Raw genomic sequence first — 55277 nt, 5'->3', positions numbered from 1 at the left:
TCGGCGGGTGCGGCCGGTGAGCGGGCAGGGCGGATGAGGGTACGAGGGCGGGCCCGGGGCGCCCCCGTCGGTGCGGCGGGGGCGTGCGGGTGGGTGCACGTCGTGGTGCGGCTCGTGCGTCGACCGGTGCGGGAGGTGCGGGTGGTGCGAGTGTGTGCTGCTCGTGGTGCCGGTGCTCGTGGTGGGGCGACGGTTGTGCCGTGCGGGTGGCGCCGGTGACGGCCGGGCCCCGGGGGTCGGAGGGACCGGTCGTGACGGACGGGAGTGCCGGTGGTGCCTGGCGTACGCGTGGTGCCTGGTCGTACGGGTGGTGCCGGTGGTGCCTGGTCGTGCGGACCGGTCCGGGGATCGGGCCGGTGGGATCAGGTGGATCAGGCGGGTGAGAACAGGTGGTCGCTGATGAGCCGGGCCGCGCCGATCACTCCCGCCGTCGGCCCCAACTCCCCGAGCACGATGGGCAGGTTGCCCGTGGCCAGCGGCAGCGACTGCCGGTAGACCTGGGTGCGCACACTGGCCAGCAGCGTGTGTCCGAGACCGGTCACCCCGCCTCCGATCACCACGAGGCCGGGGTTGAAGAAGCTGACCAGCCCGGCGATGACCTGGCCGACGCGGTTGCCTCCCTGACGGATCAGGTCGAGGGCCTTGGCGTCGCCGGCCGCCGCGGCGGCGGAGACGTCCGCGGCCGTCAGCTGCCCGGCCGCCTCCAGCCGGGCGGCGAGCTCGGGCGAGAGTCCGGCGCGCGCGGCGTCCTCGGCGTCGCGGGCGAGCGCGGCGCCGCTGAAGTGTGCTTCCAGGCAGCCCTTGTTGCCGCAGACGCACGCCCTGCCGTCCGGCTCGACCTGGATGTGTCCGATGTCCCCCGCGCTGCCGGTGGTACCGCGGTAGACCTCGCCGCCGACGACGATGCCGCAGCCGATGCCCGTGCCGATCTTGACGCAGAGGAAGTCGCCGACGGACCGGGCGACGCCCGCGTGCTGCTCCCCCATGGCCATCAGGTTCACGTCGTTGTCGACCATGACCGGGCAGCCGAGGTCCTGGCTGAGCGCCTCGCGGACCGGGAAGCCGTCCCAGCCCGGCATGATCGGCGGCGCGACGGGCACGCCCTCGGGGAAGCGGACCGGTCCGGGCACTCCGATGCCCGCTCCGTCGAAGCCCTCGGCGAGTCCTGAGGCCTTGAGCTTGTCCGCCATCGACAGAACCTGCTCGAAGACGGCGACGGGCCCTTCGCGTACGTCCATGGGGTGGTTGAGATGCCCCAGGACCTCCAGCTCCGCGTTGGTGACGGCGACGTCGATCGAGGTGGCGCCGATGTCGACGCCGAGGAAGCGCAGGGCGGGCGCGAGCCGGATGTTGTGGGAGCGGCGGCCGCCCCGGGAGGCGGCGAGTCCGTCCGCGACCACGAGCCCGGTCTCCAGCAGCCGGTCCACCTCGACGGCGAGCTTGGACCGGGACAGGTCCACCTGATCGCCCAGCTGAGCCCGGGAGTTGGGCCCGCCGTCACGCAGCAGCCGAAGCAGTCGCGCCTGGTGAGCGTTAGCGGGTCGAGCCGTCATGCGCCTCACGTACCCCTCCCCTCCCCTGGCCCTCGGCCTCAGCCCTTTCGGCGCGGGGAACCCTGGTCTTCCGTCTGCTTTCGAGGGGAACGTAGCAGCGCTTTGCCCGAGTGGGAAGAACTTGCGCACAGTTCCGGCGCAACTTTCTCCTCGCTCGGGACAAAGGTCGCTCAGTCGTTGTGCAACACCGCGGCGATCGTCAGCCGTGCCGCCGAGCGGGGACGAGTGCGCCGAGTACGGCGATGACGAGCGCCCGCCAGGGGGCGATGCCCGCCAACTGCAGTGCCTGCCGTACGTCTTTCATGGACTCGGGGACCACCATCGAGATCTGGTCCACGAGCAGCCGGTGCGCGGCGATCCCGAGGGGGATGCCCATCAGCCGGCCCACGTCCGGGGAACTGACGGTCAGCGAGGCGACGGTGAAGACCCAAGCGACCGGGATCTTCGCCGAGTTGAGCCTGCGCGACCGGACCCAGGCGGTCGTGCTCGCCTACGAGACGGGGGCTCGTCCCGCCCGGCGGAACGGACGCCTCCTAGGACTGTCCTCCGCCGCACGCCTCACCAGGGCCGCCGGCTCACAGGAATGGTTCGAGGCGGTCCAGGAAGACCCGCTGCGACGCGACCAGCTTCTCGCGTGCGGTCCCGACGCCGAACCACTCGGCCCGGTCGATCTCCGGGAACTCCTGCTGGACGCCCGACCCCCGCGGCCACTCCATGGTGAAGGTGCCCGGCACGACGAGGGACGTGTCGAGGTCGCCCTCCATCGCCCACACCGTGACGACCTTGCCGTTCGACTGCCGTGTCTCGCCGAGGGGAATCCAGTCGCCGACGGGCGGCTGGAGCCCCAGTTCCTCCTCGAACTCCCGCCGTGCGGCGGCCATCGGGTCCTCGTCCGGGGTGTACTCGCCCTTGGGGACCGACCAGGCCGCGTCGTCGCGGGACGCCCAGAACGGGCCGCCCATGTGCCCGAGCAGGACCTGGACCCGGGCGTCCCGCCGCCGGTAGAGCAGGAGTCCGGCACTTCGCTTCGTCGTCGCCATGCCGCCCAGTGTGACGGCGCGCGCTCAGGGGCAGCGGATGACCTGGCCCGCGTACGACAGGTTTCCGCCGAAACCGAAGAGGAGGACCGGGTCGCCGGAGGTGATCTCGCCGCGCTCGACGAGCTTGGACAGGGCCATCGGGATGGAGGCCGCGGAGGTGTTGCCCGACTCCACGACGTCGCGGGCGACGACCGCGTTGACCGCGCCGATCCGCTGGGCGACGGGCTCGATGATCCGCAGGTTGGCCTGGTGCAGGACGACGGCGGCGAGGTCCTCGGGCGCGACACCGGCCCGCTCGCAGACCTTGCGGGCGATGGGCGGGAGCTGCGTGGTGGCCCACCGGTAGACGGCCTGCCCCTCCTGCGCGAAGCGCGGCGGGGTGCCCTCGATGCGCACGGCATGCCCCATCTCGGGGACCGATCCCCACAGGACCGGGCCTATTCCGGCGTCCTGGCCGGGACGAACGGCTTCGACGACCGCGGCGCCGGCGCCGTCGCCGACGAGCACGCAGGTGGTGCGGTCGCTCCAGTCGGTGATGTCGGCCATCTTGTCGGCGCCGATGACCAGCGCCCGGGTGGCCGCTCCCGCGCGCACCGTGTGGTCCGCGGTGGCGAGCGCGTGGGTGAAGCCCGCGCAGACGACGTTGAGGTCCATCACCGCGGGCGAGCCCATGCCCAGCCGCGCCGCCACGCGCGCGGCCGTGTTGGGCGAGCGGTCGACGGCCGTGGAGGTGGCGACCAGCACGAGGTCGATGTCGGCCGGGGTGAGACCGGCCGAGGCCAGGGCCTTGGCGCCGGCGTGCGCGGCCAGCTCGTCGACGGGCTCGTCGGGGCCCGCGATGTGCCGGGTCTCGATGCCCACGCGGCTGCGGATCCACTCGTCGCTGGTGTCGACGAGGGCCGCCAGGTCGTCGTTGGTGAGCACCTTCGCGGGCTGGTAGTGCCCGACGGCGACGACGCGTGAGCCGGTCATGGATGGTTCCCCTCGGGACGATGCCAGGTGCCACCCCAGTCTTCGCGGCTACCCACCGGTACGACGGCAGGTGATCCGACAAGCTTCACCGGCCGGACTTTGGAGCTTCCCCCACGGAGCCCCGCGATTACCGGACACGAGTGGATCAAGGAGTACGAGGCGAAGCCGGACCGCTTCGGCCCGGACGCGGCCCGCGTCGACGAGGAGCCGAAGATCGACAACGACCTCTACGTGCGCGACTACGACCAGGGCATCCTGTGCTACAAGTGCGTCGACGCGTGCGGTGAGCAGTGGCAGAACACGTTCGTGATCGCCGTCGCGGGCCGCGGCTTCGACGCCCGGATCTCTTCATGGAGCACGACGCACCCCTCACTGACTCGGCGTGCGGGTACTGCGGCAACTGCATCGAGGTGCCCGACGGGGGCGCTGTCCTTCACGTCCGAGTTCGACATGCGGGCCGCCGGCACCTGGGACGAGTCGGCCCAGACGCGGACCACCACGGTGTGCGCGTACTGCGGCCTCGGCTGCAACCCGACGCTGCACGTGCAGGACAATGAGATCGTCGAGGTCACCTCGCCGCACGACAACCCGGTGACCCGCTGCAACCTCTGCATCAAGGGCCGTTTCGGCTGCCGACACGTACAGAATCGGGTCTGATCTCATGGGACGGGTCACCGAGCGCCGCCGCACCATCCGCATCCGGGACGGGGCGGTGTCCTCGCGCCCCGACACGCTGGTGGCGGAGGAGCCGCTGGAGATCCGGCTCAACGGCAGGCCCCTGGCGATCACCATGCGCACCCCGGGCGACGACTTCGCGCTGGCGGCCGGGTTCCTGGTCAGCGAGGGGGTGCTCGGGGCGGCCGAGGAGCTCCAGTCGATCGTGTACTGCGCGGGCGCGCAGGCCGACGGTTCGAACACCTACAACGTGGTGGACGTGAAACTCGCGCCCGGCGTCGCCGTTCCCGACATCACGCTGGAGCGCAACGTCTACACGACGTCGTCCTGCGGACTGTGCGGCAAGGCGAGCCTGGACGCCGTCCGGACGACCGCCCGGTTCCCGATCGCCGACACTCCCCCGGTCCGCGTCGAGCCCTCGCTGCTCGCCGGCCTCCCCGACCGGCTGCGCGCGGCGCAGCAGGTCTTCGACCGGACGGGGGGCCTGCACGCGGCGGCACTGTTCTCGCCCGACGGCGAACTGCTGGACATACGGGAGGACGTGGGCCGGCACAACGCCGTCGACAAGCTCGTCGGCCGCGCCCTCCAGGAGGACCGGCTGCCGCTGTCCCGGTCGATCCTCCTCGTGTCCGGGCGGGCGTCGTTCGAGCTGGCGCAGAAGGCGGTGATGGCGGGCATCCCGGTGCTCGCGGCCGTCTCCGCGCCGTCGTCGCTCGCGGTGGACCTGGCGGCCGAGACGGGCCTGACACTGGTCGGCTTCCTGCGCGGCGCCAACATGAACGTGTACGCGGGCGACGAGCGCATCGCCCTGGGCACCGGGGTCTGAGCGCCTCGCGGCACGGGACAGCGACCCGGCCGGCGGGGAGCGCCGCCTGCGCAGGCGGTTCCGTCCGCCGCCCACGAAGCGGTCGACGAGACGACCGACGAGACGACCGCGGCCGATCTGCGGGAATAGCGGTGGGTGACCGCTCCGGATGCGCAGGCCCGGGGGCGTTGCTTCGCTGAGGTGGTCCGCTCTTCCCCAGATCAAGGAGCGATCATGAGCGTTTCAGGTGACCCGGGCCGCCGTTCCGAGCAGATGCGCCAGAAGGTGCAGGACCTGCAGGAGGCCGCGGAGCGCGCGACCGACCCGGACGAGCGCCGCCGGCTGCAGGACCAGGCCCGCAGGCTCCGCGCGCAGAGCAAGCAGGCCAACCTCCGGGGCGACGAGAAAATCGACCCCATGTGACGACCCGAACCGGCGGCAGGTCCGGCATCCACGCGCACCTCTCGGGACCGCCGGTCGTCCGATCACGGTGCGGACCGCGCTCAGGCTGTACCCGTCCGCGACCGACCGTGGCAACGGCGGCCCTCCTCCCCGGCCGGGGAGGAGGGCCGCCTCGGCGTCCGACGTGCACATCGCGCGCCTCACGCCCTGGACGCGGGGCAGGTAATTTACATTCTTAGAGGTCAGTGTTAAATTTGTAGCCATGCCGAAGGTCCCTTCTTCCCAGGTCGTGCTCGACAGCGCCTACCGCTGCTTCTGCCGCAACGGGTTCCGCCGCACGACGATCTCCGACATCGTCGAAGAGGCGCGGATGTCGCGCCCGACCGTCTACAAGTACGCCGGCACCAAGGACGAGGCGTTCGCCAAGGTCGTCCGGGCGAGGCTGGAGCGCGCTTCGGCGGCGGCCGAGGAAGCGGCGGCCGCCGCGGCCACACCCGAGGAGAAGGTGCTCGGCGTGCTCACGGTGAAGCTGGAGGTCGCCGTCGAGATCTGGCGCGACAGCCCCACGCACGCCTACGAGCTGCTGTCCGCCGCCTCCGCCCACACCCCCGAGCTGGTCACCGCCTATACGGACTGCTTGACGGAGCTTGTGGCCTCGGCCCTGGCCGACGTCGTCCCCGAGAGCGCCCAGCAGGCGGCCGGCGTGCTGCTCACGTTCACCCGTGGCCTGGAGGACGACCTGCGCGACGTCGAAGCGGCCCGCCGGGACCTCCGGGTCGGCGTTCAGATGATCACGAGTGGGGCGCTGAGCCGCCCCGCGTCCCTCCCCGCCTGACCCACCAGCAGGCCGCAGCCGGAAGGCACTCACGATGCGCACGACCTCCGCCCCCGTCCACTACCGCGACCAGCAGGCATGGCGTGATCTGCAGCAGTTCCTGCCCGCCCGCCTCCGGCTGACCGACGACACCGCGCCCGAGGAAGAGTTCTGGGACTGGCACGGACACCGCGTCCACCTCGACCGCTACCCGAACCCCACGGCGAAGGCCAAGGTCGTCCTGCACCACGGCGTGGGCACCAACGGGCGCCAGATGTCCCTCATTCTGGGCGCCCCGCTGGCCCGGCGCGGCTTCGAGACCGTGGCCCTGGACAACCTCGGCTACGGCCTCACCCAGGTCAAACCGAGCACGACCCCCTCCTACGACGACTGGGTCGACCTGGTCGTCGACTTCCTGGCCCACGAGCAGTCCCGCGACGACCGCCCGATCGTGCTCTACGGGCTGAGCGCGGGCGGCATGCTCGCCTACCACGTGGCCGCCAAAGCGCCCCGCGGCTCCCTGGCCGGCATCGTCGGCATGACCTTCCTCGACCCGCGCCACCGACAGGTCCGCGACGAGACCGCCCACGACATCCTCACCGCACGCCTGGGCATCCCGCTCATGGGCCTGATGGCGAAGACCCCGGCCGCCTCGCTGAAGTACCCCATGAGCCTGGCCGGCAAGATGTCCGCCCTCGCCAACGACCCGGCCGCCATGAAGGTGTTCCTCAACGACCGCACCTCGTCCGCGAATTGGGTCAGCATCCGTTTCCTGGACCGCTATGCGCGCTACGTACCAGCGGTCGAGCCGGAGGACTTCGACGCCTGCCCGGTGCTGCTGACCCAGCCCGCCGAGGACCGCTGGAGCCCGCACCACCTGAGCCTGCCCGTGGTGTCCCGTATCACGAAGGTCCCCGTCGACACGGTCATGCTGGACAACGCCGGCCACTACCCCCTCGAAGAGCCCGGCCTGCAACAAATGCAGGACGCCATCGCGGACTTCGTCACCGAACACACCACCTGACCGAGCCGCCGCGGGGGTCGGCGGGTGCCGACCCTCTGGCACGCGAAGCCGTCCCGCTCCTCCAGCACACCCGATTCGCCTCCCGAAGGCGGCCGGCACGGCCGTGCGCGGGCCCGGCCCGGTCTGATGATCCCGGGCCGGGCCCCCTTCGTCCGCCGATCAGCCGAACGCGGCGGCGAACATGCCGGGCTCGTAGGAACCTCCCTGCTGGTGCATGATCACGGCGAGCCGGTTGGCCGCGTTGAATCAGAGCGACCAGGGAGACCAGCGCGGCGATCTGGTCGTCGTCGTAGTGCTTGCGTACCTGGGCCCAGGTCTCGTCGGACACGCCGGGGTGGGCGTCGGCGAGCCGGGTGCCCTCTTCTGCGAGCGCCAGCGCGGCCCGCTCGGCCTCGGTGAACACGGTGGATTCGCGCCAGGCGGCGGCCAGATGGAGCCGGACCGCGGTTTCACCGGCGGCTGTGGCGTCCTTGGTGTGCATGTCGATGCACCAACCGCAGCCGTTGATCTGGCTGGCCCGCAGTGACACCGGCTCCTGCGTGGACTTCGGCAGCGGCGACTGCTGAATCACCAGGCCGGCGCCTGCGAACCGAGGTGTTCGACCTCGGGTACGACGAGATCGCCGAAGCCGTCGACAAGAGCCCGGCCGCGGTCCGTCAGATCGCACACCGGGCACGGGGACACGTCGCGGCGGGCCGGCCGCGCGGGGGCGTTTCCCCGACCGAGACCCGAGACGCGCTCGACGCGTTCCAACGGGCGGCCGAGACGGGCGATCTGCAGGGCCTGCTCGACATCCTCGCGCCGGACGTCGTCTTCATGGGTGACGGTGGCGGAGTCAGGCAGGCCGGCCCGCGGCCCGTCGTGGGGGCCGACAAGGTGGCCCGCCTGCTGGCCGCCGGGCTGGGCAGGATCGCCGCCACAGGGGCACTGCGGCCGGCACAGGTCAATGGGTATCCGGCGCTGGTTCTCCGGCTCGACGGCGAGATCGACACCGTCGTGGCGGTGCGCATGGACGACGGCCTGATCACCGGGCTCCACGCCGTGCGCAATCCCGAGAAGCTGTCGCACATGCAGCGGGAGACCGCCCTGCGCCGCTGAGCCCGGGGCTCCTCGGAAACGGACACAACCCGAGTTCGACGGGCACGGGGTCGTGATGCTCCGCGAGCCGCAGTCCCTTGTTCCTCGAGCCTGCTCTAGCGGCCGACGCGGCGGCGGGCGTCCGAAGGCGGCGGGATCATCTGGAGCGTCAGGGTCGTCGGCGGCTCGGCCATGCCGGGGCCGCCGGCCTCGGCCCACGCGATCACGTCGTCGGTGGCGTCGTCGTCGAGTGCCCAGCCGATCCAGGCGGCACGGGCTCCGCGCCGGCGGCCTTCGGTGGAGGGCTGCACGACGATGACGTTCGCCTGGCCGCAGGGGCCGAGGCAGTCGCTGGTGCGTACGGCGAGACGCCCACCGGACGCGTCGGCCGCGTCGCGCAGCCGGGCGAGTTGGCCGGCGTGGTCGGTCCCGGGATTCTTGCGGGCGTCGCCGCAGCAGCACCCCCGGCAGACGACGAGGGTGCAGGGGCGGGCGCCGAAGGGTCGTATCGCGAACGTCGTCACCGGCTGATCTTCCCAGGCGCACGACAGTGTCGCGGCAAGAGGGGCCGGACTCGGCCATCAGGACGATCAGCCACCGGTTCGAGCGGCAAGAGGCGGCCAACGATCCATCGCCGGTCAGGATCCGCTCATCGGTTCTGCAGTGCGGTGGGCGCGGACGCACCAGGGCGCGGGGCGGAGGCGGCGGGGGCCGCATCGTGTGCGCGGCGCTTCGCGATCACCGCGCACACCATCAGCTGCAGCTGGTGGTGTGCGCGGCGCTTCGCGATCACCGCGCACACCATCAGCTGCAGCTGGTGGAAGAGCATCAGCGGCAGCACGGCCAGGCCCGCCTGCGCGCCGAACAGCACCGCCGCCATCGGCAGCCCCGCCGCCAGGCTCTTCTTCGAGCCCGCGAACTGGATCGCGATCCGGTCCGCCCGGCCGAAGCCGAGCCGCTTCGCGCCGAACCACGTCAGCGTCAGTATCAGTGCGAGCAGCAGCGCCTCGATCGCGAGGAGGCCGCCGAGCCGGGCCGGGTTCACCTGGTGCCAGACCCCCGCGACCATGCCCTCGCTGAAGGCCGTGTAGACGACCACCAGGATCGAGCCGCGGTCGACGTATCCGAGCACCTGCCTGTGCCGGGCGAGGAAGCCTCCCACCCAGCGGCTGAGCACCTGGCCCGCCACGAACGGAACGAGCAGTTGCAGCACGATCCGCCGCAGCGAGTCCGCGGAGAAGCCGCCCGCGCCGCCGCCCAGCAGCAGGGCCGCCAGCAGCGGTGTGAGCACGATGCCGGCGAGGCTGGAGAACGAACCGGCGCAGATCGCCGCCGGCACGTTGCCGCGGGCCATCGACGTGAAGGCGATGGACGACTGGATCGTGGAGGGCACGAGGCACAGGAACAGCAGTCCGTTCGCCAGCTCGGGCGTCAGGACGAGCGGTTCGAGCCCGCGCGCGGCGAGACCCAGCAGCGGGAAGACCACGAACGTCGCGGCGAGCACGGTCACGTGCAGTCGCCAGTGCCGCAGCCCGTCGAGCGTCTCGCGGGTCGACAGCCGGGCGCCGTAGAGGAAGAAGAGCAGGGCCACCGCCCCGGTGGACGCGCCGCCCGCCACGTCGGCCGCGGTGCCCGAGGCGGGCAGCAGTGCGGCCAGCGCCACGGTCCCCAGCAGGGCGAGGATGTACGGGTCGATCGGCAGCCACGGCAGGCGCGGGGTACGGCGGCGGTTCATGAGCTCCACTTGCTCTCGGATCAGGACGTGCCCTCTCCATGGTCCTGTGGGGGGAGGCGATCGGGAATCCCGTACACCGCTCTGACTGCCATCGCGTTTCGTGATGAGCGACGCTACCGTGGGAGGCGTGTACGACCCGACGCAGCTGCGCACCTTCCTGGCCGTCGCGCAGACGCTGAACTTCACGCAGGCCGCCCGTCGCCTCGGGCTGCGGCAGTCGACGGTGAGCCAGCACGTGCGCCGGCTGGAGGACGCGACCGGCCGGCCGCTGTTCGCCCGGGACACGCACACCGTCGAGCTCACGGAGGACGGCGAGGCGATGCTCGGCTTCGCGCGGACGATCCTCCAGGCGCACGAGCGCGCCGCGGCGTACTTCACGGGCACCCGGCTGCGCGGCCGGCTGCGGTTCGGGGCCTCCGAGGATTTCGTGCTGACGCGGCTCCCGGAGATCCTGGAGTCGTTCCGCCGCGACCACCCCGAGGTCGACCTGGAGCTGACGGTGGAGCTGTCCGGGACGCTCCACAAACGCCTGGAGGCGGGCCGCCTGGACCTGGTGCTCGCCAAACGCGGGCCGGGCGCCTCGCACGGGGAGCTGGTCTGGCGCGACCGCATGGTCTGGATCGCGGCCAAGGGCGTACGCCCGGATCCCGAGCGGCCCCTGCCGCTGATCCTGTTTCCGCCGCCCGCGGTCACCCGGGCCCGCGCGCTCGACGTGCTGGAGCGGGAGGGCCGTCCCTGGCGGATCGCGTGCACGAGCGGCAGCCTCAGCGGCCTGGTGGCCGCCGCCCGCGCCGGGCTCGGCGTGATGGCGCACACGCGCGGGCTCATCCCGCCGGGTCTGGTCGCCGTCCCGGACCGGTCGGGGCTGCCCGATCTCGGCACGGTCGACTTCGTCCTGCTCCAGGGGCGGCGACGGCACGCGGCGCAGGAGGCGGCGTCGGCCCTCGCCGACGCGCTCCTGGCGGCGGGCGACCGGCTGCACGGCCCGGCACCGCGCTGAGGCGGCGGCACAGCCGCGGGCCTGCCGGGCGGAGCGTCCCCCACCAGGTGTGGACCCATGTCTGCGCCCGGTAGAGCGCCGGTGATCACCGCGTACAGATTCGGTGGAGATTCCGCCCCGCTGTACTTACTCTGAGGTCAGAATTGTCCTCGACCGACCGCCCCAGCCACCCGGCTGCGCCGCTGACCTGTGCCGATGACCTTCCTCTTCCCTCCACGCAGCCCCTCCCGCCCGGAGTAACGGTGGGGTACGGTCACGGCGCTGTGCGGAGCGCCACAAGGAGCAGGCCATTGCGCGAGTTCACTGTCCCACCCATGGCCGCGGCGCCTCAGGTCGGCGGACTGGCGGACGCGGTCTTCGACCATGCCGAGGACGATCCGGGCCGCGTGGCACTCGCCCGCAAGGACGGCCAGGGCCGGTGGCAGGACGTCACGTCGGCGCAGTTCCGCGACGAGGTGCTGGCGCTGGCCAGGGGACTGCTCGCGCACGGCGTCCGCTTCGGCGACCGGGTCGCCCTCATGTGCCGTACCCGCTACGAGTGGACCCTCTTCGACTTCGCGCTGTGGACGGTCGGCGCGCACTCCGTGCCCGTGTATCCCACGTCCTCCGCCGAGCAGGTCTACTGGATGCTGCACGACTCCGAGGTCTCGGCCTGCATGGTGGAGCACGAGGACCACGCGATGACCATCGGCTCGGTGATCGACCGCCTGCCGCAGCTGAAGCGGCTGTGGCAGCTCGACGCCGGAGCCGTGGCCGAGCTGTTCGAGGCCGGGGCGCACATCGACGACGACGTGGTGCACCGCCACCGGCGGGCCGTCACCCCGGACTCGATCGCAACGATCATCTACACCTCGGGCACGACGGGCCGCCCCAAGGGCTGTGTGATCACGCACTCCAACTTCATGTTCGAGTCCGACACCATGGTCGGCCGCTGGGAGCCGGTGTTCCACTCCCGGCCGGGGGACGAGGCCGCGACGCTGCTGTTCCTGCCCCTGTCCCACGTCTTCGGCCGCATGGTCGAGGTCGCCGCGATCCGGGGCCGCGTCAAGCTGGGCCACCAGCCGGTGCTGCAGGCGAGCGCGCTGCTGCCCGATCTGGCCTCGCTGCGCCCGACGTTCATCCTCGCCGTTCCCTACATCTTCGAGAAGGTCTTCAACGCGGCCCGCCGCAAGGCGGAGACCGAGGGCCGGGCGGGAGCGTTCGACAAGGCCGTCGAGGTGGCCGTGAAGTACGCGGAGGCACTGGAGCACCGGGCGTTCGGACTCGGTCCCGGTCCCTCGGCCGGCCTGCGCGTCCAGCACCAGCTGTTCGAGAAGCTCGTGTACGCGAAGGTGCGCGACGCGATGGGTGGCCGGTTGCGCCACGCGATGTCCGGCGGCTCGGGCATGGACCGCCGCCTCGGGCTCTTCTTCGCCGGTGCCGGCGTCACGATCTACGAGGGCTACGGGCTGACCGAGTCCACCGCGGCGGCCACCGCCAACCCGCCCGAGCGCACCCGCTACGGCACGGTCGGCCAGCCGATCCCGGGCACCACCGTGCACATCGCGGAGGACGGCGAGATCTGGCTGCACGGCGGCCACATCTTCTCCGGCTATCTGAACGACCCGAAGGCCACGGACGCCGTCCTGCACGACGAGTGGCTGGCCACGGGCGACCTCGGGGCACTCGACGAGGACGGCTATCTGACGATCACCGGCCGGAAGAAGGAGATCCTGGTGACGTCCGGCGGCAAGAGCGTCTCCCCCGCCGCCCTGGAGGAACGGGTGCGCGCCCATCCGCTGGTGGCCCAGTGCCTCGTCGTCGGCAACGACCGCCCGTACATCGCCGCCCTCGTCACCGTCGACCCGGAGGCCGTCGACCACTGGCTGACGATCCAGGGCAAGGCACCGCTGCCGCCGGCGGAACTGGTGCGCGACCCGGATCTGGAGATGGAGATCCGGCGCGCGGTGGTGGCCGCCAACACCCTCGTGTCCAAGTCCGAGTCGATCCGCACGTTCCGGATACTCGCCCACCCCTTCAGCGAGGAGCACGGTCTGCTGACACCTTCCCTCAAGCTGAAGCGGAAGGCGATCGAGACCGCGTACGCGGACGAGGTGGACGCCCTGTACCAGTGACGTCCGCCGCCGCTCAGGGGGGCGCGGGCACGGGTCCTGCCCCTGGGAATGCGTCCGCGGATGTGATCGTTGACCCTGAGAGTCACCGACCGACGACGTAAGGATCGACCGCTCGTGAGCAAGGTCCCCTCCCTCACCCTCAACAACGGTGTCGCCATGCCGCAGCTCGGCTTCGGTGTCTGGCAGGTGCCCGACGACGAGGCGGCGCAGGCCGTCACGACGGCTCTGGAGGCCGGCTACCGCAGCATCGACACCGCCGCCGTGTACAAGAACGAGGCGGGCACGGGCAAGGCCGTCGCCGAGTCCGGCATCGCCCGCGAGGAGCTCTTCGTCACCACCAAGCTGTGGAACAGCGAGCAGGGCTACGACGCGACGCTGCGCGCGTTCGACGCCTCCCTCGACAGGCTCGGCCTCGACTACGTCGACCTGTATCTCATCCACTGGCCGGTGCCCGCCAAGGACGCCTACGTGGACACCTACCGCGCCTTCGAGAAGATCCACGCTGAGGGGCGCGCCAAGGCAATCGGCGTCTCCAACTTCCTTCCGGAACACCTGGAGCGGCTGATCGGCGAGACCTCGGTCGTCCCGGCCGTCAACCAGATCGAACTGCACCCACAGCTTCAGCAGTCGGCGTCCCGCGAGGCGCACGCCCGCCACGGCATCGCGACCGAGGCGTGGTCCCCGCTCGGCCAGGGCAAGGGCCTGCTGGAGGTGCCCACGGTCGTCGCGGTCGCCCACAAGCACGGGCGCACCCCCGCCCAGGTGGTGCTGCGCTGGCACCTCCAGCTCGGCAACGTGGTCATCCCCAAGTCCGTCACGCCGTCCCGGATCCGGGAGAACATCGACGTGTTCGGCTTCGAGCTGGACGCGGACGACCTGGCCGCCTTCGCCGCGCTCGACGAGGGCAGGCGGCTCGGCCCGAACCCGGCGGAGTTCAACCTCGCCTGAGCCGCGCCCTGTTCGGCTCCGACGATCCGGCGCAGCCGCGGGCACGCGGCTGCGCCGTCGTCGTGTCCGGACGCTGTCTTGCCCGGTGCGAGGAAGGTGCCGATCGTCGGGGAGAGGCAGGGACAGTGAGCGGGCGAGGAGGCGTGGGCGTTCGCGGCCGGACACCCGGTCAGGGCGCGGCGTGGCGTGATGCCACGTCTCGGGCCGTCGCCGCGATGCGGCTGCGGAGCGATTGGGGCTCCAGGACCTCGGCCTCCGTGCCCAACGCGAGAAACTCGGCGAGCGCCCGGTCCTCCGACTCGATCGGCAGCACGGCCCGCCTCCAGCCGTCCTGTTCCCTCACGCCCGTCTCGGCCAGCGCCCGGGCCGCCGCGCCCGTCAGGCGGGCCGCGCCGGCGGGTGAGAGGCGGACCACGGCCTCTCCCCGGTGCAGGCGGGCGAGGAAGTCCGCCTGGTAGCGCTGCCAGTACGCGGCCAGGTCGAAGTCCGCAGGCGGCGTGAACTCCTCGTCTCGGGCCTCCAGTTCCAGGATCTGGTCCACGCGGTACGTCCGCGGCCCCGGTCCCGCCACCACGTACCAGCGGCCGGCCTTCAGCACCAGGCCGTACGGCTCCAGGCGCCGGTCCACGTCGGTCGGCTCCTTCCAGCGCCGGTAGCGCACGGCGAGCACCCGGCTGTGCCACACCGCGTCCGCGACGGCCGTCAGATGCGGGACCTCCTCGTCGGCGGCGTACCAGCCGGGCGCGTCCAGGTGGAAGCGGGCGCGCATCCGGTCCGCCTGGTCGCGCAGGGCCGCGGGCAGCGCGGCCCGCAGCTTGAGCTGGGCGGCCGCGAGCGCGGGGCCGAGGCCCAGTTCGGCGGCCGGCCCTGGGATGCCGGACAGGAACAGCGCCTCCGCCTCCCCCGCCGACAGGCCGGTGAGGCGCGTGCGGTAGCCCGCGAGCAGCTGGTAACCGCCGGCGTGGCCGGCGTCCCCGTACAGCGGCACACCCGCCGAGTGCAGCGCCTCGACGTCCCGGTAGACCGTGCGCACGGACACGTCGAGCTCCCGAGCGAGCTGCGCGGCGGTCATCCGCCCACGGGTCTGCAGGAGCAACAGGATCGAGACGAGTCGGCCGGCCTTCACTGACACAGGGTGTCAGCGAAGGACCTCTAGCGTCCACGTATGGCATTCGCAGAAAAATTCCTGTGGTCGCTGCCGCCCTTCGAGGCGGGCGGCCGCCACATCAAGCGCTACCACGTCACCGCGGATCCGGCCGGCATCGCGCCCGAGGTCGAGAAGGCGGCGTATGCGATCCTTCCCGAGCTGCTCCCCGAGCCGGACGGTACGCCCCCGGTCACGTTCGTCGTCCTCCACAGGGGAGGGGACGACGGCGCGTACCTCAACGCCTACAGCTGGGTCTGGGACAACGTGCTGCACTTCGCGGGCGCGGCCGCGGGCCAGCCGGTGCTCGGCTGCCCGGACCGGGATCCGGCCCACTTCGTACGGACGGACCGGGAGCGGTCGTGGATCGGCTGCGTGTGGGAGCTGCCGCCCATCCGGCACGAACGCGACGCGTGGGTGCGGCACATGCTCGCCCCCGGCCGTCCGGACCTGAACGCCTATCTGTCCGACTCGATGCCCGACGGCATGACGGGAGACCTCGCATGAGCACACCGCACGACTTCGACTTCTTCGTCGGCGAGTGGCGGGTGGCCAACCGCCGCCGCACGGACTTCCTGGACAAGGCGAGCGAATGGGAGGGGTTCGAGGCCGTCAGCCGGGCGTCGCGCCACTTCGACGGGCGCGCCAACTTCGACGAGATCGTCTTCCCCGCCTCGGGCGTCTCGGGGCTGACGCTGCGGCTGTACGACCAGGTGCGCGAGGAGTGGTCCCTCTACTGGTCGAGCAGCCGCACCGGCACCCTGTTCCCGCCCGTCACGGGCCGTTTCGGGGCGGACGGCCGGGGCGTGTTCCACGGTAAGGACACCCACGACGGCAAGGACGTCCTGGTCCGCTTCGTCTGGTCGGGCATCACCGCGTCGTCGGCCCGCTGGGAGCAGGCGTTCTCCGTCGACGACGGGCGGACATGGCTGACGAACTGGGTGATGGAGCTGTCGCGTCCCTAGACAGCGCGTCAGGTCTGCTCGGCCCCGAGCAGACCAGGGCGTCAGTTCGCGCCGTGCCCGGGGGCGATCTCCTCCACGCGCTCGGCGAGGGCGAAGTCCCGTTCGGTGAGGGCGTTCACGTCGTGGGAGTGCACGGTCAGGGCCAGGGTGTTGTAGCCGAGCGTGAGGTCGGAGTGGTGGTTCAGTTCCTCCTGGATCCGGGCGATGTGCACGACCATGGCGGTCGCGGCGAAGTGCGAGGAGAGACGGTACGAGCGGGCGATGCGGTCGCCTTCGAGCGACCAGCCGGGAAGTTCCCGCAGACGGTCCTCGATCTCCTTCTGCGACAGCGGCTCGGTGGGCATGACCGTGATCCTTCCGGAGGGGGCGACGGACGGGGACACCATAGATCCGATGCCCCGTAATTCGGATGCCTGCACCGGGACGCGCTGTGTACGTTCCACCGAGTGGAACCTTTGACCGACAAACAGATCCGGGCGTCCTTCGTCAACTGTACGAAGGGCGAGGCGTCGCGGATGCGCCTGCCCGCGGACTTCTCCGAACTGCCCTGGCACGACCTCGACTTTCTCGGCTGGGTGGACCCGGGAGCGCCGCTGAAGGCGCACATGGTGCTGCCGCGCGAGGACGGGCTGGTCGGCATCACCCTGCGCCTCCCGTCCACCGGCCGCACGAGCGCGGTGAAGTCGAGCATGTGCCATGCGTGTCACACCGGGCACGCGTCCTCGGGGGTGACGCTGTTCGCCGCTCCGCTGGCCGGTACGGCCGGACGCGAGGGCAACACCGTGGGTACGTACCTCTGCGCGGACCTGGCCTGTTCGCTGTACGTGCGGGGGAAGAAGCAGCCGAAGCTGCGGCACGGGCGGTACGAGGAGAGTCTGACGCTCGAGGAGCAGATCGCGCGCACGACGCAGAATCTGTCCGCGTTCGCGGACAAGGTGCTCGGCGTGCGCTGAGGGTCACCGCCCGGCGGCCGAGAGGACCTGTTCGATGGTGTCGGCCTCGTCCGCCCTCTTGTCGGGCCGGTGGCGCAGCACGCGGGCGAACCGCAGCGCGACACCGGCCGGGTAGCGGGGCGAGCGCTGCAATCCGTCGTAGGCGACCTCGACGACGAGCTCGGGGCGGACGCGGACGGTGAACCCGTCGTCCTCGACGGCGAGTTCCCGCAGTTTTCCGGTCTGCCAGCGCAGCATCTCGTCGGTGAGGCCCTTGAAGGTCTTGCCGAGCATGACGAGGCCGCTGTCCTCGGCGCGCGCGCCGAGGTGGAGGTTGGACAGGAAGCCCCTGCGCCGTCCGTGTCCCCATTCCGCGGCCAGGACGACGAGGTCGAGGGTGTGCACCGGCTTGACCTTCAGCCAGGCGCGGCCCCGGCGGCCGGCGACGTAGGCCGCGTCGAGGGCCTTGACGAGGACGCCCTCGTGGCCGAGGCGCAGGGTCTCGGCGAAGAACGCCTCCGCCGCGGCGACCTGCTCGTCCGAGGCGGGATCGGCGACCACGTGGCGGCGGACGCGCATCGGTTCGGGTACGAGCCGGGCGAGGTGCTCGTGCCGTTCGTGGCCGGGCAGGTCGAGGACTGGTTCGCCGTCGGCGGCGAGGACGTCGAAGTAGACGGGCGACAGCGGCAGTGCGGCGTGCGCGGCCTCCACGTCGATGCGTGAGCCGACGCGGGAGGCGATGTCCTGGAACGGGAGGGGGCGACCGTCCGGGCCGAGGGCGATGACCTCGCCGTCGAGGATGAACCGGTCCCCCGCCATCTCCCGTGCGCTGTGCACGACTTCGGGCAGGCGGGCCGTGATGTCGTCGAGGGACCGGGTGTAGACGCGGACGTCGTCCCCGGTGCGGTGCACCTGGACGCGGATGCCGTCGAGCTTCTCCTCGACCGCGCAGCCGGTGCCGAGCGCCGCGACGGCCTCGGTCACGGACTTCGCGGTGTGGGCGAGCATCGGCTGCACGGGGCTGCCCACGCGCAGCCGGAACCGGGAGAGGGCCTCGGGCCCGTCGGCGAGCAGGGCGCGGGCGACCCTCGGCAGCGATCCGTCGAGCATCACGGCGCGGCGTACGTCGGCGGCGGGTGCGCCGGCGGCCTTGGCGACCGCATCCAGCGCCACGGCGTCGAGGGCTCCCTGACGCACCTCGCCGGTGAGGAGGCGGATCAGGAAGTGCTGCTCCTCGGCGGTGGCGGCGGCCATGAGGGTGCGCACCCGGCTGCGGCGCTCGGCCTGTGCGCCGGGGCCCGCGACCTCGGCGAGCGCGGTGAGGGCGGCGTCCGTCTCGGTGACGGTGAGCCCGGGCTCGGCGGCGGGCGGCACAGGCTCCTTCAGTACGCTCCAGCCGATGCCGATGCGCCCCTGGGGGACGCGTCCGGCGAGGTACGAGATGACGAGGGCGACGTCCTCGGGGCGGGCCTCGGCGAACAGCTCCGCGAGCGCGGCGGTCTTCCGGGAGCGGGCGGACGTGGCGGCGACCTCTCGGGACACGTCGGCGAGTCGGGCGAGAAGCATGCGCCCATGGTGCCTCGCGCGCCCTGCCCTCGCACCCAGGGCTCCAGCCCGGCCCCCCGGCCCTTGCCCAGGCTCCCCACCCTTGGGCACCGCGCCCTCGTCGGGGGCTCCGCCCCGGACCCGCGCCTCGAACGCCGGCGGGGCCGAGTTCCCTGGGCGATGACCCCGAAGCCAATGGGCCGGGGGGAAGCCCCATGAGGCATGCCCCAGCCGGGGCCACGCAAAGGCCGGGTACTGTCTCCCCCGGCGTCACTCAACTGGCCTACCGTTCCGTCGACTTGACCACTCGACACAAGGACAGAGGCCCATGGGGAACCTCCTGCGCGCCGTCGTGACCGGCGCCGTCGCGGCCGGGCTGATCGCCGCCGCTCCCGCTCCCGCCGAGGCGGCCGCACCGGCCGTGGACCCGGGGCAGCTGCCCTACTCCGCCGCCACCTGGGTCGGTGTGCACAACGCCTACGAGCAGGCGAAGTACCCGTACTTCGCGGATGCCCTCGACTCCGGCGCCGGCATGCTGGAGATCGACGCCTGGACGAACGCCTTCGGCAGGTCGTGGCGCGTCTCGCACAGCAACCCGCTGGGGAACGACAACAACTGCGCGGCGGCCGCGCACGCCGGCGAGCTGCGCACGAAGCCCAGGAACCAGGACCTCGGCGGCTGCCTGGCCGACATGAGGGCCTGGCACGACGCGCACCCCGGGCACCGGCCCGTCCTCGTGAAGATCGAGCTCAAGGACGGCTTCCGGAACAACCTCGGCCGCGGCCCGGACGAACTGGACACGCTGCTGACCGCGAAACTCGGCGACGCGCTGTTCCGGCCGGCCGACCTGGCCGGCGGGCATCCGGATCTGGACACGGCCGTGCGGGCGAACGGCTGGCCGGCCCGCGCCGCGATGGCCGGCCGGTTCGTCGTCGAGCTCATCCCGGGCACGGTCGAGCAGGGGAATCCGGCCGACACGCTCTGGACCGACCGCGAGTACGCCGGGCATCTGCGTGACCTCAGGGCCGCGGGCCGCCTCCGCGAGGCGGGCGCCTTCCCGGCGGTGCTCAAGGCTGCCGCGGGCGACCCGCGCAGCCGGTACGCGGACGCGTCGCTCCGGCCCTGGTTCGTCGTGTTCGACGGTGACGCGAGCACGTACGCGGGCGGCTCGGTCGACACCGCCTGGTACGACCGCAACCACTACCTGGTCGTCATGACCGCCGCGCACCAGGTCGCGCCCGCGATCGACGGCACGCGGCCGACCGAGGCGCAGGCGCGGGACCGGGTCGCGCTGCTCGCGGGCCGGCACGCGAGTGTGGTGTCGGCCGACTGGTACCCGCTGCCCTCGGTACTGGCGACGGTGACGCCCCGGGGAGCCCGGTAGACGGCCGGAGCTTTACTCGGGGTAACGCACATCACACGAGGGCCTGGGGAACGACGGGAACGCCCGCCGGTGGTTTATCGTTCACCTATACGCGGGTGCGGCCAGGACGGCGCCCCAGGCCACCCGCCCTCTGACCGCCCCGGCCGGAAACCCCCGTCCGGCTGGGGCTCCTCTTTCCCTTCACGCCTCGCGTCGGCGGTTTCCGGCCACCGGCACACCGCCCGAAAAGCGGACGATCGGACCCGAAGCGCGGAATCGGCGGACCCTACCGGGCAGTCGTCCCTTTTACGGGGAAATGCGATAGCGCAAAGGTCTGGCCATTCGGCCTCCGGAGTTCGAAGGTGGGTGATGCAGGTCACACGCGCCACTGGTGTAGCTCGCGTACGGGTGAGCCCTGCCGTGACGTCGTCCCATGCAGAAGGAGCAGACCGCACAGCACCAAGAGGAGCGAGCGATGTCACCCTCCATCGAGCAATCCGTCGTGGCCCGTCTCATCAGCGACGCGCCCCACTCCCTGGCCGTGCCGGTGATTCTGCTTTACCGCGACACCGACCCGCTCGCCGTCCGCATGATCTTCCCGCCGGAGGCCTGCCTCAACGACACGGGTGTCACGTGGACCTTCGCCCGCAGCCTGCTCGACTCCGGACTGCGCGCCCCCTCCGGCGAGGGCGACGTCCACATCTGGCCCTGCGGACGCGTACAGACCATGGTCGAGCTGCGCTCGCCGGAGGGCGTCGCGCTGCTCCAGTTCGACACCGCGACCCTGCGCCGCTTCCTCGTCCACGCGTACGCGGCGGTGCCCGCCTCGGCCGAGAGCGCGGCCATGGACATCGAGCAGGCGCTCGCCGCGCTGCTCGGGGAGGCGAGGGGCTGACTGGCCGTGGGCAGCCCCGTAATACGGTCGGGGTATGACAACTGTCGTTTCCGGTACGGGTGTAGGGCCGCTGCTGCGGGGCTGGCGCGAGCGGCGTCGGATCAGCCAGCTGGAACTGGCGCTGCGCGCCGACTCCTCGGCGCGCCACATCAGCTTCGTCGAGACGGGCCGCTCACGGCCCAGCGAGGAGATGATCCTCAGGCTCGCCGAGCACCTCGACGTACCCGTACGGGAGCGCAACGCGCTGCTGCTCGCCGCCGGTTACGCCCCGCGGTACGCGGAGACGCCCGTCGACTCCCTGGGCGCCCTGCGCGAGGGCATCGAACGGCTGCTGCAGGGGTACGAGCCGTATCCGGCCGTCGTCGTCGACGGCTCGTACACCGTGGTGGCGGCGAACCGCGGCATCGCGATGCTGCTCGACGGCCTGCCCGAGCACCTGCTCACGCCTCCGCTGAACGGCATGCGGATCACACTGCACCCCGAAGGGCTCGCCCCGCGCATCCGCAACCTGCGCGAGTGGCGCGCTCATCTGCTGGCCCAGATGGAGCGGCAGATCGCGCTCGCCCGGTCGGCGACGCTGCGCAAGCTGTACGACGAGGTCGCCGCGTACCCCCTGCCGGAGGGCGGCGGCGTCCCGGACGACCGCGAGGACCCCACGCCCTACCCGTATTTCGCACTCCCGCTGCGGATCGAGCACGCGGGGCGGGTCCTGTCGTTCGTCTCGTCCATCTCGACGTTCAACACCCCGCTGGACGTGACCGTCGCCGAGTTGGCCATCGAGACGTTCCTCCCGGCCGACCCGGCGACGGTCGCGTACCTGCGGTCGCTCACGCCCTAGCCGCCGCCTTCAGCGCCGACCACTGCAGGGCCGCGAGTCCCGCCACGGTCACGGCCTGGAGGACGGTCCACACCGCGCCGGCCGGAGTCGGCTCCAGCCGGAGCGCGAGCGCGGCGAGGCTGAGCAGGAACCAGACGATGTTGGCGTCGATGACCGCCTTGACCAGCGGCACCGGTGGGTGGGGCCGGGCGGCGAGCAGACCGACAGCTGTGCCGAACACGGTGAGGAAGACCCCCACGCCGAGCAGGAACACGTCGTCGACCCCGAGGAAGCGGCCGATCGGCCCGGACGCGGCGGCGTACGCGAGCCCGTTGGCCCCGGTGACGGCGGCGTCCACGGCGAGGAAGCGGCGCAGCATCGTCCGGGGCTCGGTGGTGCGGGAGATGCCGGCGAGCAGGGCCTGGGACATGAGGGATCAGCCTCCATCGAGGTCGTACGGATGGGACCCGGAGTCCGGACGGAGTGCGCCGCCCGGGCCCCGGTGACCTCAGACTGCCGTCCGGCCGCGGGGCCGTCGATTACGCCGGAGGTCATGCGCCTCAGGGCGCGGCGTTCGGGGTGATCACCGTGACGCCCGTGGCGGGCGCGGTGTCCAGTGCCATCAGCGCGTCGGGCACGGCGTCGAGGGTGATCTCGGCCGTCACGAGCAGTTCGGGGCGCAGTGCGCCGGAGGCGACCATCGCCATCATGGCGGGGTAGTCGTGCGCGGCCATGCCGTGGCTGCCGAGGATCTCCAGTTCCAGGGCGACGACGCGGTCCATGGGGACGTGGGCTCCCGAGGGGAGCAGGCCGACTTGGACGTGGCGGCCCTGACTGCGCAGGCTGCGGATGGAGTTCTCGCAGGTCACGGCCGCGCCGAGGGCATCGAGCGAGAGGTGGGCGCCGCCGCCCGTGGCCTCGTGGACGGCCTCGGGGACGCCGCCCGGCAGCGCGGACGCGTCGAGGGCCACCTCGGCGCCGAAGGTACGCGCCAACTCCAGCGCTCCGGGCGACACGTCGACGGCGACGACGCGGGCCCCGGCCGCCGCGGCGATCATCACGGCGGACAGGCCGACTCCGCCGCAGCCGTGCACGGCCACCCACTCCCCCGGGCGTACGCGGCCCTGGCCGGCGACCGCCCGGAAGGCGGTCGCGAACCGGCAGCCGAGACTCGCGGCCGTGGCGTACGGCATGCCGTCGGGCAGGGCCACCAGGTTGGTGTCGGCGTGGTGGACAGGGACGTACTCGGCGAAGGAGCCCCAGTGGGTGAAGCCGGGCTGTTCCTGGCGTTCGCAGACCTGCTGGGCGCCGCGGGAGCAGGCCGCGCAGCGGCCGCAGGCGCAGATGAACGGGACGGTGACCCGGTCGCCGGCCGACCAGCCGGTCACACCGGCGCCCACGGCGGCGATCACGCCGGACAGTTCGTGCCCGGGGACGTGCGGCAGGGCGATCCCGCTGTCGTGGCCCATCCAGCCGTGCCAGTCGCTGCGGCACAGCCCGGTCGCCTCGACCTTGACCACGACGCCGTCGGGCGCGGGGACCGGGTCGGGCACCTCCCGTATCTCAGGCCGCTTGCCGAACTCCTGGAACACGACGGCTCGCATCCGCTTCCTCTCCTTGCTGCCGGGCGGCCTTGATCCTTCGGGCCGACATCCAGGCGTACACCAGCACACCGGCGAAGAGGAAGAGCACTCCCTGGTAGACGGCCGCGTACCCGGAGCCCGCGACCCCGAGCGCAACGTCGGCCGCGCCACGGTCCTCGGCACCGTGGCGGCCGCCGCCGTCCACCTTCCTGGGGCCGGGACATGGTCCGGTACGGGAGAGGCTGGACAAAATCACATCTTTTCGTCCGGCACGGAGCCCTCAGTAACCGGAATTTCTTCTTCCGGTTGGTGGTCCCACCGGGAAATGTCCGGCACGCCCGCCGACCGGGCGGCGCGCGTCCCGATCGGGACCTGCGGGCCCTCGCACTCCCGCAGCCAGCGTCTGAGCACCCGGTGCACCTGCTCCGCACCGACCAGTTCACGGCCGGGCGGGACCGGCGGCGACAGCTCCAGCGGGGACAGCAGGAACGCCTTCGACTGCTCCCCGCCGAGCCCTCCGTGCGAACCGATCTGCTCCTCGAACGCGTGCACCACGCCCGTCCTCGGGTCGTACATCGAGTTGACCATGATGTCCGCGACGTGCGGGAACCCGTCGGTGCGCCGCACGGCCTCCACCGCGCCCGGGCCGAACACGGCGAGCGGGCCCGCGCCGTCGCCCTCCTCGAGCGCGGCGAGCGGCACGGCCGCACCGCCCGCGGCGAGCACCACCGACCCGTGCCGCTCACTGCGCACGAGAAGGAACCCGATGCCCGGGTGGTCGGCGAGGGTCGGCAGCAGGGCCGGGTAGCGGCGCTGGATCTCCTCGCGGCTCACGCGGTGGGGCACGTCGGGGAACGAGATCAGCGCGAGATTGCCGGACGCGAGCACGATCGGGTCGGAGCCGGCCCCGGCCTGCTCCAGCTCGCCGTCCTCGTCCACGTCCCGGTGCAGGGCGGTGCGCAGCGCGTTCCGGGCGGCGTCGCGGGCCTCCGCCCCGCTCTTGGAACGCTCGGCGCGGCGCGGCACCGGCAGTCCGCAGCCCGCGCGCACCAGATCGCGCAGAGTCAGCCCGTACGCGTCCTCGAAGGTGCTCCCCGGGCTCTGGCCGTGGTCGGACAGCAGCACGATCCGGTAGGTGCGGGGCGCGTGCCCGGCGACCTCGGCGATCAGGGCGAGTGACCGGTCCAGCCGCTCCAGCACCGCCTGCGCGTCGCGGCTGTGAGGCCCGGAGTGGTGGGCCACCTCGTCGTAGCCGACCAGGTCGGCGTAGACGACGGTGCGTCCGGCGAGCATGTCGCCCATCACCGCGGCGACCACCACGTCGCGTTCGACGACGGTGGCGAACGCGCGGATGAACGGGTAGAGCCCGCCGCGGCCGACCCTCGGCTCGTCGCCGCGCAGCCGGGCGCGCGTCGACTCCCCGATCTCGCGGGCGACCTCGGCGACGAACGACACCGCGGTGCGGACGGCGTTCGCCGGATCGGAGAAGTACGCGAAGTAACCGGCGCGCGAGCGGTTGGCCCGGCCACGGCGTGCCGCGACGGACAGCACCAGGGCGAGTTGGTCCGCACCGCCGCCGAACAGGTTGCCGCGGCTCGCGCCGTCCACGGTCAGCAGCCCTCCGTCGGCGGTCCGCTCGACGGCGCGGCGCTGCAGCTCGGCCGCGCTCGCCGGGCGGTTGCTGACCACGATCCGGCGCCGGTCCTTCTCGTACCAGCGGAAGGCGGGCACGTCGTGGTTGGAGCCGTGCAGGATGCCGAGCTGGCTGGCACCGGTCTGGCTGGACCAGTCGGTCCGCCAGGGCGTGAGGCGGTGCGTATCGCCCAGCCAGCTCGCCACGGTGGGCATCACGCCGCTTTCGGCCGCACGCAGCAGCACGTCGTGGCCGACGCCGTCGAGCTGGACGAAGACCGTGCCGGGCGCACGCGATCGCCCGGGGCCGTCACCGCGTCGGCGGCCGCGGCGGTGGGCCAGGCGCGAGAGCCGGCGCCGGTAGGCGTCGTCGTCGCGGACGGCGAGCGCGGTCGAGGTCGCGGAGGCGACGGCGGACATGACGGCGGCCACGACGACGGCGGTCTGCGGGTCCGCTGCGCCGCGGCCGTCCGGGATCAGCCACAGGGCGATGAGCAGCAGCGAGCCGTTGAGGAAGAAGACGAGCAGGCCGAGCACGAGCGCGGGTACGAGCAGCAGGGCCCGGACGATCACCGGCCACACCAGGGCTCCGAGCAGACCGAAGGCGCCTGCGCCCCAGCCGGCGGTGACCGCCGTGCGCGTGATGCTGTCGCCGTCGGGGGACTGGAGACGGAAGTCGGGCAGCAGCCCGGCGAGCGCCAGCATGGTCGCGGTCGACACGCCCCACACCACCATGACCCGGAAGACGGCTCTTCCGGCAGTGAGCCACCGCCCTTCGACCACGTGTGCTCACCTCACCCCCTGGAGCAGGACTCCAGCGTGTCACAGCGCGGCCCCCGCAAGCGGCGGTCCGCCCGGGACCCGCGGACGGGCCCCTGGACAACTACGCTCGTACGGGGACGGGGAGCTGCTGCGAGGAGGCGTCGCGTGCCGGTGGAGATCACCTGGTGGGGTCATGCCACCTGCACGATCGAGGACTCGGGGGTCCGGGTGCTGACCGACCCGCTGCTCGTGCGGCGGCTGGCCCATCTGCGCAGGCGCCGCGGCGCCCTGCCGCCCGCCGAGGCCACCGTCGCCGAGGCCGTGCTCGTCTCGCACCTGCACTCCGACCACCTCCATCTGCCCTCCCTCGCGCGGCTCGCGCCGGGGACACGGCTGGTCGTGCCGCGCGAGGCGGCTCGCTCGGTGCCGGGGCTGCGGCGGGTCGCCGCGGCGGCCGGCCTGTGCGTGACCGAGGTCGGGCCCGGCGACGAGGTGCGGGTCGGCGAGCTGCGCATACGGGCCGTGCCCGCGCTGCACGACGGACGCAGGCTGCCGCTGGGGCCGCACCGCTGTCCCGCGCTCGGCTATGTGGTCAGCGGCGAGGCCGACACGTATTTCGCAGGCGACACCGGCCTGTTCGACTCCATGGCCGACGAGGTCGGCCCGGTCGACGTGGCGCTGCTTCCCGTCGGCGGCTGGGGTCCGTACCTGGGCCACGGCCACCTGGACGCGGGGCGCGCGGCGCAGGCGCTCGCCTCGCTCGCGCCCCGCGACGCCGTGCCCGTGCACTACGGCACGTACTGGCCGATCGGGATGGACGGCATCCGGCCGCACGAGTTCTACGCGCCGGGCGACGAGTTCGTCCGCAAGGCGGCCCGGCTGGCGCCGAGAGTGGCCGTGCACCGGCTCGCGCACGGCGAGCGCGTCAGGCCGGAGGCCGGGCGGTGATCCCCGGGATCCCGGCGGCGGCCCAGCTCGCGCTCCCGGCACCGCTGTTGCCGCCGGAGTCGACGCAGCAGGCCGTCGGCTATCCCTCGCTGTTCCTGCTGGTGGCGCTCGGAGCACTGGTGCCCGTGGTGCCGACCGGCGCGCTGGTCAGCTCCGCGGCGGTGGTGGCCGTCCATCAGACGGCTCCGTTCGCCCTGCTGTTCGTCTTCCTGGTCGCGTCGCTGGCCGCCTTCGTCGGGGACGTGACGCTGTACTGGCTCGGCCGGCGCGGTGCGCGTTCGAAGAACGGTTCGCGCCGGCTGTCCGCACTGCGCGGGCGCACGGCGCCCGACCGGCTGGAGCAGGCCCAGGAGAAGCTGGCCCGGCACGGGGTGGCGGTGCTGGTGCTGTCGCGTCTGGTGCCGGCCGGGCGGATTCCCGTCATGCTGGCCTGCCTGCTGGCGCGGATGGGACTGCGCAGCTTCATGCGCGGGGATGCTCCGGCGTGCCTGGCGTGGGCGGCGACGTACGCGCTGATCGGCATCCTGGGCGGGTCGCTGTTCGCCGAGCCGTGGCAGGGCGTCCTCGCGGCCGTGGCCCTGACCGTGCTGGTCAGCGGGGCGCCCGGGGTGTGGCGCAGGCTGCGCCGGATCGGCGCCCGCCGGGAGGCGTGAGCGCCGGCCCTGCGCGGCCCCGGGTCACGCGGCCAGCACCCGCGAGCCGCCCACCGGCAGGTCCCACAGCTCGTGGCGCGGCCGGCCCGTGCGGTGCCAGGCCGCCAGCAGCCGCTCCAGCGGCTCCCGCACGGGCTCCGCGGAGAGCACGAACGTCGCCCAGTGCATGGGCGCCATGTTCCGCGCACCGAGGTCCTCGAAGGCGCGCACGGCCTCCTCGGGGTCGGTGTGCACATCACTGAGCCACCAGCGCGGGGCGTACGCCCCGATGGGCAGCAGCGCCAGGTCGATGCCCGGATGGCGGCGGCCGATCTCCCGGAACCAGTGCCCGTACCCGGTGTCGCCCGCGAAGTACACCGAGCGGCCCGGGCCGTCGGTGAGCACCCAGCCACCCCACAGCGAGCGGCAGGTGTCGAGGAGGGTGCGCCTGGACCAGTGGTGGGCCGGTACGAAGTCGAAGCGCACGCCGTCCAGTTCGGCGCCCTCCCACCAGTCGAGTTCGGTGACCCGGGTGAAGCGGCGCCGCCGGAACCAGCGGCCGAGTCCCGCGGGCACGAACAGCGGGGTGCGGCGGGGCAGCCGCCGCAGGGTGGGCGCGTCGAGGTGGTCGAAGTGGTTGTGGCTGATGACGACCGCGTCCACGGGCGGCAGGTCCTCCCAGCGCACGCCCACCGGAGTGATGCGCGCCGGGGTGCCGAGGATGCGGCGGGACCAGACGGGGTCGGTGAGGACGGTGAGCCCGCCGATGCGCAGCACCCAGCTCGCGTGCCCGGCCCACGTGACGGCGACGGTGGTGACGTCCGCCTCGGGCAGCGTGCCGGGTTCGAAGGGCAGCAGCGGGATGTCCCGCAGGCCCGCGGGGCCGGGGCGTACCGCGCCCTCCCTGGCGAGCCTGGCGAGCGCCCGGACGCCCGGGAGGGGGGCGGTGAGCCGGTCGGCGAAGGATCTCGGCCAGATGCGGACCTCGCCGAGGAGGCGGGTCGTGCGGGGCGGGAGCGCCGTACGATCCGGTCGCGTGTCCGCCGGATGCTGTGCGGGTCCGGTCTGTTCTGCCTGCTCCGTCATCCTGGTCTCCCGTCAACGCGTCAGCGCAGCTCGTCGAAGGCCGATCCGAGGTTGTTCAATGCCCGCTCGACATGGGGCAGTTCCAGTGGGGTGGGTGAGTCGAGCGCGGCCAGCTGCTCGTCGGCGGTCGCGCCGAGCAGCGGCCCGGTGGACAGCCGCACCCGCAGCGCGCCGAGTTCGTCGCCGAAGCGGTGCCCGCCGGGGACGGACATGTGGAGCCGGTCGCCGAGGTACTCCTCCAGTTCCATGGAGTCCCCGACGCCGCGCTCGGCGAGCCGGTCGCGCAACGGGCCCAGGTCCGCGTAGAGATGGCGGCCCGCCTGCGGAGGGCGGGAGACGGCGCCGGCCACGAGCACGGCGCGGTGCACGGCCGCGGCGACCTGCGCGTGCAGGGCGGCGGCACGGACCGCGCGTTCGGCCGTCTCGGGCGGCTCGTCCAGCACGTGGGCCGCGGCGGCCGAGAGGGGCGCGGGGACGGCGGCGCCCAGTGCTGTGAGGAAGTCCAGGGTGCGGGCGCGCCGGGCGGCGCCCTCGTCGCCGGGCGGGAAGCGGGCGATCGCGACGGGCCAGGACTCGGGCGTGAGGGCACCCGCGAGATCGCTGATCACCGTGACGTCGCCGGGGTACATCTCCGCCGGGCTGACCAGGACGGTGTCCCGCGGCCTGTGGAGCGTGTCGCGCCACGTCTCGTCGCTGATGATGTGCAGCCCTTCGCCGACGGCGGCCTCGCATGCCTCGAGCACGGTCTCCGGCGGGGCGACGGTGGCGGTGGGGTCGTCGGGGACGCACAGCAGGAGCAGCCGTGGCCTGCCGCCCTCGCTGCGCACCCGCCGTACGGTCTCCAGCAGCGCGAACGGGTCCGGCACGCCGCCGCACTCGGCCGGGGTCGGCACGTGGTAGGCCGGGCGGCCCAGCAGCCGTGTCTGCGGCGTCCACCAAGCGGGGCAGGGGCGGGGCATGAGTACGTCGCCGTCGTACGCGCCCAGCAGGGCGAACAGCAGAGGCTGTGCGCCGGAGGCGGCGACGACCTCGGAGAGACCACTCGGCAGGCCGCGCCGCTCCCAGTACCCGCAGGCCGCCTCGCGCAGTGCCGGACCGCCGCCGGGCGGCTCGCTGCGCGCGACGCCCGCGGCTCCGGCCAGGACGGCGGCGGGGCCCTGCGGCACCGGCAGCCCGGTCTCGGGCGCGTGCGGCCCGTACCGGACGGGGCCACGTCCCTCGGACGCCGTGCCCTGCATCGCGCCACCTCCACCGCTCGCGCGCTCATCGGCGCCGGGCGGGTGCCCGGCCTCCGCTCTGCGGACGTCGGACGCCTGCCCGGTCTCCTAGCCCTTTATACGAAGGTTTGACCGATGCCGCCGCGCGGGCGGTGGCGGCGGGGCCGGCCGAGCCCGCGTCACGACCGCCTGCGCGGGGCCGGACGGGTCGGGCACGGCGTGGGGCGCGTGCCCCTGGGGTATCCGCGAGGCATGCCAGAAGTCGACGCACAGGAAATCACGCACCTCCGCGGGCGGATCGCGGCACTCCTCGGCACCTGGGACCGGCAGTTGCACCGTGCCGTCGCCGAGCGTGCCTGGCCGGGCGCGGAACCGGTCCTGCCGCGGCTCAGCAGGAGCGCCGACCACGGGCTGCTCTGGTTCGGGACGGCAGCCGGAATCGCCCTGGCCGGACGCGGGGCACGCTCACGGCGGGCGGCGGTGCGGGGCGTCGCGTCCCTCGCGGTGGCGTCGGCACTGATCAACACCGTCGGCAAGCGCTCCGTCCGCAGGAACCGGCCCCTGCTGGACGCCGTGCCGGCGATACGGCAGCTGAAACGGCATCCGTTCACCACGTCCTTCCCTTCCGGGCACGCCGCGTCGGCCGCGGCCTTCACCACCGGAGTCGCGCTGGAGTCCAGGGGCTGGGGCGCCGCCGTCGCGCCGGTCGCCGCGTCCGTCGCGTTCTCCCGCGTCTACACGGGCGTGCACTATCCGAGCGACGTGCTCGTGGGAGCCGCGCTCGGCGTGGGCGCCGCGTTCGCGGTGCGCGGCCTCGTGCCGACCCGGTCCCAGCTGCCCGCACCGGCCCGCCCCACGGCGCAGGCGCCCGCGCTGCGGGGCGGTGACGGCCTGGTGGTCGTCGTCAACCGCGAGTCCGGATCCGCGGACTGCGCCGTGGAGGTGCAGGGCGAACTGCCGCTCGCGGAGGTCGTGGAATGCGCCCCCGACGAACTGGCGGCCCAGCTCGCCAAGGCCACGGGCCGCGCCCGGGCCCTGGGAATCGTCGGCGGTGACGGCACGGTCAACCGGGCGGCCGCCGTGGCCGCCGAGAACGGTCTCCCGCTCGCGGTCTTCCCCGGCGGCACGCTCAACCACTTCGCCTACGACCTGGGGATAGAGTCCGTCCGCGACACCTGCCGGGCGGTGGAGGCCGGGGAGGCCGTCGGAGTGGACCTGGGGCGCTTCACTCCGGGGCCCGGCGGCAGCGCGGCCCCCGGCTACTTCCTCAACACGTTCAGCCTGGGCGTGTATCCCGAACTGGTGCGCGTCCGGGAGCGCTGGTCACCCCGGATCGGCGCCTGGCCGGCCGGTGTGCTGGCGGCGACCCGGGTGCTGCGGGGCGAGCATCCGCTGGAGGCCGAGGTGCAGGGGCGGCGCCGCCCGATGTGGCTGCTGTTCGCGGGCAACGGGGTGTACCGGGGCGTCGGCCCCACCCCCGGTCACCGCGCCGATCTGGCGGACGGTCTGCTCGACGTCCGCGTGGTGCACGGCGGGCGCGCTCCGGGCTGGCGGCTGCTGGGCGCCGCGCTCGCGGGCAGGCTGAAGCAGTCGCCGGTGCACGCGGCCCGGCAGCTGCACCACGTGCGCATCGGGGGTCTCGCACCGGGCACACCGCTGGCGTACGACGGCGAAGTGGCGCCATCGCCATCCGAGTTGACGGTGGACAAGCTGGTGGGCGCGCTGACGGTCTACCGGCCGCAGGAGTTGCTCTGACGACCGGCCGCAAGGGGCTCCGGGAGACGACGATTTCCGGGCGGGACGTCTGCCGCCCGGAAAAATCGGATCGACGTGCTCCCCTCGCGTCCCGCACCATGGCACAGCGCGCTTCGGCGGCCGGCCACGGGGGTGCTGGTCGCCGGGGCCCTTCCGTTCAGGTTCTCGCGGCGTCCGCGAAGCGCTCGGCGTAGCGCCGCTGCCACGGCGTCTCCACGGCGTGCCGGTCGTAGTGGGCACGGACGTACGCCACGGCCTCACCGGCCGGGACGCCGTCGAGAACGGCCAGGCAGGCCAGGGCGGTTCCGGTCCGGCCGCGGCCGCCTCCGCACGCGATCTCGACGCGCTCGGCCGCCGCCCGTTCCCACGCCTCGCGCAGCAGTTCACGCGCATGGTCGCGGTCCGTGGGGAGGCGGAAGTCCGGCCAGCGCAGCCAGCGCGCCTCCCAGTCGGCGTGCGGCGGCTGCTTGCCGAGCAGGTGCACGGCGAACTGCGGCCGCTGTCCCTCGGGCAGTGGGCGGCGCAGGCCGCGGCCCCGGACGAGCCTGCCGGAGGGGAGCCGGAGCACGCCAGGTGCGGTCGGGTTCCAGGTCGCTGTCATCCGCCGATTATCGCCTCCTGCGGGGCCGTTGTCCGGCCCACCGCCCGATGTGCTCCTCCGGACCCTTGTCCATGATTCGAGATACGTATCTCGTCATTCAGGACACACGCGATACGGTGAGCACCCACCTCAGCGAAGGAGAGCGGCCATGCCGAAGGAGACCGCCGTCTACACCCACGGGCACCACGAGTCCGTGCTGCGCTCGCACACCTGGCGGACCGCCGAGAACTCCGCGGCGTACCTCCTCGGCGAACTCCGGCCGGGGCTGGACGTGCTGGACGTCGGCTGCGGGCCGGGCACGATCACGGCGGACTTCGCCGCGCTCGTCGCGCCGGGACGTGTCACCGCGGTGGACGCCGCGGAGGACGTGCTGGCGCAGGCCCGTGCGCACGCCGAGGGACGGGGTCTCGACAACGTCCGCTTCGCGGTCGCCGACGTCCACGACCTCGACTTCCCCGACGACTCCTTCGACGTCGTCCATGCCCACCAGGTGCTGCAGCACGTGGGCGATCCGGTGCAGGCTCTGCGGGAGATGCGCCGGGTGTGCCGTCCCGGCGGCGTCGTCGCGGCACGCGACAGCGACTACGGCGCCTTCACCTGGTTCCCCGAACTGCCGGTGCTGACCGAGTGGCAGGAGCTGTACTCCCGGGTGGCGCGCGCCAGCGGCGGCGAGCCCGACGCCGGCCGCAGGCTGCTGTCCTGGGCCCGCGCCGCCGGCTTCACCGGCATCACGGCGACCGCGGGCACCTGGTGTTTCGCGACGCCCGAGGAGCGGACGTGGTGGAGCGGTCTGTGGGCGGACCGCACGACCGCCTCGGTGTACGCGCGGATCGCGGTGGAGGGCGGCCATGCCGACGCAGGACAGCTCGCCGCGATCGCGGACGCCTGGCGCGCCTGGGGCGCGGAGGACGACGCCTGGTTCCTGGTCCCGCACGGCGAGATCCTGTGCCGGGTCTGAGCCTCTCGTGGGGTACCTGACAGGGCCCTCCGACCCCAACTACCCTCCCTTGCATGGAGATCCTGGGAACCACCCTTCGTATCTGCGTCAACGATCTCGAGGAGTCGGCCGCCTTCTACGAGCGGCTCACGGGCGCGCCGCCGCTGCGTTTCGAGCGGGGCGGCGTCCGTGTCGCGGCGATCGGCTGCTTCCTGCTGATGAGCGGTCCGGAGTCGGAGCTCGAGGTGCTGCGCAAGGTGGCGGCGACGATCGCGGTGAAGGACGTGGACGAGGCGTACGAGACGCTCACCGCAGGCGGCGCCCAGGTCGTCGCCGGTCCGGTGCCGACCCCGGTGGGGCGCAACCTGATCGCCGTCCACCCGGACGGGTCGGTCTTCGAGTACGTGGACCAGAAGGCGGCCTGACGGAACGGATCAACGACCGGCGGGCGCGGTCATCTCGCGGGTGATCGCCCAGCGTTCGTGGTCGCGCCAGGCGCCGTCGACGTGGAGGAAGTCCGGCGAGTAACCCTCCAGCCGGAATCCGGCCGACCGTACGAGGCCGATGGAGGCGGTGTTGCCCGGCTGGATGTTGGCCTCCAGTCGGTGCAGTCCGAGCGGGCCGAAGGCGTGGCCGAGGAGGAGGTGCAGTGCCTCTCCCATGAGGCCGCGTCCGGCGGCGTGGGCGAAGGCGCCGTAGCCGAGCGCGCCGCTGAGGAACGCGCCTTCGACGATGTTGTTGATGTTGACGAATCCCGCGATGGCGCCGGTGTCTCGTTCACAGACGAGGAAACCGGCTCTCGCCGGGTCCTCGATGAGCCGCCCCGCGTAGGCGGCGTAGGCGTCCGCGGTGAGCGGCGGAAAGAGCCAGGGCCGGTGGTGCCCGGTGCTCTGCCGGGCGCGAGCTGTGAACTCCGCCCCGTCGTCGTGGGTGAAGGGACGCAGGACGACCCGGGCGCCGGTCACGGCGCGGGAGGCGGGTGAAGGCGGCATCGCGCCAGCGTAGCGGGGGTGATGCCCCGGTCCCGCGGGCGACGGCGTCCGTCGTGCCCCGGTCACGGGGTGCGGCGGCGTCCGTCGTGCCCCGGTCACGGGGTGCGGCGGCGTCCGTCGTGCCCCGGTCACGGGGTGCGGCGGCGTCAGCTGGGGACGCCGCCCCCGGCCCTGTGCCTACGCCGGCGGATGCGGGACGTACATGCGGGGTGCGCCCCGCCACGCCCGGCGGCTGTGGAAGGTCCGCCTCGCTACGCCCGGCAGGCGCCGCGAACTCCTCCACGGTCTGGCGGTCGCGGGAGGGGTCCCGGCGAAGCCAGGGGGTGCCCCCGGTGGAGCTGGGGGCACCCCCTGCCCGCCGAAACCCCGGTTCCGGCGGCGAAGCGCTGTCCGGGCCGGGCGGGGTACGGGGCTGGGCCGCAGCACCGTACGGGTTGGACGAGACCGGGCGAAGCCCCGGTTCGGCGGAGGCGCGCGGCGCCGGAGCGCCGGGATCAGTGGTGGGCGAGCACGAGCGGGGACTCGCCGTCGGCCTCGGCGTCCGCCGGGTCGGGCCGCTGGATGAGCAGTGAGGCGACGACGCCGATGCCGAGGAGCGCCAGCGCCGCGTACATGGCGTGCTGGTAGCCGGCCGCCGTGGGCCCGTGGGCGTCGCTGCCCGCCGTGATCATGGCCGACGCCAGGGCGATGCCGAGCGAGGCGCCGATGCCGAAGCAGGCGCCGTTCAGGCCGGAGAGCGAGCCGGGCTTGTCCTTGGGCGCGGTCGTGACGGCGAGGCCGTTGAGACCGGTCAGCATGAAGCCGCCGTATGTCACGCCGAGCGCGGCGAGCGAGGCCACGAGGATCCACTCGTGGTGCAGGAAGAGCGTGGCGAAGACGAAGATCACGAAGTTGGCGACCGCTCCGGTCACCACGATCCGGCGCCAGCCGGCCTTCGGTCCCAGCCGGCCGGTGAGGGGCGCGGAGATCACGCCGATGAGCTGGATGGGGGTGAGGAAGAGGAAGGCCGCGGCGACGGCGGACAGGCCGAGGCCGACCCGGGCGTCCTGCGAGAACAGCGGGATGGTGAGCGCGATCGCGCCGAAGGCGCCGCCGAGAGTGCAGATCGTGGTGATCAGCAGCGGCCAGGCACGGCGGGAGGCGAGCACGTCGATGTCGATGACGGGGTTCGCCGCGGACTTCTGCGAGACGACGAAGACGACGAGGGCCAGCAGTCCGCCGAGCAGGAAGGCCAGGGTCAGCGGGGAGGTCCAGCCCCAGGCCGCGCCCTGGGCGAGGCCGACGAGCACACCGGTGAGGCCGATCGACAGGGCGGTGATGCCGCGCGCGTCGAAGGGGGCGTCCGCCGTGGTCGGCGGCACGTCGGGAACGTACCTGCGGACACCGATCAGGCCGGCGACGGCGATGAGCGTGGAGCACACGAAGATGCCGCGGAAGCCGATCGTGTCGGCGATCTGGCCGCCGGCGACGGCGTCGACACCGGCGAGCCCGCCGTTGACTGCGGTGATGATGCCCGCGGCCCTGCCGAAGCCGGCCGGGCTCAGCAGCTGGTTCAGGGTGAGGAAGGCGAGCGTGAACATCGCGGCGGAGACGCCCTGGAGGATGCGGCCGGCGATGAAGATCTCGATGTTCGGGGCGAAGACGCACAGCAGGTTGCCCGCGATGAGCACGAACGCGCAGACGATCATCATGGGCTTGCGGCCGCGCTGGTCACTGAGGCGGGCCAGGGTGACCTGGCCGATGGCGGCCATGAGGAAGAACAACGTCTGGGAGAGGCCGGCGGCCGCCGTGGTGGTGCCGAGGCGCTCGATCACATCGGGCAGTGCGGGGCTGAGCATGGTCGCGTTGATCTGGTAGCCGAGCACGGCCAGGACCATGGCCAGCAGCATCGGGCCCCGGCCCGCGAGATCGGATTCGGACCCGGAACGCCTCCGGCCGAGCGTGGTCGACATGTCGGCCCCTTTGCCTTGGATGTCATGCCTCGATGGGAACAGGTACAGCAGCCTTGTCAGACAAGCTGTGCCCCACAGCGTGGAATCTACGTGCGTAGAACGTCAAGCCCTTCGTGACGTGACGCACAACGGGCCCGTACCGTCCGGCCAGGACGGGGCGGCCCCGCGTTGCTCCGGGGGCGCGCGCTCGCATAACTTGCTGACAAGTGAGCCGAGGAGGGCCAGTGGCAGTCAGCGGGCAGCAGCGGAGACCGGTCGTGGTCCTGTACGAGCGGATCGCGGACGCCATCCACGACGGCACCTATCCGCCGGGGTCCACCCTCCCCTCGGAGCCACGCCTCGCCACCGAGCTCGGCGTGAGCCGGCCGGCCCTGCGCGAGGCACTGCTCCTGCTCCAGGAGGACGGCCTGCTCTCGGTGCGCAGGGGCGTGGGCCGCACGGTCAACGACGGCCCGCCCAGGCGCGGTTACGAGCACATCCAGCCGCTGGAGGACCTGCTGGGCGCGGGGCAGGCGCTGCGGGTGCGGCCCCTGCTGCGGACCGTCGAGGAGCCCACCGACTTCACCACCCAGCACCTGCTCGCACCCGCTGCGGCAAAGCTGCGCTTCTGGGAGTCGCTGCTGACCGGTGACGGTGCGGCGGCGCTCAGCCAGGAGTGGGCGGCCGCGGAGGAGACCCTCCAGCGGCACCATCCGGACTTCGCCGAGGCGCTGCGGTCGGCGCCGCAGGCGGCCTCCTCGATGCTCTCGGTGCTGACGGCCGCCTCACGGGGGACGCCGCTGACCGCGCACAGCGGGATCAGCGCGACGCTGCTCGGCCGCCGCCGCGGGGAGCAGCTGGGACGCCCGGCGGACACGCCCGCCGTGCTGGTCACGCAGGTCGTGCGGGTGGACGGCGTCCCGCTCCTGGCGGCCAAGCACATGCTGCCGACGGGTGCGCCCGCCCTGCCGGTCCTCCAGTCGAACTGACGCGCCTCCCGCATCGGCGGGAGGTGCCGTACACTCCCGATGCATGCACTTGTCTGACATCCAGCGCGCTCCCAAGGTGGTCCTCCACGACCACCTCGACGGCGGTCTGCGCCCCGCCACGATCATCGAGCTGGCCCGCGGCTGCGGCTACCGGGCCCTTCCCACCGAGGACCCGGAAGCCCTCGCCGTCTGGTTCCGCGACGCCGCGGACTCCGGCTCGCTGGAGCGCTACCTGGAGACGTTCGCCCACACCTGCGCGGTGATGCAGACCCGCGAGGCGCTGGAGCGCGTCGCCGCCGAGTGCGCGGAGGACCTGGCCGCGGACGGCGTCGTGTACGCCGAGGTGCGGTACGCCCCCGAGCAGCACCAGGAGGGCGGGCTCACGCTCGACGAGGTCGTGGACGCGGTGAACGCGGGTCTGCGCGAGGGCGAGCGGCGTGCGGGCGGGCGCATCACGGTGCGCGCCCTGCTCACCGGTATGCGGCACACCGACCGCTCGCTGGAGATAGCCGAGCTGACCGTCGCGCACCGCGAGCGCGGCGTCGCGGGCTTCGACATCGCGGGCGGCGAGATCGGCAACCCGCCGGCCCGGCACCTGTCGGCGTTCCAGCACCTCAAGCGCCACAACTGCCACTTCACGATCCACGCCGGCGAGGCGGTCGGCGCCGAGTCGATCCACGAGGCGGTGCAGGTCTGCGGTGCCGAGCGCATCGGCCACGGGGTGCGCATCACCGACGACATCACGGTCCACGACGACGGCACGGCCACGCTCGGCCACCTCGCCTCGTACGTGCGCGACAACCGCATCGCGCTGGAGGTCTGCCCGACCTCCAACCTCCAGACGGGCGCGGCCAAGTCGTACGACACGCACCCGATCGACCTGCTGCGCCGCCTCGGCTTCCGCGTCACCCTCAACACCGACAACCGCCTGGTGTCCGGGACGGACATGAGCCTGGAGTTCGTGCACATGGCGGAGGCGTTCGGCTACGGCCCGGAGGTCTTCGAGGAGTTCACGGTCGCGGCGGCCGAGGCCGCGTTCCTGCCGCTGCCGGAGCGGCGGCGTCTGATCGACGAGGTGATCCGCCCGGGTTACGCGGCACTGCGCTGACGCGCCTCGCGTCGACCGACCCGGCCACGAACCGCACCCAACTCGCCCGGGACACGTGGAGTCCCGGGCGGGTGGTGTTCTTGGAGTCCCTGACGTGGACGTCGTCGGCGGAGGCCGCGACCTCGACGCAGTCGCCGCCACCGGACCCGCTGTAGCTGCTCTTGAACCACTTCAGCCGGTCCGGACCCGGTGCAGCCTGCTGGGTGCTCATGCCTCTCCTGCCAGACGTTCGATAAGACGCGCAGACTCTTCGGCGTTCAGGGCCTGCGAGCGCAGCTTGCCATACCGTAAGCCGAAAGCACTGACGTTTGCGGGGTCGCTCACGACGACACCGGTCTCCTGGGACTCGACATAACCCACCTGCCGGTGCTCCAAGGTCTCCAGAACGACGAACGCGCCGTTCAGCCCGGGATGGAAGCCCCTCCCGGACGGCATGACCTGGACCTCCACGTTCCGTAACGCACCGACCTCCAGAAGACGTTGCAGTTGCCCGCGCATCACCTCCGGTCCACCGATCGGATTGCGCAGTGCCGCCTCCTCGATCACGAAGGACAGGTCGACCAGCGGCGTACGCGTCAACAGCTTCTGCCGGCCCAGACGCGCCTCCGTGTGCTGCTCGATGATCTCGTCGTCCAGCGGCGGACAGTGCCCGGCAAACAGCGCCCGTGTGTACGCCTCGTCTGCAGCAGACCCGGCACGAGCAGCGGATCGTACGAGAACCTGCTCACCGCCTCCGTCTCGATCAGTGCGAAGTCCCAGAAGAACGAGGGGAGTTTCGCCCGGTCCACATCGTCCTGGAGGACGGCCAGCGCCCCGCCCGCGTCCAGGACGCGCTCCGCCGCGTCCGTGAACGCGGCCTTCGCGGGGCGGCGGCCCTGCTCGATCGAGGCCGCCTGCTCGTACGAGTAGCCGACGGCATCCGCGAGGGCCTGTTGTGTGTACTCCGCCCGCTCCCGGAAGAGTTTCAGCAACTTGCCGTAGCCCACCCAGATGACCGGGCGATCGTCGTCCTTGTCCCGCTTCTTCGTGCGGCTGTTCGTCATGAGCCCACGCCCCCACGCGCCAACGTGTTTGTGCTTGACGCTTGTTGAACGGCGCCAGGCACTCCGTCGACATGGGCCGGCACCCGTACAACATCACGCCCGACCCGTACAACGCCGCCAGGTACGCATGCCCGACCTGGCTCACGCCATCTGCGTGACGAGACGGTTACGCCATGAACACTGAAGTGCAATCTCTCCCTCAACTACCGCCCTCGACAAGCATGTTCGCCGTACAACTCAGCTACACACCCCGCGGCGCCCGCCTCGCCCGCCGCATCGCGGTGCAGCAGCGCGCCGACTGGGGCATCCTGCACGCCACGGCAACGTCACACGCGGTGGCGATAGTGACGTCCGAGCTGGCGGCGAACGCGATCACGCACGGCCGCACACCCGGCCGCGACTTCCGCCTCGCGCTGCGACTCCTGCCCGAGGTCATCCGCGTCGAGGTCACGGACACCCGCCCGGATCGCCTCCCGTGCGCCCGGACAACACCGGCGGCCGCGGCGACTTCGGGACGCGGGCTGCTTCTCGTCGGGGCGTACGCAGAGCACTGGGGATACACGGTGAACGACCAGTTCACCAAAACGGTCTGGGCAGACCTGACCCGCCGACCGCATGGACAGCCGGTGTGATTGCCGCCTCGTTCACCTCACCGTCGATGACGTGTGCGTCATTCGCCCCCGACGAGGCGTAGCGACAGCGGGGGCCCGACCAGGTGCCAGCCTCCATGCTTCAGCCGACCTCCCAGCGGACAAGGCTCTCGCCGTTCCCAAAGCGTCGACAGTCCCTTACAGCATGCCGGCGACGCTGTCCCACCACACGGGAGCCGCGTCACTCATCTCGGAACGATCCCCGTACGTTGCTATATCTCTCGCCCTTGCGGTGGTCAACGACCAGCTCGCCCCCGGTGAGAGTCTCGATGGGCACGCACTTCAGGTGCGCGTCGAAGGGAACCAGCTCCACCAGTACTGCGCTGACATCGGCGATCGCCTCGGCGCTTCAGTAGAAGGGGCGGACTTCGGCGATCCACCCGTCCTCGACCCTGATCGTCTGCAGGACGGGGAAGGCAAGCTCCCCGCCGCTGGCACGTGCGCGAGCACGGACCTGGGTGACTACCACCGCGCTCTTTGCAGGTTGCACCCGCCGAAATGGCCGTCACGTCCGGCCAGCCCAGTGATCAACGTCTCACACGCAGGCGATGGAACCGCCCCAAAGGGGATCTACTCGGGTCACAAATGGGATGCAGTAGGTTTCCCTCTGACGAGAAGGTCACCAACTTCGCAGCACAGCCTTGTTTTGACTACCCGTCACTAACTAGGATCGCCTCTCCATAAGAGGGCAACACCTCGATCCCCAGGGGGGGAAATGAATACTCTCGTAACACGAATAATGGGCACCAAGGTCGGGAAGGGTGCTATTGTCGCGGCCATGGCGGCTGCCGCAATCGGCCTTACGGCTCCGACGTCGAGCGCATACAACGAGAGTTCCTGGCACATGGGTTGCCGGGGATACTGGTACACAACGGCCGGCCATGGCTACTGCTACGACGCAAACACCTATTACCACCATACGTGGATTACGACCTACGACTGCAACGCCGAGATCGACACGCAGCACTTCGACAGGTTGTACAACGGCTACGTGGGTAAGTACGACACCCACGAGTGCACGTTCAAGATCAACGGAACTAAGGTTTACCAGTAGTTTACCAGCGCTGCGGTGGGCCCGTCGTTGCGGCGGGCCCACCGCGTATTTCGGGGATTTCACTTATGACGATTGCTCCCGTCGCCCGATTGACGGCCCTCACGCAGGGGTACGGTGGCCGACGCGTCATCGAGGATCTCAACCTGTCCATCCAGCCGGGTGTCACTGGATTGTTGGGCCCCAACGGGGCAGGCAAGACTACACTGTTTCGTACCCTCGCCACGATCGCACCACCGCAGAGCGGGAGACTGGAACTGTTCGGCAAACCCGTCACCAACGAACGGGACGTCCGCCAAGTCCGTCGTCGAATCGGCTACCTACCTCAGGACTTCGGCTACTACCCGGCGTTCTCCATCACCGATTTCGTCCGCTACTGTGCCTGGCTGCGTGAGGTTCCGTCCAAGGAGGCCGGACCGGCGGCCGAGGCGGCCCTGGCTGCCGTAGGGCTGACCGACCGGGCCCGCGACCGCATGAAGTCGTTGTCCGGCGGCATGCTCCGTCGTGCCGGGATCGCTGCGGCCATCGTCGGTTCTCCTTCTCTGGTTCTGCTCGATGAGCCCACCGTCGGCCTTGATCCTGCGCAGCGCCTTGACTTTCGTGACCTCATTCGTTCCCTCGCCCGCTCGGGGGCGGCCGTTGTGCTCAGTACGCACCTGGTGGAGGACGTGGGCGCTGCCTGTGACACCGTCCTCGTGCTGAGTGAGGGCCAGGTGGTTCATAACGGGACGCCACAACAACTGGCAGAACAGTCCGCGCCGATGGCCCCGGGAGACAGTCCACTGGAGCGCGGCTACATGACTGTTCTGGGCAACAGCCGGTCGACTGAGGAAGCGGCATGCTGAACACTTACCGCATCGAGTTGCGACGCTCCCCTCTACTCACCGCCTTCCCCGTGATGATCGCCGTGGACCTGGCGGTGCTCTTCGGGCGGTCCCAGTACTGGATCGGCGTCTGGCCCGAGGCGAGCGTGGCGGCACAGATCGTCACGCTCTTCCTGGGGCCCATGCTCGCCGGCGTTTCCGCCTGGCAGGCCGGACGCTCCTCACGGGCGGGGATGCCCGACTTCCTACTCGCCGCCGCCCGACCCGGCTGGCGGATTGAGGCCGCGAGGCTGGCCGCCACCCTCACGCTCGGATTCCTTGCGTACGGGATCGGGTGCCTCACCGCGGCGGCCGTCTCGCTGGGCGACGCGGGACCGGGCTTCTTGTGGCCCTCCTACCTGCTGCTGGGCGCCGCGACCCTCATCATCTTCGCGTCGGTAGGACACCTGGCCGGCCGCTGGTGGCCCTCGCCTGGATTCACACCCGTCGTCTGCGCACTCGGCTGCTTCATCAGCATGCTGTCCCTGCCGTTCAAGTTCAATGTCCTCGCTGGGCCGCCGGATACCTACCTTCGCCCGCTACCACTCGCTGTCCGTCTGTTCCTGGCTCTCACCCTCGCCGTGCTGGCAGTCACAGCACCGCCACTGACGAGGAAGGCCGAGCGCCAGATGCCTCGTCGAAAACTGCCACGACACACGCGCGGTGTCGTCATCGTCACGGCAGTCAGCTCCCTGGCCGCACTGGCCGCGGCACCGGCCGCTGGTGAACTGCGCGTGGAACGCCCGGCCTCGGCGACTGAGCCGCTGTGCGACCGCGCCGACGAGCATTCCCCACGGGTGTGCGTATGGCCTGAGCACCGGAAGTACCTGCCGGAGCTGACCAGGATGGCCCAGCGCCTTGGCCGGCCTACTCAGCCCTGGGTCAAGACACCCAACGAGTTCTACGAATTCGGACTGCGGCGTACCCGATGGGGAGATCGAGGTTTCGACATCGCCGAAGGGCACGTACGCACCGCAGCGATCGCCATGGCCGACCAGGTTTTCACTACGTCGCTCGGTCGATGCCGCCCCAATCCCACCGATCCACAGGCGCGCCGGGCATGGCAGGCCATCGACAACATCCACCTATGGCTGGAATACCAGGCCATGGACCAGGATCCGGCCGCCGCCGACAAAGGGCTCCACCTCACCGGCGTCGGCACCGCCCAGCGCGAGGCAACCGAGGCGGCACGAATGACGCCGGCCGAGCAGGAGAATTGGATTGCCCAGGAGCGCAGCCATCTTCGCGAGAACACCTGGTGTAAGCCTGATGTACGGCAGTGATCTGCTTCGCTACGCAAGGGTCCACCGGGCCGGATCAATCCTAGCCGGAACTGCGGTCGTCGCCGTCCTGTCTGCGTTCTTCGGTGGCACCCGCATCGCGCTCCCATCCATCGGTAGCGCGAGTCTCTCCACAGGCGTGCCCTACCGGCATGAGCTTCCGCTCCTGTCAGCCGTCTTCCTCACGGCTGCCTTCGGCGGAGCGATGTCGGCGCATGAGGAGACCGGCGCACGCACCATGCACCGCCTCCGCAACGCGTACTGCATTGGACTGACGCTCACGGCCTGCACTCTCTCCTTCGGTACCGAGGCACTCGCCGTCGGACCGGAGCATGGAGTCGTCTTCGTCCGCTCCGTACTGATCTGGCTCGGCCTTGCCCTGCTGTCCATCAGGCTGCTCGGGCACCAACTCGGCTGGGTCATCCCCATGGCCTCGGCTTTCCCTTTGATCTGGTATCCCCGCAACTGGTGGGATTGGACGGCTAAGCCGGCCACCGACCCCGTCAGTTGGGCTGTTGCCGTCATCGCGTTGGCCATCGGAATCACCGCAACCGCTGCGACTCCTTGGCGACGACAGGTCTTCCTCCGCAGGAGAAAATGAGCGGATGGTGGTCTCGCACGCCCCGGCCTGCGAGACCACCCCTCGGCTACCGCCTCCCTGGCGAGTAGGACTCGATACGCTCCCTCACCTCGGCGGCGCCTCTGCCAAAGGCGGGGAACAAGGGTCTCAACAACCTTTGTTCTCGCCGTTCAGAGGCGCTTCCTGTCGTTCGCATGTTCCCCACCAGGCAGTTCGCTTCGTGAGAGCAGGCGCGGGCTGCTCGCCGCTTCTTGCGCACAGCACCGGGGTCGCGGTCAGTCCGGGTACGTGGCCTCGACGCAGACGACATCGCGGACTTCGTCTGTCGCATCGGGGTAGCTCCCGGTGGGCGCGGGCACGGCCTCGGGCGTGATCGCGTTGTCCCCGGCGACTGTGCTGCCAGGTGCGGGGATCATGTGCGACTCGCTACCGCCCCCCGGTCTGCTCAGCCATGCCGAAGTGGCGCTGCCACTGGGTGAGGGCTCGGCGTCCGGGCAGCCGTCTCCAACGCTGTTGGGGCAGCGGACGGGTTCGAGCTCCGGCCGGCTGCAGTCGGCCGGTTCCTGCGAGGCGTACGGCGACGGCGGCGTGACAGGTGGTGCGCTCTGCTCGATGACCTCGGTGGCCGTGTAGCCGGAGAGGGCGACGAAGAACAGGGAGACGGCCACCAGGCCGTTCTTGCCGAGCCTGATCACCGGTCGGTTTCCCGCGGTGCGTACCGGTAGTCGTGCCTGAGCACTGCCGTCCCCCTCTGTCTGATCAGTGCCGCGTCTCGTCCACCGTACAAGTCATGGCGCACACCCGCCCTCCAAGCCCCCGTCAGGACACCTTCCCCCGCACCACCGGCAGTTCCAGCACCCCCGCGTCCTCGGGCGCGCTCATGACCGTCACCGGCTTGACGCCCCGGTTGCCGAAGTACGCCGTGTCGCTCGCCGCGATCACGAACTCCAGCCGGTGGCCCGTCTCGTAGCGGTGCACGATGCCCGGCAGGTCGACGGTGAAGGGCCTGGTCACGTCCGGCACCCGGACCGGCGCGACCAGGCGGTTGACGAGGGTCTTCGTGCCGTTCGGGGCGATGTCGTAGACCTTGGCGAACAGCACCAGCTTGTCCGCCGCGTCGTTCGAGTGCTGCACGCGCTCGGTCTTCGGCGAGACCACCTGGAGCCGGGCCCTGGGCGCGCCGACCACGTCGACGGGGGCCGTCAGCGGTTCGCTGCGCCAGCCCAGGCAGGTACCCGCAGTGTCGTACGGCTGGGGGTCGGGCAGGCCGACGATGCCGGACAGGGACGACTCGGAGTGGCTGGTGGGCACGAGCCAGTTGGCGTAGGTGCGGCTGCCGCGGGCGACCTTCGCGCGGGTGTCGACGAGTTTGCCGTCGCCGGAGAGGTAGAGCTTCTGGGACAGGGAGGGGACGGCGCGCGCCTCGCCGTAGCCGCTCTGCCAGTCGCGGTAGTAGGCGAAGGCGGGCCCGGTGTCCGCGTTCGCGTTCCTGTGCAGGTACCGGTCGAACCAGGCGAGGATGCGCCGCCCCACGTAGCTGGTCTCCAGGTTGCCCGCGCCGATGTTGAGCTCGCCGGACGCGGGGTCCGTCATGCCGCCGCTGTGGCCCCAGGACTGCCAGATCATCTTGGTCTCGGTGCCCTGGGCCCTGAGCGTCTCGTAGCTGGCCTGCGCCTCGTTGAGGGTGAACAGGCTGTCGGCCTGGCCCTGGACGAGCAGAGTGGGGGCCTCGACCCGGGACAGGTAGGAGACGGGTGACACGCTGCGGGCGAAGCTCCGCATGTCGTCGACGCGGTCGGCCGGATATCGGCCGGAGTTGAGCAGGCGCAGTGTGTCGCAGGCCTGGGCGACGAAGTGCACGCAGTCGAGCGAGTTGAAGCGGGATGGGTCGAGGCTGGGGTTGGTCAGCGGCTGTCCCTCGCCGATGAGCCAGAAGCCGTCGGCCCACTGCCACTTGAAGGCGCCGGGGACGGTCGTGCCCCTGGCGTTGTTCGGATCGATCGAGCGGTTGAGGTCGTTCCAGGTGATCAGGGGGACGAGTGCGTCCACGCGGCGGTCGACGGCGGCGGTGGCGAGCTGGATCGCGCCGCCGTACGAGCCGCCGATCATGCCCAGCCGCGGGTCACCGCTGCCGTCCTTGGTCACGAAGTCGATCGTGGTGCCGTCGTCGGCGGGGCGCGTGCCGGCGAGGAAGTCGATCAGCCGGGAGGCCACCCGGCCGTCGATCTCCGGATCGTCGAGGGAGACGAGGCAGCCGGATCCGCCGAAGCCGAGCCCGGAGTAGGCCATGGCCACGTAGCCGCGTGCGGCGAACGCCCGGGCCGTGTCCGCCGTTCCGTCCGACTTGCTGCCGCCGAAGCCGTTGGTGGTGAGCACGGCAGGGGCGGTCCGGTGGATGCCGACGCCTTCGGGGCGGTAGAGGTCGGCGTCGACGACGCAGGTGCGGCCACCCGCCTCGACGGTGAACTTCAGTGCGGTGACCGTGTAGTGACCCGCCGGAGCGGCGGCGGCCGTGGCGGGGGATGCGAGCACGAGGGGCGCGAGCAGCGCCGTCCCCGCGGCCCATACGAGAGGCTTGCGGCTTCCGGACAGGGCACGTGACACGAGGACCTCCACATCGAGGGCGCCATACCGACCAGTAAGCAGACGGTCGCGCCCATGCTGTGATACGTGTCAAATGCACGTCAACGCCCCTGCGCCGACTTCCTGACAGGAATTCAGCAGAGAAGCGGCAACCGGAACCGGCCGTTGGGGCAACAACTCGGCGGCTGCAGCAGGTTGCAGGTCGGCGTCATTCGTCAAGGTCAACTCCGTGACGCTCGTACGTCGACGATCGTCACCAGGTAAGACCAACCACCTGCGCCAAACTCATCGGTCCACGGTGATACAGGGTTCATGGACATCTTGGCTGTGGATCGGGCAACCCTCCCACGTGACGCCCAGAGACGTTGATCAAGAAGTGTGGTCAGTGGACCACAGACACCGCACGAGCTGCGCGAGGCGTAAGTGCTCGCGCGGATAGTGGTCGGGGATCGTCGCAACTTCGTGATCCCTCAGACCCGTACCTGCGCCACCGTCTCGGTGCCTGTGCGCACCTGTCCGCGCGGCGTCTGAGCTTGTCTCTGGGCGTCTCACGGTTTTGCCGACGTCGTAGCGGGTGGCGGGTCGCTGGTTCTTCGAGCCGAGGGGTCTGCCGGGGCCGGGCCGGTTCGGTTTCGGTGCACGGGCTGGGCATGGCAGGTGAGCACGGAGGTTCCGGAACCCCGTCGGACTCGGACCGGCGTGAGCCGACCGGGCTCGGCGGGCTTCTCCCAGGGGCGGCGGAGGTCCTCGGCCAGCGGACGGGCCAGGCGGAGCTGGGTGTGGGCGGTGATGATCAGCCACGTCCAGCGGTCTGCCGCCTCGGGGGTGCGGAGTTTCGGGCGGGTCCAGCCGAGGGTCTGTCTGATCACCCGGAAGGCGTGTTTCCAGGTCGAATCTGCGAAGGAACGCCTGTCAGCACAGCTCGACGTCGGCGCTGGTCATGCCGGTCTTCGAGGACCACAGCCAGACCGGCATCGGGTCTCCGCCGCCAGGCAGGTGGTCGACCTCCAGCCGGATCAACCTTGGGGCAGCGCGGCGAGGGCCGCCGCAGCCGCCCGGCGTCGATGCCGTGTTTCACGTCCCCGCAATCCACGTACGGGTGATTACGTTCTGGGCATCGTTCGAGGTCAGACCAATAGAGACAAGCTCAATGGTGGCGGCGGTGGAGCTTCAGGGTAGTGACGACCGCCACGCCCAGGGTGATGTGCATGAGGGACAGGGCTGCGACGGTGCCGCCGTCGGCGCCGGACGACAGCGGGCCGGCGACCGACAACAGTGCCAGCCCACCGCCCACGTACTGCGCGATCCGCAGGAAGACCGGCTTCCACAGGGCCATCAAGAGGGCAGCGCCCGTCCCGACGACCAGCGGGACGACGGAGGCGCCGATGACGCCCCCGACCGTGATCGGGTGCTGTTCGCCGCCGTCGACGACGATGAGGGAGGCACCGGCCAGCTTGGCGACGGCAAGAACGATCAGATTGACCACGGCCGCGCCGACCGCGCCGGTGACCAGCGCCTTCCACCAGCTGAGGCCGGAACGGCGGACCGGGGGTGCGGTGGGCACAGCGGGGCCGGAGTTTGGAACGGCACTGCTCGACATGGGACTTCCTCCAACGTATGAAGTGCTGCGCTGCCCTACGGCCAGCGGCATACGAAGAAGCCTCCAACCCGAACCGCACTTGAGGTCAAGCCCTGTCCCGGCCCTGCGAGGTCAGACCATAAAGAACAAGCCAAGAGGTCGTGCAGACAGGCGTGGGCCCATGGGCGGCGGTTCGGCCGTCCATACCAGCGGCGGGGCGCCCATGCCTGACGGATCAGCTGCGTACGGTGATGAAGGCGTCGGCGAGACGGAAGACAAAGAACGAGCTGAAGCGGAGGCGCACGACCGGAACCGCGAGTCAGAGCAGCGCCGGTACCTCCAGCGTGAGTGTCCGGGCATCCGCGTCCAGCGTGGCCGGTACGCCGAGCGGCATCGTCAGCGCCGTCTCGCCGTGTCCGAAGCCGAACTCCTCCACCACCGGTACGCCGAGTCCTCCCAGCCGGTCGAGCAGCACCGCCCGCACCTGTTCGTACGGCCCGCACTCGGCCCACGACCCCAGCAGCACACCGCCGACGCCCGACAGCCATCCGGAACGCAGCAGTTGGGTGAGTATGCGGTCGATGCGGTAGTCCTCCTCCCCCACGTCCTCCAGCAGCAGGAGCCCGCCGCGGGCGGACGGCCGGGCGTGCGGAGTGCCGACATCGGCGGCCAGCAGGGCGAGGCAGCCTCCTAGGGTGACACCGCCCGCCCGCCCCGGCGCCATCGTGCGGGCCTGCGGCAGGGCCTCGACGGTGCGCACCGACTCCGGCTCGAACAGGGTGGCCCGCAGCGACTCCTGGGTGCGCGCGTCCTTCAGGAACGTGACCGCGCCCACCATCGGCCCGTGCAGCGTCGCGAGCCCCATCCGTACGGCGAACGCCTCGTGCAGCGCGGTCACGTCGCTGTAGCCGACGAAAACCTTGGGGCCCGCCGCCCGCATCGCCGTCCAGTCGGCCAGATCCACCATGCGCTGGACACCGTAGCCGCCGCGGGCGCAGATCACCGCGGAGACGGACGGATCGCACCACGCCTCGGTCAGATCCCGGGCGCGGGCCTCGTCGTCGCCGGCCAGGTACCCCAACCGAGGGTGCTTGTCGCGGACATGGGGCATCACGACGGGGTCGAGGCCCCAGTCGCGCAGGATGCCGAGGCCCGCGTCGAGGCGATCGTCCGGCACGGGACCGCTGGGCGCGACGACGGCGACCCTGGCGCCCGGCCTCAGCCGGGCGGGCCGGCCGAGCGGTTCACTCGTCACTTCCTGAACTCCAGCGCGGGGATGTCGGACCGGGTGATGCCGAAGACCTGGGTGTACAGGGACAGTTCGGCCTCCAGCGCGCGGACCATCGTCTCCACCCTGCGGAAGCCGTGGCCCTCGCCCTCGAAGGCGATGTACGCGTGGGGGACGCCGCGTCCGGCCATCTGCGCCAGGAACCGTTCGCTCTGCGCGGGCGGGCAGATGACGTCGTCCAGGCCCTGAAGCAGGAGGAACGGTGCGGTGATGCCGTCCACGTGGGTGAGCGGCGACCGTTCCCGGTAGCGGCCGGGGACCTCGGCGAGCGGACCGACGAGCGATTCGAGGTACTGGGACTCGAAGTCGTGCGTCTCTCCGCTCGCCCAGGAGAGCAGGTCCAGAACGGGATAGATGATCGTCCCGCAGGCGTACACGCTCGTGGTGGCGAGCGAGGCGGCCGCCGTCCAGCCGCCCGCGCTGCCGCCGCGGATCGCCAGCCGCCGCGGGTCGGCCGTGCCCTCGTCGGCCAGTGCCTCGGCGACGGCCGCGCAGTCCTCGACGTCCACCACGCCCCACTGCTCGCGCAGCCGCTCCCGGTACGCACGGCCGTAGCCGGTGGAGCCGCCGTAGTCGACCTCCGCGACACCGATGCCGCGCGAGGTGAAGTAGGCGATCTCCAGGTCGAGTACGAGCGCGGCGCGGCCGGTGGGGCCGCCGTGCGCCCAGATCACGTACGGCGGCAGCTCGTCGTCCGGTGCGACCCGGTCCGGGCTGTGCGGCGGGTAGATGTGGGCGTGGATCTCCCGGTTGTCGGGGCCGGTGAAGGTGCGGATCTGCGGCTCGGGGTAGTACGCGGGGTCCACCGGGTCGTCGTGGGCGCTGCCGATGACACGAGTCCGGCCGGTACGGGTGTCGAGCTCGACGATCTCGTACGCGCTGCGCGGACTGGCGGCGACGCCGATCACCCGGTCGCCGCAGACGGCGAGCGTGGCGGCCCATTCGCTCCACGGGCCCGCGGCGTCGACGAGCTCACCGGTCTCCGGATCCAGTATCCCGAGCGCGGTGGTGCCCCTGCCGTGGACGACGGCGACCAGCCCGTTGTCGAGCGGATGGAACCACTGCGAGCCGATCTTCCACAGCGGCCCGCCGAACTCCTCGCCCCGCCCCGGGCACAGGGCGGCGGCGTGGCCGGGGGCGGCGCCCGCCGGGCGGATGCGGCGCAGCTCCCACCAGTTGGCACGGTCGGAGACGAACAGCAGGGAGCCGTCCGGGGCCCAGTCGACCTGGCAGACCGACTCGTCCGCCTCGCCGACGACCGTGCGCACCTGCGTGAACGGTCCGCCTTCGGTCACCTCGCCGAGCATCACGACCGTGGCGTCCCACGGCATCCGCGGATGGTCCCAGGCGATCCAGGCGGCGTGCCGGCCGTCGGGCGACACCTTGGGGCCGGTGACGAAGCGGTGCCGGTCGTCGCTGAGTTCGCGGACGGCGCCGCGGTCGTCGGCGGCCGAGCCGTCGAGCGGCACGGCGGCGATCACGCGGCGTACATCGGTGGGCGCCTCGCCGGTGAACTCCTCCAGGACGCACCAGACCTCGCCCTGCTCGATCCGCAACCGCGGGTCGGCCCACCGCAGTCCGCCGCCGACGGACGCGGTGGGGGTGAGCGGACGGGGCCGCGCGCCGGGCAGGTCCGGCTCGTACGCGTACAACCGCTGGTCCGGGAAGTGGACGAAGACGATCAGCGGACCGCCGTCGGCCCGCCCGGTCCCGGCCCAGGGCAGGCCGCCGTACTCCATGACCCGGCTGCGCACGTTCCAGGGTGCGGGCAGCACCGCATCCTCGTGGCCGTCGGGGCGCCGGCGCATCAGCGTGCGCCTGCCGCCCTCGGCCGGGCGTGGCGCGGTCCACCACACCTCGTCGCCGACGATGCCGAGGTGGTCCGGCTGCCCGTCGTGCGAGGCGGCGAGGGCGGCGCCGATCGGCGAGGGCCAGGTTCCGTAGGGCCCGGTGGGTACCATGTGCCGCTTCTCTCTAGGCGCTTCGCAGGTAGTGATCGAGCACGTGGACGCCGAAGTGGAGGGCTTCCACGGGAACGCGTTCGTCGACACCGTGGAACATGGCCGCGTAGTCGAAGCCGGGTGGCAGCTTCAGCGGGGAGAAGCCGTAGCCGGTGATGCCGAGCCGGGAGAACTGCTTGGCGTCGGTGCCGCCCGGCATGCAGTACGGCACGGTGCGGCCGTCCGGGTCGAACCGCTCGACGGCGGCGCGCAGTCGGGCGAACGTCGGGGAGTCGACGGGCGCCTGGAGCGGTACCTCGCGGTGGTGGAACTCCCAGTCCACGTCCGGTCCGGTCAGCCGGTCCATGGTCGCGGTGAACTCGTCCTCGGCACCGGGCAGCATCCGGCCGTCCACGTACGCGGTGGCCTGACCGGGAATCACATTGATCTTGTATCCGGCTGCCAGCATCGTCGGGTTGGCGCTGTTGCGCACGGTCGGTTCGACCAGGGCCGCGGCGGGACCGAGCTTGGCGATGAGCGCGTCGGCGTCGAAGCCGGGCGCGTGCACATCGGTGTCGATGCCGTGCAGCACGGCGAGTTCGGCGAGGGCCGCCCGTACGGTGGGGGTGAGCCGCACCGGCCACTCGTGATCGCCGATCCGGGCGATGGCGGCGGCGAGCCTGGTCACCGCGTTGGCCCGGTTCACTTTTGAGCCGTGGCCCGCCGTGCCGCGCGCGGTGAGCTTCAGCCAGGCCGTGCCGCGTTCACCGGCCGCGATGGGGTAGAGCGTCATGCCGGGGACCGCGTGGAAGGAGAAGGCTCCGGACTCGCTGATCCCCTCCGTACAGCCCTCGAAGAGGCCGGGGTGGCTGTCGGCGAGATAGCCGGAGCCGTCGATCGCGCTGGCCTCCTCGTCGGCGGTGTAGGCGATCACGATGTCGCGCCGGGGCCGGATGCCGTGCCGCGCCCAGGCCCGTACGACGGCGAGGACCATCGCGTCCATGTTCTTCATGTCGACCGCGCCGCGGCCCCACACCACCCCGTCGCGCACCTCGCCGGAGAAGGGGTGGACGGTCCAGTCCGCGGACTCGGCGGGGACGACGTCGAGATGGCCGTGGACGAGAAGTGCGTCGGCGGAGGGATCGGTGCCCTCGATGCGGGCCACGACGTTGGTGCGGCCCGGTGTCCGCTCCAGGAGGGCGGGTTCGAGTCCGGCGGCGGCGAGCCGCTCGGCGACGTATTCGGCGGCGGGTCGCTCGCGGCAGTCGCCTGCGCCGCGGTTGGTGGTGTCGATGCGGATGAGTTCGGAGGTGAACGTCACCACTTCGTCGAGGGCCTGGGCATCCATGGGCGTCGTCGTCACGTCAGCCATACTGCTCCTCCACGGCCGCGGAGACGATCGTCGTGACCGCCTTGAACGTGCGAATGCCTTCGTACATCGTCTCGCTGGTGTACGCGACGCGCCTCTCGCCGTGGGTCCGGGCGACGCCGGGGACGACGGTCGCGGCGGCGGCCAGGTGCTCGGCGTCGAACTCGATCTCCATGGTGAAGGGTCCGCCGCGCACCGGTTCGTGCCGCACGGCGAGCGCGGCGGCCTCCTTGGCGGCTGCCCGGATCTCGGACGCGGTCCTGGCCGGGGTGCGGCACACGGCCGCGTAGCGCGAGACGTGGTCCTTGACGGCGACCTTGAGGGCGCCGGGCGCGTAGCCGAGCGCGTCCTCGCAGGTGAGGTCGTCGCCGGTGACGAGGACGACGGGGACGCCGTACTCGGCGACGACATGGGCGTTGAGCAGTCCCTCGCCGGCGCGGACTCCGTCCAGCCATACGCCGGTGATGGAGTTGGCGAGGTAGGTGTGGGCGAGGACGCCCTGGGAACCGGCACCGGTGTGGTAGCCGACGAAGGCGATGCCGTCGACGTCGCCGTGCTGGACGCCCTCCACCATGGACAGCGACTTGTGGCGTCCGGTGAGCATCTGGGCGCGCTCGTCGAGCTGTTCGAGCAGCAGATTGCGCATGGACCAGTGCGCCTCGTTGATGAGGACCTCGTCGGCGCCGCCGTCGAAGAAGCCGAGGACGGCGGCGTTGACGTCGGAGGTGAACAGGGAACGGCAGCGTTCCCATTGGGGGGTGCCGGGCAGGACGTCGGCGGGCCAGGTCACCCCCGTGGCACCCTCCATGTCGGCGCTGATCAGGATCTTCACAGCCACGCTCCGTTCCACGGGTGCACGGTTCCCAGGGGCGCGAGTTTAGGCCCTCTCTCTCGGATCTTGCCGGGCTCGCGTGCCCTGGCACCGCACCTCTCCCCCGTCGCCCTTCGGGCACGGGTGGGGGTACCTCCCGGCGGAGCCAGGGGGAGTGCCCCCAGCGTTGTCGTCAGTCGCCGACGCTCCGCGTGGACTCCATCCTCCGCCTTGCGATGTACGGCACCAGACCCTCCCCCTACGCCCTGCGGGCGTGGGGGGACCCCCACTCACTGATCCGGCCTGATCCAAAAGAGAGGACTCTAAACCGCGGAGTGGCTGTTCAGGGGGTTCCCGAGGCTATCGGCCGAGTACCTTTTCCAGGGAGGCGAGCGCGGCCTCGAGCTCCTCGCGGGTGATGGTGAGCGGCGGGGCGATCCGGATGGTGGAGCCGTGGGTGTCCTTGACCAGGATGCCCTCGGCCAGCAGCCGTTCGCTGATCTCGCGCCCCGTGCCGACCGCCGGGTCGACGTCGACGCCCGCCCACAGGCCGCGGGCGCGGAAGCCGACGACACCCCGTCCGGTCAGCGCGGCGAGGCCGTCGCGCAGGACGGTGCCGAGGTCCGCCGCCCTGCGCTGGTACTCACCGGTGGCCAGCAGGTCGACGACCGCGGAACCGACGGCCGCCGACAGCGGGTTCCCGCCGAACGTGGAGCCGTGTTCGCCGGGGCGCAGCACGGACATCACGTCGCGCCGGGCGACGACCGCGGAGACGGGGACGATGCCGCCGCCGAGCGCCTTGCCGAGCAGCAGCATGTCGGGCACGACGGACTCGTGGTCGACCGCGAGCGTGGTGCCGGTGCGGCCGAGGCCGGACTGGATCTCGTCCGCGACGAACAGGCAGTTCGCGCGCCGCGTCAGGTCGCGCACGCCGGTCAGGTAGCCGTCGTCGGGGATGAGGACGCCCGCCTCGCCCTGGATGGGCTCGATCAGCACGGCCGCGGTGGTCTCGTCGATCGCCGCCTCGAGCGCCGCGAGGTCGTTGTAGGGGACGATGCGGAAGCCGGGGGTGAACGGACCGAAGCCGCCGCGCGCGGTCTCGTCGGTGGAGAAGCTGACGATCGTGGTGGTTCGGCCGTGGAAGTTGCCGTCGGCGACGACGATCGTGGCCCGGTCGGGCGCGACGCCCTTGACCTCGTACGCCCATTTGCGGGCGACCTTGATGGCGCTTTCGACGGCCTCGGCCCCGGTGTTCATCGGCAGGGTCATCTCGAGCCCGGTGAGGGCGGCGAGGCCCTCGGCGAAACCGGCGAGCCTGTCGTTGTGGAAGGCGCGCGAGGTGAGGGTCACCTCGTCGAGCTGGCGGTGGGCCGCGGCGATCAGATCCGGGTGGCGGTGACCGAAGTTCAGTGCCGAGTAGCCGGCCAGCATGTCGAGGTAGCGGCGGCCCTCGACGTCCTCCACCCAGACGCCCTCGGCCCGGGCGACGACGACGGGCAGCGGGTGGTAGTTGTGCGCGAGAGCGGTCTCCTCGGCGCGGATCAGCTCGGCGGAGGAGCGCTCGGTGCGTTCGGGCGTGAGGGTCATGCGCGGATCTCCTGGGTGCAGCACTTGATGCCGCCGCCGGCCTTGTGGAACTCCGAAAGGTCGACGGGGACGGGGACGTAACCGTGGGCTTCGAGGCGGCCGATGAGCCCTTCGGCCTGGGGGGCGACGAGGACGTGGCGGCCGTCGGAGACGGAGTTGAGCCCGAAGGCCATGGCGTCCTCGCGGGTCGCGGTCACCGCGTCGGGGAACAGGCGCGCCAGCACCTCACGGCTGCCGGGCGAGAAGGCCTCGGGGTGGTAGGCGATGTGGGCACGGCCGCCCGGGTCCCCGTCGTCGAGGACGAACAGCGCGGTGTCCAGGTGGTAGAAGTACGGGTCGACCAGTTGGAGGCCGATCACCGGGACGCCGAAGAACTCCTGCACCTCGCGGTGCGCGGCCGGGGTGGTGCGAAAGCCGGTGCCGGCGAGGACGAAGTCGCCCGCGGGCACCAGGTCGCCCTCGCCCTCGCACACCGACTCGGGCCGGTGGACCTCGAATCCGGCGGCCTTGAACCAGGTCTCGTACGCGGCCTCCTCGGGCCTGCGCTGCGGTGCGTGGAACCGGGAGCCGAAGACCCGTCCGCCGAGGACGAGCGCCGAGTTCGCGGCGAACACCATGTCCACCAGGCCGGGCTCCGGCTTGACGTGCTCGACGGTGTGG

At 71.8% G+C, this 55277-nt stretch carries 52 protein-coding genes and 6 pseudogenes (1 of these 58 only partly in view); 27 read left to right on the top strand and 31 right to left on the bottom strand.

Annotated features, from left to right (window positions below; genetic code table 11):
- Positions 1-371: 371 nt before the first annotated feature.
- The 4 genes from HW130_RS10580 to HW130_RS10565 all read right to left on the bottom strand — a co-directional run bounded on the left by HW130_RS10580 (position 372) and on the right by HW130_RS10565 (position 3565).
- On the bottom strand, positions 372-1553 hold the full coding sequence (locus HW130_RS10580) for an ROK family transcriptional regulator (protein ID WP_177149202.1): 1182 nt from the start codon (positions 1551-1553) through the stop codon (positions 372-374).
- Between the two features lie 199 nt (positions 1554-1752).
- On the bottom strand, positions 1753-1929 hold the full coding sequence (locus HW130_RS10575) for a hypothetical protein (protein ID WP_177149201.1): 177 nt from the start codon (positions 1927-1929) through the stop codon (positions 1753-1755).
- A 199-nt stretch (positions 1930-2128) separates the two neighbouring features.
- Positions 2129-2593, bottom strand: a complete 465-nt coding sequence (locus tag HW130_RS10570) for an NUDIX domain-containing protein (protein WP_177149200.1) — start codon at positions 2591-2593, stop codon at positions 2129-2131.
- 24 nt (positions 2594-2617) lie between these two features.
- Positions 2618-3565 carry a beta-ketoacyl-ACP synthase III gene (locus HW130_RS10565; RefSeq protein ID WP_177149199.1) on the bottom strand — a complete coding sequence of 316 codons (948 nt, stop codon included), beginning with the start codon at positions 3563-3565 and terminating at the stop codon, positions 2618-2620.
- A 138-nt stretch (positions 3566-3703) separates the two neighbouring features.
- Here HW130_RS10565 and HW130_RS10560 point away from each other — a divergent pair.
- The 5 genes and pseudogenes from HW130_RS10560 to HW130_RS10540 all read left to right on the top strand — a co-directional run.
- Positions 3704-4222, top strand: a pseudogene (locus HW130_RS10560) (4Fe-4S binding protein); the annotation flags it as partial.
- Positions 4223-4226: 4 nt separating this feature from the next.
- The gene (gene fdhD, locus HW130_RS10555) at positions 4227-5066 is read left to right on the top strand and encodes a formate dehydrogenase accessory sulfurtransferase FdhD (protein WP_177149198.1); all 840 of its coding nucleotides are present in this window, start codon (positions 4227-4229) and stop codon (positions 5064-5066) included.
- A gap of 213 nt (positions 5067-5279) precedes the next feature.
- Entirely contained in the window at positions 5280-5468 is a 189-nt protein-coding gene (locus HW130_RS10550; protein WP_177149197.1) for a DUF6381 family protein, read from the top strand.
- 241 nt (positions 5469-5709) lie between these two features.
- Complete coding sequence (locus tag HW130_RS10545) at positions 5710-6282, top strand: TetR/AcrR family transcriptional regulator (RefSeq protein WP_177149196.1); 573 nt, start codon at positions 5710-5712, stop codon at positions 6280-6282.
- 34 nt (positions 6283-6316) lie between these two features.
- Positions 6317-7285 carry an alpha/beta hydrolase gene (locus HW130_RS10540; protein ID WP_177149195.1) on the top strand — a complete coding sequence of 323 codons (969 nt, stop codon included), beginning with the start codon at positions 6317-6319 and terminating at the stop codon, positions 7283-7285.
- Positions 7286-7444: 159 nt separating this feature from the next.
- Here HW130_RS10540 and HW130_RS10535 read toward each other — a convergent pair.
- Positions 7445-7877 (bottom strand): annotated as a pseudogene (locus tag HW130_RS10535) (carboxymuconolactone decarboxylase family protein); the annotation flags it as partial.
- On the opposite strand from HW130_RS10535, the pseudogene HW130_RS10530 reads away from it, so the two are divergent.
- Positions 7877-8383 (top strand): annotated as a pseudogene (locus HW130_RS10530) (RNA polymerase subunit sigma-24); the annotation flags it as partial. The pseudogenes HW130_RS10535 and HW130_RS10530 overlap by 1 nt on opposite strands.
- A 95-nt stretch (positions 8384-8478) precedes the next feature.
- Here the strand turns inward: HW130_RS10530 and HW130_RS10525 are convergent.
- Positions 8479-8886: a (2Fe-2S) ferredoxin domain-containing protein gene (locus HW130_RS10525; protein WP_177149194.1), complete on the bottom strand. Its 408-nt coding sequence runs from the start codon at positions 8884-8886 to the stop codon at positions 8479-8481.
- Between the two features lie 125 nt (positions 8887-9011).
- Positions 9012-10097 (bottom strand): bile acid:sodium symporter family protein, encoded by a 1086-nt coding sequence (locus HW130_RS10520; protein ID WP_177149193.1) that lies wholly within the window; start codon positions 10095-10097, stop codon positions 9012-9014.
- A gap of 103 nt (positions 10098-10200) precedes the next feature.
- On the opposite strand from HW130_RS10520, the gene HW130_RS10515 reads away from it, so the two are divergent.
- The 3 genes from HW130_RS10515 to HW130_RS10505 all read left to right on the top strand — a co-directional run bounded on the left by HW130_RS10515 (position 10201) and on the right by HW130_RS10505 (position 14159).
- Positions 10201-11097 carry a LysR family transcriptional regulator gene (locus HW130_RS10515; RefSeq protein ID WP_218183340.1) on the top strand — a complete coding sequence of 299 codons (897 nt, stop codon included), beginning with the start codon at positions 10201-10203 and terminating at the stop codon, positions 11095-11097.
- 314 nt (positions 11098-11411) lie between these two features.
- Positions 11412-13211 carry a long-chain fatty acid--CoA ligase gene (locus HW130_RS10510; protein ID WP_177149192.1) on the top strand — a complete coding sequence of 600 codons (1800 nt, stop codon included), beginning with the start codon at positions 11412-11414 and terminating at the stop codon, positions 13209-13211.
- A 114-nt stretch (positions 13212-13325) separates the two neighbouring features.
- A complete protein-coding gene (locus HW130_RS10505; protein ID WP_177149191.1) occupies positions 13326-14159 on the top strand; it encodes an aldo/keto reductase in 834 nt (277 codons plus the stop codon).
- Positions 14160-14328: 169 nt separating this feature from the next.
- Here the strand turns inward: HW130_RS10505 and HW130_RS10500 are convergent, their stop codons facing one another.
- Positions 14329-15285: a YafY family protein gene (locus HW130_RS10500; RefSeq protein ID WP_177149190.1), complete on the bottom strand. Its 957-nt coding sequence runs from the start codon at positions 15283-15285 to the stop codon at positions 14329-14331.
- A 39-nt stretch (positions 15286-15324) separates the two neighbouring features.
- Between HW130_RS10500 and HW130_RS10495 the strand changes: the two genes are divergently transcribed.
- Positions 15325-15810, top strand: coding sequence for a hypothetical protein (locus HW130_RS10495; RefSeq protein ID WP_177149189.1), 486 nt, complete (start codon positions 15325-15327; stop codon positions 15808-15810).
- Entirely contained in the window at positions 15807-16268 is a 462-nt protein-coding gene (locus tag HW130_RS10490) for a hypothetical protein (protein ID WP_177149188.1), read from the top strand. The genes HW130_RS10495 and HW130_RS10490 overlap by 4 nt, the downstream gene beginning before the upstream one ends.
- 41 nt (positions 16269-16309) lie before the next feature.
- On the opposite strand, the gene HW130_RS10485 is transcribed toward HW130_RS10490, so the two are convergent.
- Positions 16310-16612, bottom strand: coding sequence for a 4a-hydroxytetrahydrobiopterin dehydratase (locus HW130_RS10485; protein WP_177149187.1), 303 nt, complete (start codon positions 16610-16612; stop codon positions 16310-16312).
- A gap of 102 nt (positions 16613-16714) precedes the next feature.
- On the opposite strand from HW130_RS10485, the gene HW130_RS10480 reads away from it, so the two are divergent.
- Positions 16715-17221: an FBP domain-containing protein gene (locus HW130_RS10480; protein ID WP_177149186.1), complete on the top strand. Its 507-nt coding sequence runs from the start codon at positions 16715-16717 to the stop codon at positions 17219-17221.
- Positions 17222-17224: 3 nt separating this feature from the next.
- Here HW130_RS10480 and HW130_RS10475 read toward each other — a convergent pair whose 3' ends face one another.
- Positions 17225-18766: an ATP-dependent DNA ligase gene (locus tag HW130_RS10475; RefSeq protein WP_177149185.1), complete on the bottom strand. Its 1542-nt coding sequence runs from the start codon at positions 18764-18766 to the stop codon at positions 17225-17227.
- 307 nt (positions 18767-19073) lie between these two features.
- Between HW130_RS10475 and HW130_RS10470 the strand changes: the two genes are divergently transcribed.
- The 3 genes from HW130_RS10470 to HW130_RS10460 all read left to right on the top strand — a co-directional run bounded on the left by HW130_RS10470 (position 19074) and on the right by HW130_RS10460 (position 21841).
- Positions 19074-20129 (top strand): phosphatidylinositol-specific phospholipase C domain-containing protein, encoded by a 1056-nt coding sequence (locus HW130_RS10470; RefSeq protein ID WP_177149184.1) that lies wholly within the window; start codon positions 19074-19076, stop codon positions 20127-20129.
- A gap of 454 nt (positions 20130-20583) precedes the next feature.
- Positions 20584-21003: an SsgA family sporulation/cell division regulator gene (locus HW130_RS10465; RefSeq protein WP_177149183.1), complete on the top strand. Its 420-nt coding sequence runs from the start codon at positions 20584-20586 to the stop codon at positions 21001-21003.
- 34 nt (positions 21004-21037) lie between these two features.
- Positions 21038-21841 carry a helix-turn-helix domain-containing protein gene (locus tag HW130_RS10460; RefSeq protein ID WP_177149182.1) on the top strand — a complete coding sequence of 268 codons (804 nt, stop codon included), beginning with the start codon at positions 21038-21040 and terminating at the stop codon, positions 21839-21841.
- Here HW130_RS10460 and HW130_RS10455 read toward each other — a convergent pair.
- The 4 genes and pseudogenes from HW130_RS10455 to HW130_RS10445 form a co-directional block, all read right to left on the bottom strand.
- Complete coding sequence (locus HW130_RS10455) at positions 21831-22250, bottom strand: hypothetical protein (protein WP_177149181.1); 420 nt, start codon at positions 22248-22250, stop codon at positions 21831-21833. The two genes, HW130_RS10460 and HW130_RS10455, sit on opposite strands and share 11 nt — an antisense overlap.
- A gap of 130 nt (positions 22251-22380) precedes the next feature.
- A complete protein-coding gene (locus HW130_RS10450) occupies positions 22381-23424 on the bottom strand; it encodes a zinc-dependent alcohol dehydrogenase family protein (protein WP_177149180.1) in 1044 nt (347 codons plus the stop codon).
- Positions 23384-23548, bottom strand: a pseudogene (locus tag HW130_RS35830) (amino acid permease); the annotation flags it as partial. The gene HW130_RS10450 and the pseudogene HW130_RS35830, both read right to left, overlap by 41 nt.
- A 107-nt stretch (positions 23549-23655) precedes the next feature.
- On the bottom strand, positions 23656-25770 hold the full coding sequence (locus HW130_RS10445) for a phage holin family protein (protein WP_177149239.1): 2115 nt from the start codon (positions 25768-25770) through the stop codon (positions 23656-23658).
- A 192-nt stretch (positions 25771-25962) separates the two neighbouring features.
- Between HW130_RS10445 and HW130_RS10440 the strand changes: the two genes are divergently transcribed.
- Entirely contained in the window at positions 25963-26745 is a 783-nt protein-coding gene (locus HW130_RS10440) for an MBL fold metallo-hydrolase (RefSeq protein WP_177149179.1), read from the top strand.
- Positions 26742-27398: a VTT domain-containing protein gene (locus HW130_RS10435; protein WP_309140389.1), complete on the top strand. Its 657-nt coding sequence runs from the start codon at positions 26742-26744 to the stop codon at positions 27396-27398. Before HW130_RS10440 ends, HW130_RS10435 begins: the two co-directional genes overlap by 4 nt.
- Before the next feature lie 24 nt (positions 27399-27422).
- On the opposite strand, the gene HW130_RS10430 is transcribed toward HW130_RS10435, so the two are convergent.
- Positions 27423-28463: an MBL fold metallo-hydrolase gene (locus HW130_RS10430; RefSeq protein ID WP_177149178.1), complete on the bottom strand. Its 1041-nt coding sequence runs from the start codon at positions 28461-28463 to the stop codon at positions 27423-27425.
- A 20-nt stretch (positions 28464-28483) separates the two neighbouring features.
- Positions 28484-29701 (bottom strand): aminotransferase class I/II-fold pyridoxal phosphate-dependent enzyme, encoded by a 1218-nt coding sequence (locus HW130_RS10425; protein WP_177149177.1) that lies wholly within the window; start codon positions 29699-29701, stop codon positions 28484-28486.
- Between the two features lie 231 nt (positions 29702-29932).
- On the opposite strand from HW130_RS10425, the gene HW130_RS10420 reads away from it, so the two are divergent.
- Positions 29933-31435, top strand: coding sequence for a bifunctional phosphatase PAP2/diacylglycerol kinase family protein (locus HW130_RS10420; protein ID WP_177149176.1), 1503 nt, complete (start codon positions 29933-29935; stop codon positions 31433-31435).
- A 157-nt stretch (positions 31436-31592) separates the two neighbouring features.
- Here the strand turns inward: HW130_RS10420 and HW130_RS10415 are convergent, their stop codons facing one another.
- Positions 31593-32036 (bottom strand): protein-tyrosine phosphatase family protein, encoded by a 444-nt coding sequence (locus HW130_RS10415; protein ID WP_177149175.1) that lies wholly within the window; start codon positions 32034-32036, stop codon positions 31593-31595.
- 148 nt (positions 32037-32184) lie between these two features.
- Here HW130_RS10415 and HW130_RS10410 point away from each other — a divergent pair, with 148 nt between their 5' ends.
- Entirely contained in the window at positions 32185-32994 is an 810-nt protein-coding gene (locus HW130_RS10410) for a methyltransferase domain-containing protein (RefSeq protein WP_177149174.1), read from the top strand.
- A 53-nt stretch (positions 32995-33047) separates the two neighbouring features.
- Positions 33048-33398, top strand: coding sequence for a VOC family protein (locus HW130_RS10405; RefSeq protein ID WP_177149173.1), 351 nt, complete (start codon positions 33048-33050; stop codon positions 33396-33398).
- Positions 33399-33407: 9 nt separating this feature from the next.
- Here HW130_RS10405 and HW130_RS10400 read toward each other — a convergent pair whose 3' ends face one another.
- Together HW130_RS10400 and HW130_RS10395 are read right to left on the bottom strand one after the other, a co-directional pair.
- The gene (locus tag HW130_RS10400) at positions 33408-33965 is read right to left on the bottom strand and encodes a GNAT family N-acetyltransferase (RefSeq protein ID WP_177149172.1); all 558 of its coding nucleotides are present in this window, start codon (positions 33963-33965) and stop codon (positions 33408-33410) included.
- A gap of 494 nt (positions 33966-34459) precedes the next feature.
- The gene (locus tag HW130_RS10395) at positions 34460-35917 is read right to left on the bottom strand and encodes an MFS transporter (RefSeq protein WP_177149171.1); all 1458 of its coding nucleotides are present in this window, start codon (positions 35915-35917) and stop codon (positions 34460-34462) included.
- Positions 35918-36141: 224 nt separating this feature from the next.
- On the opposite strand from HW130_RS10395, the gene HW130_RS10390 reads away from it, so the two are divergent.
- Entirely contained in the window at positions 36142-36885 is a 744-nt protein-coding gene (locus HW130_RS10390; RefSeq protein WP_177149170.1) for a GntR family transcriptional regulator, read from the top strand.
- A 43-nt stretch (positions 36886-36928) separates the two neighbouring features.
- Complete coding sequence (locus HW130_RS10385; RefSeq protein WP_177149169.1) at positions 36929-37993, top strand: adenosine deaminase; 1065 nt, start codon at positions 36929-36931, stop codon at positions 37991-37993.
- Here HW130_RS10385 and HW130_RS36710 read toward each other — a convergent pair.
- Both HW130_RS36710 and HW130_RS10375 read right to left on the bottom strand, forming a co-directional pair.
- Complete coding sequence (locus tag HW130_RS36710) at positions 37896-38204, bottom strand: DUF397 domain-containing protein (RefSeq protein ID WP_177149168.1); 309 nt, start codon at positions 38202-38204, stop codon at positions 37896-37898. The two genes, HW130_RS10385 and HW130_RS36710, sit on opposite strands and share 98 nt — an antisense overlap.
- Positions 38201-39036, bottom strand: a pseudogene (locus HW130_RS10375) (helix-turn-helix transcriptional regulator). Before HW130_RS10375 ends, HW130_RS36710 begins: the two are co-directional and overlap by 4 nt.
- Before the next feature lie 221 nt (positions 39037-39257).
- On the opposite strand from HW130_RS10375, the gene HW130_RS10370 reads away from it, so the two are divergent.
- The 5 genes from HW130_RS10370 to HW130_RS10350 all read left to right on the top strand — a co-directional run bounded on the left by HW130_RS10370 (position 39258) and on the right by HW130_RS10350 (position 43481).
- A complete protein-coding gene (locus HW130_RS10370; RefSeq protein ID WP_256355996.1) occupies positions 39258-39668 on the top strand; it encodes an ATP-binding protein in 411 nt (136 codons plus the stop codon).
- 757 nt (positions 39669-40425) lie between these two features.
- Complete coding sequence (locus tag HW130_RS10365) at positions 40426-40740, top strand: hypothetical protein (RefSeq protein WP_218183339.1); 315 nt, start codon at positions 40426-40428, stop codon at positions 40738-40740.
- A 65-nt stretch (positions 40741-40805) separates the two neighbouring features.
- Positions 40806-41582, top strand: coding sequence for an ATP-binding cassette domain-containing protein (locus tag HW130_RS10360; RefSeq protein ID WP_177149165.1), 777 nt, complete (start codon positions 40806-40808; stop codon positions 41580-41582).
- Positions 41576-42883: an ABC transporter permease gene (locus tag HW130_RS10355; protein ID WP_177149164.1), complete on the top strand. Its 1308-nt coding sequence runs from the start codon at positions 41576-41578 to the stop codon at positions 42881-42883. The genes HW130_RS10360 and HW130_RS10355 overlap by 7 nt, the downstream gene beginning before the upstream one ends.
- Complete coding sequence (locus tag HW130_RS10350) at positions 42870-43481, top strand: hypothetical protein (RefSeq protein WP_177149163.1); 612 nt, start codon at positions 42870-42872, stop codon at positions 43479-43481. Before HW130_RS10355 ends, HW130_RS10350 begins: the two co-directional genes overlap by 14 nt.
- Before the next feature lie 254 nt (positions 43482-43735).
- On the opposite strand, the gene HW130_RS10345 is transcribed toward HW130_RS10350, so the two are convergent.
- The 10 genes and pseudogenes from HW130_RS10345 to ddaH form a co-directional block, all read right to left on the bottom strand.
- A complete protein-coding gene (locus HW130_RS10345; RefSeq protein WP_177149162.1) occupies positions 43736-44155 on the bottom strand; it encodes a hypothetical protein in 420 nt (139 codons plus the stop codon).
- 124 nt (positions 44156-44279) lie between these two features.
- Entirely contained in the window at positions 44280-46064 is a 1785-nt protein-coding gene (locus HW130_RS10340; RefSeq protein ID WP_309140388.1) for a CocE/NonD family hydrolase, read from the bottom strand.
- A 510-nt stretch (positions 46065-46574) separates the two neighbouring features.
- A pseudogene (locus HW130_RS35815) lies at positions 46575-47063 on the bottom strand (transposase); the annotation flags it as partial.
- 127 nt (positions 47064-47190) lie between these two features.
- Positions 47191-47643: a DUF6069 family protein gene (locus HW130_RS10335; RefSeq protein ID WP_177149160.1), complete on the bottom strand. Its 453-nt coding sequence runs from the start codon at positions 47641-47643 to the stop codon at positions 47191-47193.
- Positions 47644-47941: 298 nt separating this feature from the next.
- Positions 47942-48877, bottom strand: coding sequence for an LD-carboxypeptidase (locus tag HW130_RS10330; protein ID WP_177149159.1), 936 nt, complete (start codon positions 48875-48877; stop codon positions 47942-47944).
- Positions 48874-50871 carry a prolyl oligopeptidase family serine peptidase gene (locus HW130_RS10325; RefSeq protein WP_177149158.1) on the bottom strand — a complete coding sequence of 666 codons (1998 nt, stop codon included), beginning with the start codon at positions 50869-50871 and terminating at the stop codon, positions 48874-48876. Before HW130_RS10325 ends, HW130_RS10330 begins: the two co-directional genes overlap by 4 nt.
- Before the next feature lie 13 nt (positions 50872-50884).
- The gene (locus tag HW130_RS10320) at positions 50885-52222 is read right to left on the bottom strand and encodes a M20/M25/M40 family metallo-hydrolase (RefSeq protein WP_177149157.1); all 1338 of its coding nucleotides are present in this window, start codon (positions 52220-52222) and stop codon (positions 50885-50887) included.
- Positions 52215-53051 carry a M55 family metallopeptidase gene (locus HW130_RS10315; protein WP_177149237.1) on the bottom strand — a complete coding sequence of 279 codons (837 nt, stop codon included), beginning with the start codon at positions 53049-53051 and terminating at the stop codon, positions 52215-52217. The genes HW130_RS10320 and HW130_RS10315 overlap by 8 nt, the downstream gene beginning before the upstream one ends.
- Positions 53052-53390: 339 nt before the next feature.
- Positions 53391-54617 carry an ornithine--oxo-acid transaminase gene (gene rocD, locus HW130_RS10310; protein WP_177149156.1) on the bottom strand — a complete coding sequence of 409 codons (1227 nt, stop codon included), beginning with the start codon at positions 54615-54617 and terminating at the stop codon, positions 53391-53393.
- Positions 54614-55277, bottom strand: the 3' portion of a protein-coding gene (gene ddaH / locus HW130_RS10305) for a dimethylargininase (protein ID WP_177149155.1). The gene runs 167 nt beyond the window's last position; only the last 664 of its 831 coding nucleotides appear in the window; its start codon lies beyond the right edge, outside the window — the gene reads right to left on this strand; it ends in the stop codon at positions 54614-54616. The genes rocD and ddaH overlap by 4 nt, the downstream gene beginning before the upstream one ends.

The sequence above is a fragment of the Streptomyces sp. PKU-EA00015 genome, assembly GCF_013387495.1.
GTDB lineage: Bacteria > Actinomycetota > Actinomycetes > Streptomycetales > Streptomycetaceae > Streptomyces.
Note: the sequence above shows the minus strand (reverse complement) of the source record. Positions and strands in the feature narration are given on the sequence as shown.

What these genes read in the sequence shown, in the direction of transcription:
- HW130_RS10465 (WP_177149183.1), top strand. Translation starts at nt 20,584, where the DNA reads ATGTCACCCTCCATCGAGCAATCCGTCGTGGCCCGTCTCATCAGCGAC.
- HW130_RS10485 (WP_177149187.1), bottom strand. Translation starts at nt 16,612, where the DNA reads ATGCCCACCGAGCCGCTGTCGCAGAAGGAGATCGAGGACCGTCTGCGG.
- HW130_RS10565 (WP_177149199.1), bottom strand. Translation starts at nt 3,565, where the DNA reads ATGACCGGCTCACGCGTCGTCGCCGTCGGGCACTACCAGCCCGCGAAG.
- HW130_RS10400 (WP_177149172.1), bottom strand. Translation starts at nt 33,965, where the DNA reads ATGCCGCCTTCACCCGCCTCCCGCGCCGTGACCGGCGCCCGGGTCGTC.
- HW130_RS10415 (WP_177149175.1), bottom strand. Translation starts at nt 32,036, where the DNA reads ATGACAGCGACCTGGAACCCGACCGCACCTGGCGTGCTCCGGCTCCCC.
- HW130_RS10490 (WP_177149188.1), top strand. Translation starts at nt 15,807, where the DNA reads ATGAGCACACCGCACGACTTCGACTTCTTCGTCGGCGAGTGGCGGGTG.
- HW130_RS10350 (WP_177149163.1), top strand. Translation starts at nt 42,870, where the DNA reads ATGTACGGCAGTGATCTGCTTCGCTACGCAAGGGTCCACCGGGCCGGA.
- HW130_RS10405 (WP_177149173.1), top strand. Translation starts at nt 33,048, where the DNA reads ATGGAGATCCTGGGAACCACCCTTCGTATCTGCGTCAACGATCTCGAG.
- rocD (WP_177149156.1), bottom strand. Translation starts at nt 54,617, where the DNA reads ATGACCCTCACGCCCGAACGCACCGAGCGCTCCTCCGCCGAGCTGATC.
- HW130_RS10460 (WP_177149182.1), top strand. Translation starts at nt 21,038, where the DNA reads ATGACAACTGTCGTTTCCGGTACGGGTGTAGGGCCGCTGCTGCGGGGC.
- HW130_RS10545 (WP_177149196.1), top strand. Translation starts at nt 5,710, where the DNA reads ATGCCGAAGGTCCCTTCTTCCCAGGTCGTGCTCGACAGCGCCTACCGC.
- HW130_RS10580 (WP_177149202.1), bottom strand. Translation starts at nt 1,553, where the DNA reads ATGACGGCTCGACCCGCTAACGCTCACCAGGCGCGACTGCTTCGGCTG.
- HW130_RS36710 (WP_177149168.1), bottom strand. Translation starts at nt 38,204, where the DNA reads ATGAGCACCCAGCAGGCTGCACCGGGTCCGGACCGGCTGAAGTGGTTC.
- HW130_RS10385 (WP_177149169.1), top strand. Translation starts at nt 36,929, where the DNA reads ATGCACTTGTCTGACATCCAGCGCGCTCCCAAGGTGGTCCTCCACGAC.
- HW130_RS10430 (WP_177149178.1), bottom strand. Translation starts at nt 28,463, where the DNA reads ATGACGGAGCAGGCAGAACAGACCGGACCCGCACAGCATCCGGCGGAC.
- HW130_RS10510 (WP_177149192.1), top strand. Translation starts at nt 11,412, where the DNA reads ATGGCCGCGGCGCCTCAGGTCGGCGGACTGGCGGACGCGGTCTTCGAC.
- HW130_RS10365 (WP_218183339.1), top strand. Translation starts at nt 40,426, where the DNA reads ATGGGCACCAAGGTCGGGAAGGGTGCTATTGTCGCGGCCATGGCGGCT.
- HW130_RS10450 (WP_177149180.1), bottom strand. Translation starts at nt 23,424, where the DNA reads ATGCGAGCCGTCGTGTTCCAGGAGTTCGGCAAGCGGCCTGAGATACGG.
- HW130_RS10475 (WP_177149185.1), bottom strand. Translation starts at nt 18,766, where the DNA reads ATGCTTCTCGCCCGACTCGCCGACGTGTCCCGAGAGGTCGCCGCCACG.
- HW130_RS10515 (WP_218183340.1), top strand. Translation starts at nt 10,201, where the DNA reads ATGAGCGACGCTACCGTGGGAGGCGTGTACGACCCGACGCAGCTGCGC.
- HW130_RS10370 (WP_256355996.1), top strand. Translation starts at nt 39,258, where the DNA reads ATGTTCGCCGTACAACTCAGCTACACACCCCGCGGCGCCCGCCTCGCC.
- HW130_RS10360 (WP_177149165.1), top strand. Translation starts at nt 40,806, where the DNA reads ATGACGATTGCTCCCGTCGCCCGATTGACGGCCCTCACGCAGGGGTAC.
- HW130_RS10445 (WP_177149239.1), bottom strand. Translation starts at nt 25,770, where the DNA reads ATGGTGGTGTGGGGCGTGTCGACCGCGACCATGCTGGCGCTCGCCGGG.
- HW130_RS10495 (WP_177149189.1), top strand. Translation starts at nt 15,325, where the DNA reads ATGGCATTCGCAGAAAAATTCCTGTGGTCGCTGCCGCCCTTCGAGGCG.
- fdhD (WP_177149198.1), top strand. Translation starts at nt 4,227, where the DNA reads ATGGGACGGGTCACCGAGCGCCGCCGCACCATCCGCATCCGGGACGGG.
- HW130_RS10325 (WP_177149158.1), bottom strand. Translation starts at nt 50,871, where the DNA reads ATGGTACCCACCGGGCCCTACGGAACCTGGCCCTCGCCGATCGGCGCC.
- HW130_RS10550 (WP_177149197.1), top strand. Translation starts at nt 5,280, where the DNA reads ATGAGCGTTTCAGGTGACCCGGGCCGCCGTTCCGAGCAGATGCGCCAG.
- HW130_RS10455 (WP_177149181.1), bottom strand. Translation starts at nt 22,250, where the DNA reads ATGTCCCAGGCCCTGCTCGCCGGCATCTCCCGCACCACCGAGCCCCGG.
- HW130_RS10570 (WP_177149200.1), bottom strand. Translation starts at nt 2,593, where the DNA reads ATGGCGACGACGAAGCGAAGTGCCGGACTCCTGCTCTACCGGCGGCGG.
- HW130_RS10355 (WP_177149164.1), top strand. Translation starts at nt 41,576, where the DNA reads ATGCTGAACACTTACCGCATCGAGTTGCGACGCTCCCCTCTACTCACC.
- HW130_RS10420 (WP_177149176.1), top strand. Translation starts at nt 29,933, where the DNA reads ATGCCAGAAGTCGACGCACAGGAAATCACGCACCTCCGCGGGCGGATC.
- HW130_RS10575 (WP_177149201.1), bottom strand. Translation starts at nt 1,929, where the DNA reads ATGGGCATCCCCCTCGGGATCGCCGCGCACCGGCTGCTCGTGGACCAG.
- HW130_RS10540 (WP_177149195.1), top strand. Translation starts at nt 6,317, where the DNA reads ATGCGCACGACCTCCGCCCCCGTCCACTACCGCGACCAGCAGGCATGG.
- HW130_RS10520 (WP_177149193.1), bottom strand. Translation starts at nt 10,097, where the DNA reads ATGAACCGCCGCCGTACCCCGCGCCTGCCGTGGCTGCCGATCGACCCG.
- HW130_RS10470 (WP_177149184.1), top strand. Translation starts at nt 19,074, where the DNA reads ATGGGGAACCTCCTGCGCGCCGTCGTGACCGGCGCCGTCGCGGCCGGG.
- HW130_RS10425 (WP_177149177.1), bottom strand. Translation starts at nt 29,701, where the DNA reads ATGCAGGGCACGGCGTCCGAGGGACGTGGCCCCGTCCGGTACGGGCCG.
- HW130_RS10335 (WP_177149160.1), bottom strand. Translation starts at nt 47,643, where the DNA reads ATGTCGAGCAGTGCCGTTCCAAACTCCGGCCCCGCTGTGCCCACCGCA.
- HW130_RS10320 (WP_177149157.1), bottom strand. Translation starts at nt 52,222, where the DNA reads ATGGCTGACGTGACGACGACGCCCATGGATGCCCAGGCCCTCGACGAA.
- HW130_RS10395 (WP_177149171.1), bottom strand. Translation starts at nt 35,917, where the DNA reads ATGTCGACCACGCTCGGCCGGAGGCGTTCCGGGTCCGAATCCGATCTC.
- HW130_RS10410 (WP_177149174.1), top strand. Translation starts at nt 32,185, where the DNA reads ATGCCGAAGGAGACCGCCGTCTACACCCACGGGCACCACGAGTCCGTG.